This is a genomic window from Dankookia sp. GCM10030260, from assembly GCF_042666655.1.
GTDB lineage: Bacteria > Pseudomonadota > Alphaproteobacteria > Acetobacterales > Acetobacteraceae > Paracraurococcus.
In genome coordinates, this window is sequence record NZ_JBHTDE010000015.1 from 1 (window position 1) to 57,229 (window position 57,229).

The 57,229-nt window shown below is 68.6% G+C and carries 46 protein-coding genes and 3 pseudogenes (1 of these 49 cut by a window edge); 20 read left to right on the forward strand and 29 right to left on the reverse strand.

Going from position 1 to position 57,229, the window contains the following annotated elements:
- The first annotated feature begins 138 nt into the window (after nt 1-138).
- Nucleotides 139-345, forward strand: a complete 207-nt coding sequence (locus ACFQS7_RS26395) for a hypothetical protein (protein ID WP_380070138.1) — start codon at nt 139-141, stop codon at nt 343-345.
- Between the two features lie 170 nt (nt 346-515).
- On the opposite strand, the gene ACFQS7_RS26400 is transcribed toward ACFQS7_RS26395, so the two are convergent.
- The 6 genes from ACFQS7_RS26400 to ACFQS7_RS26425 form a co-directional block, all read right to left on the reverse strand.
- Nucleotides 516-752, reverse strand: coding sequence for a hypothetical protein (locus tag ACFQS7_RS26400; protein WP_380070139.1), 237 nt, complete (start codon nt 750-752; stop codon nt 516-518).
- Nucleotides 749-2,374 carry an exodeoxyribonuclease VII large subunit gene (locus ACFQS7_RS26405; RefSeq protein WP_380070140.1) on the reverse strand — a complete coding sequence of 542 codons (1,626 nt, stop codon included), beginning with the start codon at nt 2,372-2,374 and terminating at the stop codon, nt 749-751. Before ACFQS7_RS26405 ends, ACFQS7_RS26400 begins: the two co-directional genes overlap by 4 nt.
- Nucleotides 2,375-2,386: 12 nt before the next feature.
- Complete coding sequence (locus tag ACFQS7_RS26410) at nt 2,387-3,364, reverse strand: gamma-glutamylcyclotransferase (protein WP_380070141.1); 978 nt, start codon at nt 3,362-3,364, stop codon at nt 2,387-2,389.
- Nucleotides 3,361-4,692: a VWA domain-containing protein gene (locus ACFQS7_RS26415; RefSeq protein WP_380070142.1), complete on the reverse strand. Its 1,332-nt coding sequence runs from the start codon at nt 4,690-4,692 to the stop codon at nt 3,361-3,363. The genes ACFQS7_RS26410 and ACFQS7_RS26415 overlap by 4 nt, the downstream gene beginning before the upstream one ends.
- The gene (locus tag ACFQS7_RS26420; RefSeq protein ID WP_380070143.1) at nt 4,689-5,369 is read right to left on the reverse strand and encodes a helix-turn-helix domain-containing protein; all 681 of its coding nucleotides are present in this window, start codon (nt 5,367-5,369) and stop codon (nt 4,689-4,691) included. The genes ACFQS7_RS26415 and ACFQS7_RS26420 overlap by 4 nt, the downstream gene beginning before the upstream one ends.
- Before the next feature lie 234 nt (nt 5,370-5,603).
- On the reverse strand, nt 5,604-5,882 hold the full coding sequence (locus ACFQS7_RS26425; RefSeq protein WP_380070144.1) for a hypothetical protein: 279 nt from the start codon (nt 5,880-5,882) through the stop codon (nt 5,604-5,606).
- Between the two features lie 555 nt (nt 5,883-6,437).
- Between ACFQS7_RS26425 and ACFQS7_RS26430 the strand changes: the two genes are divergently transcribed.
- The 5 genes from ACFQS7_RS26430 (at nt 6,438) to ACFQS7_RS26450 (ending at nt 12,318) form a co-directional block, all read left to right on the forward strand.
- On the forward strand, nt 6,438-7,097 hold the full coding sequence (locus ACFQS7_RS26430; protein ID WP_380070145.1) for a hypothetical protein: 660 nt from the start codon (nt 6,438-6,440) through the stop codon (nt 7,095-7,097).
- A 346-nt stretch (nt 7,098-7,443) separates the two neighbouring features.
- Nucleotides 7,444-7,815 (forward strand): helix-turn-helix domain-containing protein, encoded by a 372-nt coding sequence (locus tag ACFQS7_RS26435; RefSeq protein ID WP_380070146.1) that lies wholly within the window; start codon nt 7,444-7,446, stop codon nt 7,813-7,815.
- Nucleotides 7,816-8,052: 237 nt separating this feature from the next.
- Nucleotides 8,053-9,684: a tyrosine-type recombinase/integrase gene (locus ACFQS7_RS26440; RefSeq protein WP_380070147.1), complete on the forward strand. Its 1,632-nt coding sequence runs from the start codon at nt 8,053-8,055 to the stop codon at nt 9,682-9,684.
- On the forward strand, nt 9,611-10,741 hold the full coding sequence (locus tag ACFQS7_RS26445) for a tyrosine-type recombinase/integrase (protein ID WP_380070148.1): 1,131 nt from the start codon (nt 9,611-9,613) through the stop codon (nt 10,739-10,741). The genes ACFQS7_RS26440 and ACFQS7_RS26445 overlap by 74 nt, the downstream gene beginning before the upstream one ends.
- Before the next feature lie 722 nt (nt 10,742-11,463).
- Entirely contained in the window at nt 11,464-12,318 is an 855-nt protein-coding gene (locus tag ACFQS7_RS26450; RefSeq protein WP_380070149.1) for a KilA-N domain-containing protein, read from the forward strand.
- Between the two features lie 186 nt (nt 12,319-12,504).
- On the opposite strand, the gene ACFQS7_RS26455 is transcribed toward ACFQS7_RS26450, so the two are convergent.
- Nucleotides 12,505-12,690 carry a citrate/2-methylcitrate synthase gene (locus ACFQS7_RS26455; protein WP_380070150.1) on the reverse strand — a complete coding sequence of 62 codons (186 nt, stop codon included), beginning with the start codon at nt 12,688-12,690 and terminating at the stop codon, nt 12,505-12,507.
- Between the two features lie 233 nt (nt 12,691-12,923).
- On the opposite strand from ACFQS7_RS26455, the pseudogene ACFQS7_RS26460 reads away from it, so the two are divergent.
- Nucleotides 12,924-13,303: pseudogene (locus tag ACFQS7_RS26460) on the forward strand (transposase); the annotation flags it as partial.
- 25 nt (nt 13,304-13,328) lie between these two features.
- Here the strand turns inward: ACFQS7_RS26460 and ACFQS7_RS26465 are convergent.
- Together ACFQS7_RS26465 and ACFQS7_RS26470 are read right to left on the reverse strand one after the other, a co-directional pair.
- Nucleotides 13,329-16,895 (reverse strand): PAS domain S-box protein, encoded by a 3,567-nt coding sequence (locus ACFQS7_RS26465; protein WP_380070151.1) that lies wholly within the window; start codon nt 16,893-16,895, stop codon nt 13,329-13,331.
- Nucleotides 16,896-17,054: 159 nt separating this feature from the next.
- Nucleotides 17,055-18,038, reverse strand: coding sequence for an HWE histidine kinase domain-containing protein (locus ACFQS7_RS26470; RefSeq protein WP_380070152.1), 984 nt, complete (start codon nt 18,036-18,038; stop codon nt 17,055-17,057).
- Nucleotides 18,039-18,305: 267 nt separating this feature from the next.
- Between ACFQS7_RS26470 and ACFQS7_RS26475 the strand changes: the two are divergent.
- Nucleotides 18,306-18,609 (forward strand): annotated as a pseudogene (locus ACFQS7_RS26475) (MetQ/NlpA family ABC transporter substrate-binding protein).
- Nucleotides 18,610-18,617: 8 nt separating this feature from the next.
- Here the strand turns inward: ACFQS7_RS26475 and ACFQS7_RS26480 are convergent.
- Nucleotides 18,618-19,885, reverse strand: a pseudogene (locus ACFQS7_RS26480) (IS256 family transposase).
- A 111-nt stretch (nt 19,886-19,996) separates the two neighbouring features.
- Between ACFQS7_RS26480 and ACFQS7_RS26485 the strand changes: the two are divergent.
- On the forward strand, nt 19,997-20,242 hold the full coding sequence (locus ACFQS7_RS26485; protein ID WP_380070153.1) for a hypothetical protein: 246 nt from the start codon (nt 19,997-19,999) through the stop codon (nt 20,240-20,242).
- A 21-nt stretch (nt 20,243-20,263) separates the two neighbouring features.
- On the opposite strand, the gene ACFQS7_RS26490 is transcribed toward ACFQS7_RS26485, so the two are convergent.
- From ACFQS7_RS26490 to ACFQS7_RS26500, 3 genes are all read right to left on the reverse strand, one after another.
- Entirely contained in the window at nt 20,264-22,000 is a 1,737-nt protein-coding gene (locus tag ACFQS7_RS26490; protein ID WP_380070154.1) for a transglycosylase domain-containing protein, read from the reverse strand.
- A 302-nt stretch (nt 22,001-22,302) separates the two neighbouring features.
- Entirely contained in the window at nt 22,303-23,070 is a 768-nt protein-coding gene (locus ACFQS7_RS26495; RefSeq protein WP_380070155.1) for a DUF3891 family protein, read from the reverse strand.
- Between the two features lie 259 nt (nt 23,071-23,329).
- Nucleotides 23,330-23,698: a hypothetical protein gene (locus ACFQS7_RS26500; RefSeq protein ID WP_380070156.1), complete on the reverse strand. Its 369-nt coding sequence runs from the start codon at nt 23,696-23,698 to the stop codon at nt 23,330-23,332.
- A gap of 503 nt (nt 23,699-24,201) precedes the next feature.
- On the opposite strand from ACFQS7_RS26500, the gene ACFQS7_RS26505 reads away from it, so the two are divergent.
- Nucleotides 24,202-25,074 (forward strand): hypothetical protein, encoded by an 873-nt coding sequence (locus tag ACFQS7_RS26505; protein WP_380070157.1) that lies wholly within the window; start codon nt 24,202-24,204, stop codon nt 25,072-25,074.
- 504 nt (nt 25,075-25,578) lie between these two features.
- Here the strand turns inward: ACFQS7_RS26505 and ACFQS7_RS26510 are convergent.
- The 4 genes from ACFQS7_RS26510 to ACFQS7_RS26525 form a co-directional block, all read right to left on the reverse strand.
- Nucleotides 25,579-25,869, reverse strand: coding sequence for a hypothetical protein (locus tag ACFQS7_RS26510; protein ID WP_380070158.1), 291 nt, complete (start codon nt 25,867-25,869; stop codon nt 25,579-25,581).
- 328 nt (nt 25,870-26,197) lie between these two features.
- A complete protein-coding gene (locus ACFQS7_RS26515; protein WP_380070159.1) occupies nt 26,198-27,295 on the reverse strand; it encodes a Cj0069 family protein in 1,098 nt (365 codons plus the stop codon).
- Nucleotides 27,292-27,612, reverse strand: a complete 321-nt coding sequence (locus ACFQS7_RS26520) for a hypothetical protein (RefSeq protein ID WP_380070160.1) — start codon at nt 27,610-27,612, stop codon at nt 27,292-27,294. The genes ACFQS7_RS26515 and ACFQS7_RS26520 overlap by 4 nt, the downstream gene beginning before the upstream one ends.
- Nucleotides 27,613-27,764: 152 nt before the next feature.
- Entirely contained in the window at nt 27,765-27,998 is a 234-nt protein-coding gene (locus ACFQS7_RS26525) for a hypothetical protein (RefSeq protein WP_380070161.1), read from the reverse strand.
- A 524-nt stretch (nt 27,999-28,522) separates the two neighbouring features.
- Here ACFQS7_RS26525 and ACFQS7_RS26530 point away from each other — a divergent pair.
- Both ACFQS7_RS26530 and ACFQS7_RS26535 read left to right on the forward strand, forming a co-directional pair.
- Nucleotides 28,523-31,927, forward strand: coding sequence for an AAA family ATPase (locus ACFQS7_RS26530; RefSeq protein WP_380070162.1), 3,405 nt, complete (start codon nt 28,523-28,525; stop codon nt 31,925-31,927).
- 34 nt (nt 31,928-31,961) lie between these two features.
- The gene (locus ACFQS7_RS26535; protein WP_380070163.1) at nt 31,962-32,216 is read left to right on the forward strand and encodes an ATP-binding protein; all 255 of its coding nucleotides are present in this window, start codon (nt 31,962-31,964) and stop codon (nt 32,214-32,216) included.
- 228 nt (nt 32,217-32,444) lie between these two features.
- On the opposite strand, the gene ACFQS7_RS26540 is transcribed toward ACFQS7_RS26535, so the two are convergent.
- Both ACFQS7_RS26540 and ACFQS7_RS26545 read right to left on the reverse strand, forming a co-directional pair.
- Nucleotides 32,445-34,160 (reverse strand): amidohydrolase family protein, encoded by a 1,716-nt coding sequence (locus ACFQS7_RS26540; protein WP_380070164.1) that lies wholly within the window; start codon nt 34,158-34,160, stop codon nt 32,445-32,447.
- A 341-nt stretch (nt 34,161-34,501) separates the two neighbouring features.
- Nucleotides 34,502-35,689, reverse strand: a complete 1,188-nt coding sequence (locus tag ACFQS7_RS26545; protein WP_380070165.1) for a tyrosine-type recombinase/integrase — start codon at nt 35,687-35,689, stop codon at nt 34,502-34,504.
- Between ACFQS7_RS26545 and ACFQS7_RS26550 the strand changes: the two genes are divergently transcribed.
- Genes ACFQS7_RS26550 through ACFQS7_RS26560 form a run of 3 tightly spaced genes read left to right on the forward strand, consistent with a single transcriptional unit; the run spans nt 35,688 to nt 39,228 of the window.
- Nucleotides 35,688-37,250 carry a Mu transposase C-terminal domain-containing protein gene (locus tag ACFQS7_RS26550; RefSeq protein ID WP_380070166.1) on the forward strand — a complete coding sequence of 521 codons (1,563 nt, stop codon included), beginning with the start codon at nt 35,688-35,690 and terminating at the stop codon, nt 37,248-37,250. The two genes, ACFQS7_RS26545 and ACFQS7_RS26550, sit on opposite strands and share 2 nt — an antisense overlap.
- Nucleotides 37,247-38,185, forward strand: coding sequence for a TniB family NTP-binding protein (locus ACFQS7_RS26555; RefSeq protein WP_380070167.1), 939 nt, complete (start codon nt 37,247-37,249; stop codon nt 38,183-38,185). Before ACFQS7_RS26550 ends, ACFQS7_RS26555 begins: the two co-directional genes overlap by 4 nt.
- Before the next feature lie 14 nt (nt 38,186-38,199).
- Nucleotides 38,200-39,228: a TniQ family protein gene (locus ACFQS7_RS26560; RefSeq protein ID WP_380070168.1), complete on the forward strand. Its 1,029-nt coding sequence runs from the start codon at nt 38,200-38,202 to the stop codon at nt 39,226-39,228.
- Between the two features lie 148 nt (nt 39,229-39,376).
- On the opposite strand, the gene ACFQS7_RS26565 is transcribed toward ACFQS7_RS26560, so the two are convergent.
- The gene (locus tag ACFQS7_RS26565) at nt 39,377-40,540 is read right to left on the reverse strand and encodes a hypothetical protein (RefSeq protein WP_380070169.1); all 1,164 of its coding nucleotides are present in this window, start codon (nt 40,538-40,540) and stop codon (nt 39,377-39,379) included.
- Nucleotides 40,541-41,080: 540 nt separating this feature from the next.
- Here ACFQS7_RS26565 and ACFQS7_RS26570 point away from each other — a divergent pair.
- Nucleotides 41,081-42,049: a recombinase family protein gene (locus ACFQS7_RS26570; RefSeq protein ID WP_380070170.1), complete on the forward strand. Its 969-nt coding sequence runs from the start codon at nt 41,081-41,083 to the stop codon at nt 42,047-42,049.
- 844 nt (nt 42,050-42,893) lie between these two features.
- On the opposite strand, the gene ACFQS7_RS26575 is transcribed toward ACFQS7_RS26570, so the two are convergent.
- From ACFQS7_RS26575 to ACFQS7_RS26585, 3 genes are all read right to left on the reverse strand, one after another.
- A complete protein-coding gene (locus ACFQS7_RS26575; protein ID WP_380070171.1) occupies nt 42,894-43,172 on the reverse strand; it encodes a hypothetical protein in 279 nt (92 codons plus the stop codon).
- A 95-nt stretch (nt 43,173-43,267) separates the two neighbouring features.
- Nucleotides 43,268-43,675 carry a hypothetical protein gene (locus ACFQS7_RS26580; RefSeq protein ID WP_380070172.1) on the reverse strand — a complete coding sequence of 136 codons (408 nt, stop codon included), beginning with the start codon at nt 43,673-43,675 and terminating at the stop codon, nt 43,268-43,270.
- A gap of 29 nt (nt 43,676-43,704) precedes the next feature.
- Complete coding sequence (locus ACFQS7_RS26585; RefSeq protein WP_380070173.1) at nt 43,705-44,445, reverse strand: response regulator transcription factor; 741 nt, start codon at nt 44,443-44,445, stop codon at nt 43,705-43,707.
- Nucleotides 44,446-44,544: 99 nt separating this feature from the next.
- Here ACFQS7_RS26585 and ACFQS7_RS26590 point away from each other — a divergent pair, with 99 nt between their 5' ends.
- Nucleotides 44,545-44,712, forward strand: a complete 168-nt coding sequence (locus ACFQS7_RS26590; protein WP_380070174.1) for a hypothetical protein — start codon at nt 44,545-44,547, stop codon at nt 44,710-44,712.
- A 138-nt stretch (nt 44,713-44,850) separates the two neighbouring features.
- Here the strand turns inward: ACFQS7_RS26590 and ACFQS7_RS26595 are convergent, their stop codons facing one another.
- The 6 genes from ACFQS7_RS26595 to ACFQS7_RS26620 all read right to left on the reverse strand — a co-directional run bounded on the left by ACFQS7_RS26595 (nt 44,851) and on the right by ACFQS7_RS26620 (nt 50,413).
- Nucleotides 44,851-45,231 (reverse strand): MarR family transcriptional regulator, encoded by a 381-nt coding sequence (locus tag ACFQS7_RS26595; protein WP_380070175.1) that lies wholly within the window; start codon nt 45,229-45,231, stop codon nt 44,851-44,853.
- 265 nt (nt 45,232-45,496) lie between these two features.
- Nucleotides 45,497-45,721, reverse strand: coding sequence for an RNA polymerase sigma factor region1.1 domain-containing protein (locus tag ACFQS7_RS26600; protein WP_380070176.1), 225 nt, complete (start codon nt 45,719-45,721; stop codon nt 45,497-45,499).
- Entirely contained in the window at nt 45,708-46,019 is a 312-nt protein-coding gene (locus tag ACFQS7_RS26605) for a hypothetical protein (RefSeq protein ID WP_380070177.1), read from the reverse strand. Before ACFQS7_RS26605 ends, ACFQS7_RS26600 begins: the two co-directional genes overlap by 14 nt.
- 413 nt (nt 46,020-46,432) lie before the next feature.
- On the reverse strand, nt 46,433-47,791 hold the full coding sequence (locus tag ACFQS7_RS26610) for an IS5 family transposase (RefSeq protein ID WP_380070178.1): 1,359 nt from the start codon (nt 47,789-47,791) through the stop codon (nt 46,433-46,435).
- 192 nt (nt 47,792-47,983) lie between these two features.
- Entirely contained in the window at nt 47,984-48,988 is a 1,005-nt protein-coding gene (locus ACFQS7_RS26615; protein WP_380070179.1) for a replication protein RepA, read from the reverse strand.
- 762 nt (nt 48,989-49,750) lie between these two features.
- Nucleotides 49,751-50,413 carry an AAA family ATPase gene (locus ACFQS7_RS26620; protein ID WP_380070180.1) on the reverse strand — a complete coding sequence of 221 codons (663 nt, stop codon included), beginning with the start codon at nt 50,411-50,413 and terminating at the stop codon, nt 49,751-49,753.
- A 760-nt stretch (nt 50,414-51,173) separates the two neighbouring features.
- On the opposite strand from ACFQS7_RS26620, the gene ACFQS7_RS26625 reads away from it, so the two are divergent.
- The 3 genes from ACFQS7_RS26625 to ACFQS7_RS26635 form a co-directional block, all read left to right on the forward strand.
- Nucleotides 51,174-53,735, forward strand: coding sequence for a hypothetical protein (locus ACFQS7_RS26625; RefSeq protein ID WP_380070181.1), 2,562 nt, complete (start codon nt 51,174-51,176; stop codon nt 53,733-53,735).
- Nucleotides 53,736-54,000: 265 nt separating this feature from the next.
- A complete protein-coding gene (locus tag ACFQS7_RS26630; protein WP_380070182.1) occupies nt 54,001-55,686 on the forward strand; it encodes a hypothetical protein in 1,686 nt (561 codons plus the stop codon).
- Nucleotides 55,679-57,229, forward strand: partial view of a DEAD/DEAH box helicase gene (locus ACFQS7_RS26635; RefSeq protein WP_380070183.1) — the 5' end (the start) only. 4,338 nt of this gene lie beyond the right edge of the window; the window shows 1,551 of its 5,889 coding nt (coding positions 1-1,551); the start codon lies at nt 55,679-55,681; the stop codon falls past the right edge of the window. The genes ACFQS7_RS26630 and ACFQS7_RS26635 overlap by 8 nt, the downstream gene beginning before the upstream one ends.

Genomic DNA, 57,229 nt, shown 5'->3' on the forward strand with positions numbered 1-57,229 from the left:
GCAAACGCCCGACACTTTGCCCAAACGCCGGGGGCGACCCAGGCGTAGTGCCACGCGCCCCTGATTTTCCCAAATTCACAAGCCATATCAGGCAGTTCGCAGTAGGCGGTGTTCAAGTTGGGCCTGGGCCCTTGGTCAATGCGTCCTGGCCAGAACGCGCAACCGCTCGAAGCCCTGATCAGCGCCGTGACGGCGCACGTCAGCGAGGCCGGGGTGATGCTTCTGCCGGCATTGGCCGGCGACGCTCTGGACGCGATCTTGCAGCCCTTGCGCATGCGGGATCACGGCAATGCCGAAGATGATGCGGCGGACAACGCACTCGACCTCGACGAACTCGCGGCGTAGGTGGGCAGCTTGGGCGGCGATTGGCTGCCTAGCTAGAGGGGCGCGCGATGCCCGCCATTGTGGCAAAGGTAGCCCAGTCGAACGGCTCCGGCCCGCATGATCCCTGCCAGGCTGCGCTGGCGATATGGTCTGCTGCCAGCCAAGCCGTGCAGCATCGGCGTTCAACATTTTCAAGTTGGAACCTGCCGCTCGTCGACGAGGCGGCGGACGCTTTCGATCCGCTCCTGGCAGTGCGCGGCGAGGCGCTTGGCTCGCAGAACCAGCGGCTCGATCTGGTCGATGTCGGGGATGCGTCCCTGTGCTGGTTTGAGCTTTGCCGAGATCGCCAGCAGTTCACGATAGGCCTCCTCGAAACGCTCCGGGATTTTGTCCTCGGGCTTGCCGATCATGACCTGGGTGTCACTCATGGCTTCGTCGTCTCCTGTAGGGGACCGCCCGCAGGCAAGATACCGGTGGTATTGAACGCCGGGCCATCGGGCCGCAGTAGGACGGCTCCGTCGCGCATCTCGGCGCGAACGAGAGGGGCCGCCGCGACGAGCGATGCAGCCGAGAGCGGCGTCCCGACGGCGTTCCGCAGGATTGTATAGCCAGCCGCCAGCACCGTGCCGGGGTCAACTGCTTCGGCCAGGGTAAGCACCCTGCCGATCTCGCGCTCGGCGGTCTCAAGCCCCATCCGTGCGGAGCGCCCGACCTCGGCCAGCTGGTCGGCAACGTCGCGGGCGACGCCATCCAGGAGGCGCGGGGGCTCGGCCGTGACGGCGCCGAGCGCCCGCATCACCTGACGCTCATGCGCGAGCAGATGATCGCCGGCGAGCCGAGCGATCTCCTTCCGGGCGGCGTCGAGGCCGCTGCACGCCGCGTCACGCCGGGCCCGCGCGGCAGCGAGAGCGACGCCTTCCGCCTGGAGGACCAAGTCACGGGCGGCATCGAGCGAGTTGCGGGTGTCGGGCCTCAGGCCTTCGAGCGCACCACGCACGGTCCGCTCGGCGGCGCTCAGGCTGTCCCGGACGCCGCGCCCGATCTCGGTCTCGGCCGCGGTGATGCCCCGGTCATAGTGGGCGACAGCCAGCTGCGCCTGGGATCGGATCTCGACAAAGGCCCGATCTGCAGCCTGGGCCGCGCCAACGACGGCCGTCCGGATGTGCTCGGCCACCTTCGACGGGGTGTCGAGCGGGATGCAGGCGACTTCGTCGAGCAGGTTCTTGTCGCGCTCGTGGCCGATGCCGGTCATCACCGGCATCGGCATCTTGCACACGGCTTCGGTCAGCTTCTCGTCGACGAGGTAAGCGAGGTCGCCCGCCGCGCCGCCGCCGCGGATGATGGCGAGCGCGCAAAAGGGAGAGGCCTGGTGGGCGCGGTAGAGTGTCCGCATCTCGGCCACGATGCGCGCCGCGGCGTCGGCGGTCTGGAATGGCGCCTCGATGAAGGTGAACTCGACCAAGGCGGCCCTTGCCAGGCGGTCCACGGTGGAGCGGAAATCGCCGAGGCCGGCGGCGCCGGAAGGCGAGATCACCGCCACGCGGAGGAAGTCGCCCGGCCGGCGGAGGGCACGGTTCCGCTCCCAGATGCCGGCTGCTGTCAGTCGCTTGCGGATAGCCTCGGCGCGCGCCTTCAGGTCGCCGAGCGAGTAGCTCGGGTCGATGTCCTCGATCTCGACCGAGTAGCCATAGTTGGCGTCGAGCCGCGACGTGAGCTTCACGAGCACCTTGGCCCCGGGCTCGAGGTGGAGCCCCACGGCCGCAAAAGCCTCGGTGATCCGGCGGTAGACGCCCGCCCAGCAGCCGCCGTTCACCTGGGCCAGCTTCTTGCCGGTCGCGTCGTGCTCCACGAACTCCATGCGGACAAACTTGTTCGCCGGCTTCAGGGTCAGCAACTCGCACCGAACCCATGCGGCCGGGACCAACTTCACCTGCGCGGCGACGCCATCGAGATAGGCCTTCAGGCCGACCGCCTCGTTGGTGCGGTCGACGGGAAGGTCGGCCGGGGGGACGCTGCCGGCGCGGCCGGTATCGGCTGGGTGCGTGCTCATACCGCCCTGATATTACACGGCGGCGCGAAGGGCGCTTTGCCGCGCGACGCGCCGCGCGGGGACGGCGGCATCGAGGGACCACGCCCGGGCGAGATCCGCCCGCACCGCGCCGGTCGTGCCGCGCTGCCAGGCCGCGGCCTGGATGCCGGGATCGAGGGCGGCCGCCGTGCTGAGCAGGCGCGCGATCGGACGCCGGCCGAGCCGCGCCAATTCCAGCCGGTCGGCGTCCCAACAGCAGCCGATGGTCGGGTCGGCCGATACCTCGCCCATCTCGTGGCGGGCGCAGGCCGCGGCCAGCACCGCGACCCGCTCCGGCCCGAGTTCCAGCACACCCTGCGCCGCAAGGTCCCGCACATACGCCGCGGCCCGCTCGCCGTGGCCAGGATCGCCCGCCTCGTTGCGCCGCTGGCTGTCGTGCAGCAGCGCGAAGAGATCGACCAGCGCCGGATCGGCGCCGGGCATCGCCGCGGCCAGGGTCCGGCCATTCTCCAGCACCCGCAGCCAGTGCGCCGTGCCGTGGATGCCATCGCGCGGCAGCCGGTAGCCGCCCAGGACATGCTGCACCAGTGCGGGCGTCACCGCCCCCGTCCAGGCGGCCAGCTCCGCGACATAGACGGCGTCCAGCCTGCGGGCGGTGGCAGCGGCCACGACGCGGTCCAGATAGCCCGGCCTTGGAAAGCCCGGCGCGGTCTCGGTCGCCAGGTAGAGCAAGGCGGGACTACCGCCGGCCTCAATCTCGGCCTTCGCGTAGTGGCCGCTGGCCACGCCCTCATAGCGATCGAGCGTGGCCTCGCAGTCCCGGGTCAGCTGCCAGACCAAGCCCCAGGCCTGACCGCCCTGGCAGGGCAGCAGGGTGGCGACGCCGCGGCGGTTGATGACGAAGCGCCACCCCGACAGCGCCACGACTGGCCCGGGCTCCGCCGCCGGGCAACGCTCCCGCATCTGGTCGAGGCAGAGGTTCGAGCCATAGGCCAGGTAGCGTCGCCTCATCGGCCGGGCCGCCCGAAGCGCTCGCTGATGGAGGGCGGTGCCGCGGCGCGCAGATCCACCTCGCCGTGGACGCGCTGGTAGGAGGCGGCGAAGACCTCCTTGCGGGTCCGCTCATCCCAGTCCTCGCCGACCCGGCGCAGCACCAGCACCAGCTCGGCCAGCAGTGGCTCGGCGCCGGCCAGGCCACGGGCGTAGCGCTGCATCCAGCGCAGCTCCCGCTCGAGGTAGTGCCGCGCGGCCCGGCGGTCGCCGTCGCGGTTCATCCTCACCGCCCGGCGCAGCACCTCCGCCTGCCAGGCCTGCACGGCGGCGAGGCTTCGGTCAGCGTCCCGCCGCTGGGCAGTGTTCTCCCGGCCGCCGACCAGACGCAGTTCGACCTCCACCGGGCGGGCCTCGGCCAGGCCGCCTCCTTCCGGCAGCGCCCCGCCGGCTGAGACGCCGAGCAGCAGCGCCGTCCCCATCGCACCCGTCGGGCCGTGCAGCCGGAACACCACCCGCTTCGGGCGGTCCGGCAGCAGCGTGCCGACCAGCACCTCGAGCGCGCCGGGCAGCGCCGTCTGCGACCAGGCGCCCACCACCTCGGCCCGCAGGGTCGCCGGCACCGTCAGGCGGAGCGTGGCGCGCTCGAGCAGCGCGTCGCGGCCCTCCCGCAGCTCGCCCAGCACCACCTCGCCGATCTCGTGCGCCTCGCCGGCATCGTGCAGCCGGCCGCCACCGGCCTCGGCCATGGCGCCGAGCAGCTCCTCGTCATAGCCATCGCCGATGCCGACGGCCGAGGTGATGATGCCGCGCTTCAGGAGCTCGCCGGCGTGGTGGGCGAGCTCGGCCCGGTCGGTGGTGCCCTCGTTGGCCTGGCCGTCCGAGAGCAGCATCAGCCGGTGCGAGGCGCCCGTCCCGGCCGCCATGGCGATCGCCACATGCTCGGCGGCGAGCAGCCAGCCGGCGAACAGGTTGGTGCCGCCGCGCGGGGCCAGCTTGCCGATTGCCCGGGCCGCGGCCCGGCGCCCGGCCGGGTCCATCGGACGGGCATCGAGCAGCAGCTCGGCCTTGCTGTCGAAGGCGACCAGAGTCAGCTGGTCGGTGGCACCGAGCGCCTCGGCCACGGCCAGCGCGGTCCGGCGGGCGGCGTCGAGCTTGTCGCCGGCCATGGAGCCGGAGACATCGATGGCCAGCGCCAGGTTGAGCGGTGGCGCCTGTGGCGCCGCGTCCCGGCCGCCTTCAGCGACAAGGTCGGCCACGAGGTAGCGGACGGAACCGCCGCCCTCCCAGGCCAGGGCACGGTCGAGGCCGGCGGTGAGGGTGAGGCGGGTGGTCTGGGTGTCGGTCATGGGTCCCTCCCGAGTAGGATGTCGCGGATGAGGTCGGCGCAGCGCTCGAGCCGGGCGCGTTGCTCGGCGTCGAGGCGGCTGCGGACCGCGAGCTCGACGTCGGGGGTGACGGAGATGCGGAGCCAGTCCTCGGCGCGGGCCTTGCGGGCGGGCTCGGGGCGGGCCTGTGCGAGGCGGCGCTCCAGCCCCTCGAAGCCGGTCGGCGGCAGCGCCAGGGAGCCCTGGAGCCGTGCTGGCGGTGCCTCCGCTGCGTCCTGCGGCGGGGGTGGTGCGGCGGCCGCCATCATCGGCACGGGCGCGGCTCGCTCTCGGACGGCACGGAGGTAGTCGAGTGCCGAGGACGGCGCCGGTGCTGGCTGGCGCGGCTCGGGCGCGAGGTCGGAGGCCCGGCTGGCATGGGCGCGCAGCTGCTCGGGCGTGGCCACCAGCAGCTCCTGCCGGATGGCGGCGAGCGGCATGCCGAGGCGATCGCGCATGCCGCGGATGGCCAGCAGGCGCTCGAGGGCATCGGCCGAGTAGCGGGCGCCGGGGCCACGGGAGCGCGGCCCAGGGATCAGCCCTTGGGCGACCCAGGAGCGGATGGTTCGGGCTTCCAGGCCCGAGGCCTCCGCCAGCTCGGCGAGGGTGGGTTCGGCAGTTGTGGTCATGTCGGCACGGTATTTCACGAGTTGCGACATGTCTATATGTTTTTGCGTTACCGATCGGACTATGCAGGGCATTCGTGCTGGCACTCGAACAGTCGGATGCCATTCACGCGACGGACCTGCGGCAGCGTGGCATCGCAAGCCTCTGGAAATTCGGCTCCGTTGCCTCTGGCGAGGGTTTCGGAATGATGCGCACGAGGAGGTAGATCAAACGTGTCGCCAGCCCGGCCCCTTCACCTCGGCCATCTGGCCTCAAAGAGAAGGGGCCTACAGCCCCAGTCGCGCTGCTGCGGCCTGAAGTCGCGCCACATCGCCCTCGCGCCATTGATGCCGGGTCAGCAGGCTGGTCGCTTCAGTCGCCGGCATGCCGAGGGCCGCGCCGATCGCAGCGGGCATTGTGATGCCGCGCTCCTCCAGCTCCTGGCCGATCAGCATCCGCAGGCGGATTGTGACCAGCCGGTCGGCCTGCCTGGCGCGTCGCTCCTCGGGCGTGAGCTTCGGCTTCGCAGGTGCCGGTGGCGGCGGCTCGTCAGGGGGTACGTTCATGCGGGCCAGGTAGTCGCGGCAGTGACGGTCGTCATCCCCGGCCCGCCAAGGCTGCGTCAATCGAGCAGCACGGGGTGGGACGGTCCCGTTCAGACGCTCGGCAGCGAAGGTACATGTCCGGCCTTATCGTCACCGCACCCTTACGCTGCGAAGCGCTCAGCGGCTGCAGCTTCGGGACGAATAGGAGGAATAGATGCGTGTAGCCTTACTGAAACTTGGGCTGAAATTCCCGCTTTCAAATGGCAGCGCCGGCCTCCGCCTCACACCAGGCCAGGAAATCGGCTGCTGCGCGGCATAGGCGCGGCGGGTGTGCGGGTTGCGGCTGTGAAGAATTTGAGGGAGCGCAGACTCGCGAGCCCTCCTGTGGAGGCTACCAGCACGGGCACTTTCGCTGTCGCTGAGCCTAGATTTGCGGGAAAGCCCACGTTCACGGGCCGACACCCGGTAGGGGGCAAGCCGTCTTAAGATAGACGTTCAGCCATGCCTTGTCGATGATTACATGCGCCAGCGCAGGAGTTTGGGCCACGAGCGACAGCAACTACCTGGAGGTTCCAAATGGAGTGGCAGTCTATTGAAGGCTACGTTCCGCTTGGTCGTCTAGAAGACTTTCTGGTCGGCAATAAGACCCTTGTCGATTCGTGGCGCCTTAAAAAAACTCTCAACACCTTATTAGATCTTTCATGCAAGCTTTCTGATGGTGTTATAGAAGCAGCTGGCATTGAGCAAGAAACTGGTGAATTAATTGAAATACATGCCTCAGCGTGGCGCATATATCAGCATGCAGAAAGTTTTCTTGACAATCTTTATCTAATTGAAGAAATCAGAGCAGGCAGACGAATAATGATCCTTGGCAGCAAGGAAGGTATAATCATCTGTTACCCTATCATTGCGTTGAGGAGTCTTGCTCTCGCCTTCGGTGCGGAGAACCCTCCTCCTGCACCGTCAGTGCAGCCGCGTGACTGGATCACAGCATCCGCCATCGCGCTCCGCGACGATCAAACACTCAACCTAGGCACCGCGCTCCCACCCCGCGATGCCGCAGCGACGTGGATGCGGGGGTATGCTCGTGCGATGCAGGATGCGGGCTTGAGACCGAAGCGTGATCAGACCTTGCGTCTTTGCCAAGTCGAGGCCGGTTGTACCTACCGGCAGGCCTTGGCCGCCTGGAACAGCCTGCCGGCCGATTGGAAAAATCATACACGCACCCCGACATAGTGAGCTGCGGCTGAGCCGGTGCCCGCTAGGCGCCCGCTAGACGCCCGCTACTAGCTAACCAAGAGCAGGTCGCCATCCCCTAGACACTCGGCACTTCCCAACGATGGAGGAGCCGCGATGCTTCACGCCTTATCCAACTCTCCCAGCTTGCACGCGCCAGACAATGGTCGGGCGATACTGCCGTGAGGAGGTCATACTCAGCTTCCTGCACCGTGCTCAGTTCGAACAACCATGATCTCTTTCTTGGCCTGCGCGACACGGCTGGGTTCCGGCACTTACTGTGAGCAAGCACACACGCACCGCTCGCTTGGTCCGACCTTCGGTAAATCCGCGACGGAAGCACGAGGTGGGCCCGCTCCTTCCTCGCGTCTCGAACCCTGCGCCATGTCCGGGCGACCTTCTCCGGCATACGACCGCACCGGGTAACGGAGCAAACGATAAGGAAGATCTGCCTCAGCCCCTGCCCCGGCTGCTGTCGGCAGCCGAGGTCGCTGTCGTCTTCAATCGCTCGGAGCGCGCTATCCGCGCCTGGACGCAGCGCGGGTATCTCCGGCCGGTGCGGGTCGGACGATCGCTGTTCTTCCGCGAGGACGACGTCCGCGCACTGGTCGCCGACCAGCTCTGCCGCGGCATCCTGGCCCACGCTCCGGATCAGGCTGACCGGGTTGCGCCACCGCCGGGCACGTTGGGCCCACGCCGTCGCAAGCCACTGAAATAGTTGGCGGTTTTTTGCTTTTTTCGCAAGGACATCGGCGCCAGTTCGCCTGGGACTGGCATAGGGTGACCTCCCGATTTTCCCCAGTTGACCGGAGACAGCCAAATGCATGTGTCATCGATCCCGCCTGCCGAGCGGCCACTCAGCGTGGCGCGTGCCCGCGACCGCGTCGCGGGCTGGACCGACCTGTCGTCGACCCGCCGCCGCGATCTCGCCTCCGCCCTGTCAACTGTCGTCCGCATGGCGGACCTGTCGCCCGATGACATGCTGCTGACGCCCGAGAACCTGCGTGAGCGGGTGCTCGACCGATCGCCCACGGCCTACGGCATCACGGTGGGCACCATGCGCAGCGTGCTCTCCAACCTGCGCTTCGTGCTGCGCCGGCTCGACGTCATCGACCCTGCGGACGCGCCGCTCACCCCCGCCTGGGAAGCCCAGCTGAACCTCCTCTCGCAGCTTCGGCGGGCCGGGCTGATCGGCGTCGCGCGGTTCTGCTCCGTGCGGGACGTCGCACCGATCGCAATGTCTCCCGAGACGCCCGACGCCTTCGAGGCATACCTCACGACGCGCACGTTGGCCTCACGACCCGCCAAGACGGTCAGCGAGATGCGCCGCGCCTGGAACCATGCCTGCGCCCATGTCGAGGGCTGGGCCGGACAGCCGCTCCCACCCAGGAAGCAATTGGACCACTACGTCCTGCCGCTCCTCGCCTTTCCCATAAGCTTCCAGACTGAACTCGCCGACTTCGGGCAGCAGTTGGGTGCCACGGAACTCGACGGCCCTGATGCGCTGGACACCGACGACGAGAAGCCGCTGACCCAGAAGGCCACGCTGCGCGCCAGCACCATCGCCATGCGCCTGGACCACATCCGCTGGGCGGCGAGCGCCGAGGTGGCGAGCGGCGTGCCGCTGTCCGAGATCACCTCGCTGGCAAGCCTGTTCGACCCGCCAGCGCGGGCCAAGGCCGCGCTGCGTTATCTCCGTGACCGGACCGGTGGCCGACCCTCGGCAGCCGGCACCCATGTCGCCGAGGTCTTCCGCATCATCGCCAAGCATCACCTCGGCCTGTCCCCGGCGCAGCTCGCCAGGATCCGGAGCTGGGGCAAGCCGGTCGCGCTCACCTACAAGGGGATGACCGAGCGCAACGAGCGGTGCATGAAGGACGCGATGCAGCCGGACCGACTGGAGCGGCTGCTGCAGTTGCCCGAAGCCTTCATGCAGGCCGCGCGCCGGCTCCGCGCCAGCGCTCCGGACCAAGCCCGCGCCCTCGTCCTGCGGGCCCTGGCAATCGAGATCCTGACCAAGCTGCCGATCCGGCTCGCCAATCTCACCGGGCTACGGCCCGACCGGCACTTCCATCGTCCCAACCTGCGGGGAGGCCTCGTCTCCCATCTTCTGATCCCGCCGGAGGAGATGAAGAACACGCGGGCCATCAGCCTGCCCGTGCCGCGGGCCACGGCCCAGCTGATCGAGGAATGGACCGCCCACTACCGGTTGGCGTCCGTGCCGGGGTGCGCCTACCTGTTCCCGGGGTGCGGCACGGGCGACCGGCCCATCACGCACCAGGGCATGCGCGACGCGATCAAGGATGCCACGCGGACGCATGTCGGCGTGGAGCTGTCGCCGCATCAGTTCCGCCATCTCGCCGCCCGGCTGTTCCTGGACGCCTATCCCGGCCACTACGAGGAGGTGCGGCAGCTGCTCGGCCACGCCAGCGTCACCACCACGACGCGGCACTACAGCGGCATCGAGAGCGAGTCCGCCGCGCGGCGCTTCGACGAAGACGTGCTCGGCCGTCATGTCGGAAGCCGCCCGCAGCGTGGTGACCCTGGACCGGGGCGGCGCAAATTCCCGCGCTCGGGCCGCCGCTGAAATGCCGCCCCCCGGCATCTCCCGTCTCTGCTGGCCACTCGAGTGGTGGCCGGCGGTCGACCAGGCAGCATGGACACTCGGCTTCACGCCGGGTGACCCGTTCGACGACCCGCGTTACGGCACCGAACTGCGCCTGGGCTCTCGCACAAAGATCCGCAAGGGCTACGGCCGATGGCTGAGCTTTCTCGCCAAGCGAGGATGGTTCGACCCGGCACAGCCGCCGCTCGCACGTGCCACGCGGCCGCGCCTGCGCGCCTACTTCCGGACCCTGCGTGCGGCGGGCAATGCCGACCGGACCATCATCGGCCGCTTCGGCGAGCTCACCATGGCGCTGAAGGTCCTTGCCCCCGGTGAGGACGTATCCTGGGTCATGCGGCCTGATGGCGTCTCGATCTACGCCATGCTGCCGAAGGCGCAGCGGATGCTGCTGGTGCCGGACGCCGATGTGCTGTTCGCCTGGGGCCTGGAGATGATGGACGAGGCGGCGGCACGCCCGAGGGAGCCGGGCCCGCTGACGGCCTATCGCGACGGGCTGTTGATCGCCCTGTTCGCCGCCCGCGGCCGGCGCCTGCGATCGATGGCACTGCTGCGCGTTGGCCGCGAGTTGGTGCAGCGCGGCGGGCGCTTCAGGGTCGAGCTCACGCCGGACCAGGTGAAGACGGACAAGCCGGATCGCTTCGACCTGCCGGACCGGCTGACGTCCTATCTGCGACACTACCTCGACAGCGTCCGCCCGGCGCTGCTGCGCGATCGACCGGAGGACGCCGTCTGGGTCAGCGCGCAGGGCGGGGCGTTGACCGAGGCGGGGATCCAGAGCCGCATCAGGAGGCTGACGCGACGACGCTTCGGGCAGGCCTTCGGGCCACACCGGTTCCGGCACGCGATCGCCACCACGACGGCGCTGCACGTCCCCACCCATCCGGGCCTCGCCGCGGGGCTGCTCGGCATTTCGTCCGGGGTCCTTGAGCAGCACTACAACCGGGCCAGGCAGTGCCAGGCCGCGACCCGCTTTGCGGAGGTGATCGAGCAACGACGGCGACGACGGCCCGGAACGTAGCCAGGCAACGGCGGGAGCAGGCTGCAGACGAAAAATCTTACTGGCTGTTTTGTTTTTTTATAGAATTGAAATGTTGAGGCTGCCTCCCCATCTATGTGGAACGAGAGGCCCGACCCTGTCGGCCGCCCCGCTCCCCTGAACAGCAACGCAGTCCCGATTGGACGAGGGTCGAGCATAAATCTGCCGCGTGAAGCCGCGCCGGGCCGCTTCTGGGTCGGTGGACCGGGCTGGTCGCCTCTCCTCTCCCTCGTCCCGCACCGGGCAGGGTGTGGGCGCCATCCCTGGCGCGGCATACCCGACACCGCGCATCCGGCCCTATGCCGGCCGCCCTCTGCGAACCCCAGCCCTGCCAGCGGTGGTACGGCGGTGCGACGGACCGGGGACGCCGGCACCACCTGGCCAGACCAGGATGAGTGCTCCGGCCTGCCGCGTGCGCGCGGCAGCGGCGCGGCCACAACCGCGCCCACCATCACCACCATGGCGGGCCCGCCATGCGCGGTGCCGGTCCCGTGTGGGCCGGCATCGCGGCGTTCCGGGCGGCTCCCCCGCGGGCCGCCCGGCTGCGTGCCCTCACCCCGGGCATGGGCCGCACCGACCCGGCAGCCGCATCCACGGATGCTGGGCCGAACGCCGGCCCACCCCTGCCCTCCAGCCGGTCTCGGCAGCTCCGAGCCGACCGCCGCGGACCCTTGAGCAAGGCCGAAACCACTGCTGGAGATCGCATGAACCCCATCAGCACCCTCAGCTACCAGGGCAGGCCCGTACGCCTGCGCGGCAGCATGCTGAACCTCGCCGACATGTGGCGCGCCGCGGGCCGGCCGGAGAACCGCCGGCCAGCCGACTGGCTCGCCCTCGAGGAGACCGCGCGCTTGCGCGCCTACGCAGACACTCACTGGACCGCGCTCGATGAGCCGGTCACGGCCAATGCCGGCCTGGCTGGCATCTGGCACCTCGACACCGACGGCCTCGTCGCCGCCGCCCTCGGCCACTCGGGAGGGATCTGGGCCAACTGGCAGCTCGCGCTGTCCTATGCCCGCACCCTCTCCCCGGCCTTCCACCTCTGGGCCAACACCGTCGTCCGCGCCGCCATGGAGCGGCCGGGCGACCTGGCCACGGCGGATCCCGATCCGCTGCTGGCCCACCTCGCCGTGCGGTTTCGTGAACTGCACCGCCGCCTCGACACCCTCGAGCGGCACGCCGCCGACCTCATGGTCCTGGCCCTCTCGGGCCAGGAGCTGCTGTTTGGCGGCCGGCGGGAGTTCTCGGAGCGGAGCCGGGCCCTGCTGGCCCGGGTGGTGGCGGCCGAACCCTACGGTGGCCAGTGTCCCTGCTGCGGCCGCGAGCGCGTGCTCGCCGAAGGCGGCCGGCTGCTACCCGGCGCCGAGTTCGACCACTTCTACCATCGTGGCCTGAACCGGCCCGAATACGGCTGGCCCGTCTGCGCGCCCTGCCATGGCGAGCTGACCTACGGTGGCCACCTCGCCCGCTTTGCGCGGATGCCGGAGTTCCGGGCCTTCCAGGCCCGGGTGCTCGAGCAGCGCCGCCGGGCACGACAGTGCCCCGGCGACGCGATGTAGCCACCCACCCCTGCCCGCCCCAGCGGCGGGCACCCGAGAGCCCCGTGACCTCAGCCCGAGGTCACGGGGCTTTTCGCGTTTTCAGCGCGGCGCGGCTCCGAAGTACTTCCAGTCCATGCCATCAAAGACTGACATCTACGTCGACATGGACGCCGACAATCATGAACTCACACAGCGCGGGTCGGATTAGCCGGTGCCGTTTGGGGGCCTGCGTAACTCTTCGGCATATCTCGCACGCGGTCGGATCAGCCGACCGTCACGGCGCTGCTCCAGGGCGTGGGCGATCCAGCCGGCGGCGCGCCCCGCCCCGAAAAGCCCGCCCGCTGCGCCTGCCGGCAGACACGGACAAGGCTCGCTTTGCGAGACTATCAAGGGGGACCCGTTCCGCCAAACTGATCGGGCGCTGTTCGAGACCGAGACACGCTCTTGGCCCGGGATTCGCGAGTTTCAGCGACCCGGCCCTTTGGCCCGGCGGAGGTCGCGCTGATGGCCAAGGCGATCTCCTCCACGAGCGGCCAGCCCTATGGCATCCAGCGCGTCTGTGAGGTCTGGGGCGTGCCCCGCTCCAGCTTCTACGCCGCCCAGACGCCGACATCGGGCAGCGCCAGGGCGCGGGCCTCGTCCTGCCCCACTGCAACACGGCCGCGATGGCGCTGCACCTCGCCGAGATCTCGGCCGCCATGGCACCGGGCGCGCGTGCTGTGCTGCTGCTCGACCAGGCCGGATGGCACCTGTCGGACAGGCTCGAGGTCCCGCCCAACATCACGCTCGTCCCGCTGCCGCCGAAGTGTCCTGAACCTTGGGGCAGTGCCCCAAGCCGGTCGAAAATACCTGGCAGTTCATGCGGGACAACTGGCTCTCGAACCGCATCTTCCGCTGCTACGACGATATCGTTGATCACTGCTGCCACGCCTGGAACAGGCTCGCCAAGCAGCCCTGGACCATCATGTCCATCGGTTTGCGCAACTGGGCTCATGGGTTCTGATCAGCGGGACTTGGTATTAGCTGCCTCACCCCTGATCGATCATTTTGCTGATTTTGGCCCCAAGCGCATCGAGTGCGAAGGGCTTGCTCAGCATCGCCATGCCTGGCTCGAGGATGCCGTTGCCGATCGCGGCATTCTGGGCATAGCCGGTGATGAACAGCACTTTCAGCCCAGGCCGGATCTGGCGTGCTGCGTCGGCGAGCTGCCGTCCGTTCATGCCGCCCGGCAGGCCCACATCGGTGACGAGGAGATCAACGCGGGCACTGGACCGCAGCACGCGCAACCCGGTGGCCGCGTCCACGGCTTCCAGCGGTACGTAGCCCAGCTCCTCTAGCACCTCCACGACCAGCAGGCGCACCACCGCCTCGTCCTCAACGACGAGCACAGCCTCGCCGGCCGCTGCATGCGGCTGCAAAGACCTTATCCCTGGCCCAGTCTCGGCACTGACTTCTCCCCGGTGGCGCGGCAGGTACAGCTTCACCGTCGTGCCGTGCCCTTCCTCGCTGTAGATGCGGGCATGCCCGTCCGACTGTTTAGCGAATCCGTACACCATGGACAGACCAAGGCCGGTGCCCTGGCCGAGCGGCTTGGTCGTGAAGAACGGGTCGAAGGCGCGGGCAATCACCTCCGGCGGCATGCCGGTACCGGTGTCGGTGACGCAGAGCGCCACATACTGCCCGGGCGTGACATCTCGCTGTGCTGCGACATAAGCGTCGTCCAGGTGCGCGTTCCCTGTCTCAATCGTGAGGCGGCCGCCCTCCGGCATGGCATCGCGGGCATTGATGCAGAGGTTCAGGAGAGCATTCTCGAGTTGATGCGGGTCGCACAGCGTCGGCCAGAGCCCCCCGGCCAGCACCGTCTCAACCTGGATCGCAGGTCCAGCCGTACGCCGCACCAGGTCCTCCAGCGAGGCCACCAAGCGGTTCGCATCCACCGCTTTTGGATCGAGCGGCTGACGACGGGCAAAGGCGAGCAGGCGATGGGTGAGCGCGGCAGCCCGGTCGGCCGAGGCCAGGGCGGCATCCACATAGCGACCGAGATCGGCCGTGCGACCCGCGGCGGCGCGGCTGCGGAGCATGTGCAGACTGCCGACAACGCCCTGGAGCAGGTTGTTGAAGTCGTGCGCGATGCCGCCGGTCAGCTGACCGATAGCCTCCATCTTCTGCGCTTGGCGTAGCGCCTCCTCGGCCCTGGTCCGCTCCGCGACCTCGCTTGCTACGCGCTGCTCGAGAGTCTCGTTGAGGCACTGCAGGTCCGCTTCGGTGGCGGCTCGCGCCGCAATCTCTCGCTGGGCAGATTGGTAAAGTCGAGCGTTGTCGATGGCGATTGCAGCCTGCGCCGCAATGCCGGTGACGAGGCGCTCGGCGCGCTCGGTGAAAATCCCGGGCTCCGGATGCCCGAAGAACAACCCACCCAGAACTTCGCCGGACCGGGATGCAACGGGAACCGCTAGATAACTCCGGACCGGCAGATGCCCCTCGGGCATACCGTGGTAGGGCGCGTTCTTGCCGTAGCGCCCGTCGGTCAGGATATCGTCTGAGCGGATAACACCTTCGCCGCCGAGCGTCGGTGCGAAAATGGCAGTGTTGCGGGGCATCGGAAACCGCTCGAAAGCAGAGCGCGGAGCGCCCGAGATGGTGTAGAGGGAGAGCGCCTCGTTGCGTTCGTTAATGGTGCCGTAGAAGAATGCGCCGAAGGCAGCCCCCGAGAGCTCGGTTGCGGCATCGGTGACCGCCTGAACGATGCGTTCCAAGTCAAGTTCAGCCGCCAGCAGTGCGCCGGTGCGGTTCAACACCTCCAGGCTGTGAGCCTCTTCGCGCAGTGCTTCCGCTGCGCGCCTTTGGTCGGTGACGTCGACGAGGAGGCCGTCCCAAACCAGCGATCCGTCCGGCATCTCGCGTGGCGCCGAGACGATACGGCCCCACCATTCATCACCATGAGCACGAGCAAACAGAACCTCGCGGTCAAAAGACGTGAGGTTTCGGATAGCATCCTGCTCGGCCGCGGCGAGACCTGGGAGGTGCTCGGGGGCGATGGTCTGGTACAGGGCAGCAGGGTCGGCCAGCGCCGCCTCGGCCGGGACCCCGGTGAGGCGCTCGCAGTTGCGTGAGACATAGACGAAGCGGCGGTCAGAGCCGTCGTGCCGCATGGCAAGCTGATAGACCAAGCCAGCGGGCAGGTTGTCAGCCAAGGCCCGCAGCCGCGCCTCGCTTTCACGCAGGGCCTGTTCGGCGGCGTCGCGCTCGGTTTCATCCCGGAGGGTGAGGACCGCACCTATTCGAGTGCCGTTAGTGGCAAGCACAGGCCGGGCACTGCCGGCCGCGAGCACCTCGGTCCCATCGGGCCGGCGAATGCGCCAGCGCTCCTCGGTGACGGTCTCGCCACGAAGTGCGGCCCGTGTGAGCGGAAGCTCTGCCGAGGGGTAAGGACAACCATCCTCGGTCATGAGGTGGTACGTTTCGCTATAGGTCTCCGGCAGTATGTCGAGCCGGGCCACACCGTGGATGCGGGCTGCAGCCTCATTCACGAAGGTGATGCGCCCGGTCGGGTCAGTGACGATCACCCCCTCGGCAAGCTGCCCCAGTACGGCGGCCTGCTCCGCAGCGAGCGCCTCGACCCGCGCACTGGCGGCACGTAGGGCGTCCTCTGCGCTCCGTCGGCGGGTGATGTCACGCACAACAAGGACGGCGCCGACCACCCGCCCTCCCGCGGCGATAGGCGCGTTGGAGCAGGAGACAGGAACTTGCGTCCCGTCTCGCCGGAAGAAGACATCCTCATGTGCTTCCAAGGTCTGGCCAGAGGCAAGAACCCCGATCAGCGGACACTCTGCCGCCGACAACGGACTTCCGTCAGGACGATGGTGGTGCACCACCTCGTGCAGTACCCGGCCCAGAAGTTCGTCTCGGGTCCAGCCAAGCATCCGCCCGGCTGCTGGATTGAGGAAGGTGACACGGCCCTCCTGATCCATCAGGAATAACGCCTCGGCGGCGTTGTCCGTGAGCGCTGCGAGCAGTTCAGCTTGGCGGCGTTGCTCCTCCTCGGCTCCGCGGCGCCGAGTCTCCGCTTCGAGGCGGCGAATAGCCGCCCCGAGCAGGTTCGCCAAAGACCACAGGAAGTGCTCATGCTCAGGGCTGAACTGGCGCGCGGCCGTGGCGTCCACCTCCAGCACGCCCCAGACGATTGCGCCGGCCCGGACCGGCACATTCAGCACCGAGAAGATGCCATGCTCACGCAGCAGGTCGGAGTAGTCGAAGCCTGATGCTTCGCGGATATCGTTCAGGGCGACGCTCTCGCCGTTTCGAAAGCTACGGCCAGGGGGCGACCTCAGGTCAGTGGAGAGGGTTGCGTGGCCCACCACCCCGGGCTTCCAACCGACGCCGGCGCGGACCAGGAGGTCGTCGGTTTCAGGCCGATACTGCAGGACTTTGGCACGCTTGATGCCAAGGCCCGCCGTGGCATGCGCAGCCGCCTCCGCCAGCAAGGCATCGAGATCGAGCTCCTCCTCGAGCGCACGGCTTCCAAGGGAGGCGACGAGGGCCTGTCTCCGGGCAGCGTCCGGCGTCGTGGCGTCTTGGCCGTTTTGGCAATCCATCGGGTACCGCTGAGCAATGCAGACGCAGTCTTTTAGGCCCGCCGCCTGCTGCAACCTAATCAACGGTCGAGCGGTGTTCCCTGGAGATGCAGGGTGAGGCGGATGATCCTGTCATCGTCCCGCAGACGCGAAACGAGACTGTCCCACCGGGAGCGATCGTCAGTTCGCCTCGCCTGCGACGGCGTCCAGCGGCGCGTCGATCTCGCAGCGCAGGCCGGAAGGCTCAAATAGCAGCCGCGTCTCAGCCCGTAGCTCCTGGGGCAGGCCGCGCTCGACCAAGCGGGAACCGAAGCCCCGGCTCGACGGTGGCCTCACCGCCGGGCCGCCGCCTTCGGCCCAGCAAAGGCTGAGCAGGTCGCCATCGGTGCGAGCCTTGATCTCCCATTGAAGGTGGACGTACCCGATGGGCGTCGACAGCGCACCATAGCCAGCCGCATTCGCCGCCAACTCGTTCAATGCCATGCCGAGCGTGACCGCGGCGCCGGGGCGAACCGAGACCGCCGGCCCCGAGGCGAACAGGCGCCCCGCGTTGCCACCGAGATGCGGCGCCACCTGTGCCTCAGCCAACTCGCCCAGGGGAACGCCCGCCCAGTGGTGCCTTGCGAGCAGTCGATGCACGCGGGCCAGGGCGCGAAGGCGCTCCTGGAAGGCAGCCTTGAACTCGTTCGCCGTCACTGCCTTACGGGCCGTCTGGGCTGCAACGGACTGCATGGCGGCAAGGGTGTTGTTGACCCGGTGATTTACCTCGGAGGCCAACGCCCTCCGCTGCTTCTGGGAAAGCCTGAGTTCGGTCACGTCGTGCTGCACCGCAGCCCAATGCGTCACGAGCCCGTTTTGCAGAACTGGGGTAATAAGCCACTCGACAACGTATTCGGTACCGTCTTTGCGGTAGTTGATGGCCTCTCCTCGGAAGCTACGTCCTGCTGCCAGCGTCGTTCGCAAGTCATCGAGGAGCGCGCGATCGGTGTTCGGGCCTTGGAGGAAGCGCGGCGCCCTGCCCAGGACCTCCTGCGCTGTGTAGCCGGTCATTCGCGTGAAGGCGGGATTGACGTACTGGATGCGAGGACCAGGCGGGTCCAGCTCAGGGCCGGTGATAATGACGGCCTCGCCAAGCGCCCCAATGACAGTGCGCAAGAGGGCCATCTCGTTCTGCGGCTGTTCTGCCAGCTGAGATGAAAGGTCCCCGGCGCCGTCCGACGCCTCGTCGTTTCCAATTGAGTCTCTCATCCGGTCTGGCAGTGGCCCCACGCAGGCCGCAAACTACGCCTGCAGACATACAACCACGCCCAGCCTACGCGGTTTCTGAACGAACTACATCAATCCGCAGTTCACTCGGGCACGCACCTGCTGGTGCGTGCCCGCAACTAGCCGCTGACAGCGATAGGTAAGACGCTAATCTTCCCGCTTGGCATCTATTCGCGCCGCCACCGCGCGCTGGCCGAGGTCCCGGCGGGCGGGCGCATCGCCATCCCGAACGACCCGACTAATGGCGGCCGTGCCCTGGCTGCTGGCGACGAATGGGGCCTTCGAGCTGCGCGCGGGCAGCGACTTCCGTGCAACGGTCGCTGATATCACCGCCAATTCGCGCCAGCTCCGCATCCTCGATCTGGATGCGGCGCAGCTGCCGCGAGCGCTGGACGAGGTTGAGGCAGCGGCCATCAACTCCAACTACGCCTTCCAGGCCGGGCTCAGAGCTATGCCGGAATCTGGGTGACGCGGTGATCAGGCGGCGTCCTGCGCTGGCGTGTTGATGACCTCGACGCCGTCCCTGAATGTGACGCCCTGGATGACCTTGGGCAACTGGTTCTCGCCCTTCAGCTTGCGCCAGGTCTTGGCGGCGGCCATCACGAGCTTGAACACCATCAGCCGGGCCGTGTCCTGCGACAGCGCGCCCTTGGTCCGCACCGTGCGGTGCCGGACGGTGGCGAAGACGCTCTCGATCGGGTTGGACGTGCGCAGGTGATCCCAATGCTCGGCAGGAAAGTCGTAGAAGGTCAGCAGGGCGTTGCGGTCCTTGAGCAGGCAGGTGACCGCCTTCTCGTATTTGGCCGCGTACTTTCCGGCGAAGGTCTCAATCGCCGCTGCGGCGGTGGTGCGGTCGGGCGCCATCCAGACCTCGCGCAGGTCGGCCTTGGCCGCCGGCTGAACCGACTTCGGCAGCTTGTCCAACACGTTGGCGTCTTGTGCACGGTGCAGCGCTGATGCCGGGTTGTGGGCCAGACCTCCTCCAGCGCCTTCCAGAAGCCGAGCGCCCCGTCGCCGGTGGCCAGCTCGGGCGCGATGGCCAGGCCGCGTGCCTTGAGATCAACCAGCAGCTCCCGCCAGCTCTGCGCGCTCTCGCGTACTCCGACCTGGAGGCCGAGCAGTTCCTTCCGGCCCTCCGGCGTCGCCCCGATCAGCACCAGCATGCATTCGGCCTGCGGCTCCATTCGCGCCTGCAGATAGATGCCGTCCGCCCAGATATAGACATACCGCCGTGCCGCCAGGTCGCGCCGTTGCCAGCGCGCGTAGTCGGCCTGCCAGGTATCCCGCAGCCGGGCGATCACCGACGGCGACAGGTTCGGGGCCGCCTTGCCCAGCAGCGCCCCGAGTGCCTCCTGGAAGTCGCCCATCGAGACCCCGCGCAGGTAGAGCACCGGCAGCAGCGCATCCAGACTCGGCGTCCGCCGTGCCCAGCGTGGCAGGATGCTCGAGGTGAAGCGGATCCGCTCGGCCGTCGTGCCGGGACTGCGGTCGCGCAGCTTCACCCGCCGCACCGGCACCGGGCCGATCCCAGTCTGCACCTGGCGCTCCGGGCCATGTCCGTGCCGCACCAGACGCTCGCGCCCGTCCGGCAGCGGCACGCCCTTCATCGCTGCCAGGAACGCCTCGGCTTCTGCCTCGATCGCCTGGGCCAGCAGCCGGCGGGCGCCGCTCCGCAGGATGGCCGTCAGCGGATCGTCGACCTCGTCAGGCTGACGCAGGGGGACAACGGTGGTATTGCTCGTCATGGCGTATCGCTCCTTCGGGAGGTCCTGGCAGGCTTCGTCACCCGCCTCGATACGCCGCCTTTCTCAGGCCGCCATCACCCAGTCTCGGCCGTAGCTCCCGGGCTCAACCCGGTGCGCGATTCCATCGCTCTCGAAAGCGCTGGAAGCCCCTATGTCAACTTGATCGCCGTGCGTCGGCAGGACCGCGATGCGCCATGGGTCGCTCGCTTGCTCGCCGCCTATCAAGGATTTCGTCGTCACCACATTCCAGGGCGCTGTGGTGCCCGCCTTCTGAGAACAAGCCCGATGCTGCGCCTAGCGCGACCGCGATGCGATAGCCTGCACCGTCTCCGCTTACGATCCTGTAAGCAGCCATAAAGGCAGGAGCGGGTTGTGTGGTCAGACGCCTTTGACAGCGTCGATCATGATCGTGCGCCATATCTGGGCGGGCAAGCCACCGCCCGACACTCCGAGCATCGGCTCGCTGTCGCTATTTCCCAACCACACGCCCGCCACATATTGCTCGGTGAAGCCGACGAACCAAGCATCGCGGCTGGCGGTGGTTGTTCCGGTCTTTCCTGCTGCCCAGAAACCCGGATCGGCGGCTCTTCCGGTGCCTCGCTGCACGACGCCCGAGAGCATTTGCCGCATGATGTCGGCATGCCGAGGTTCTATGGTCTGCCTGACATCAGACCTTGCCGGGAGCACCCGCACCAGTATCTCGGCGCCGGCCAGATCCTGGACCCGCTGCACCGAATAGGGCACGACCATTTTGCCACGATTGGCCACGCAGGCGAAAGCCGCCGTGAGATCAACCAGCCTAGCCTCGTAAGTCCCAAGCGCCAGGTCGCCGGCCTCGCCTTTGGGATCGGCTCCTACGTTCAGCGTCTTGATGAGCTCTTTGACGTCCTTGGTATTCTGCATGGCCAGTCGGACAGCGGCCGTGTTGGAAGACTTCTCCAACGCCGCGGCTAGCGAAATATCGTCAAGATACCTGTCATCGAAGTTTCTAACGGGACGGCCGCCGAGTGTTAAAGCGGTATCGCTGACCATCGTGTCGGGCGTGCTGCCTGCCCGAAGTGCCGCGAGGTACACGAACAGTTTGGCGACCGAACCTGGCTGCCGTCTGGCTTGGGTGGCGTGATCCCATTCCTTCTGCCTGTAGTCACGTCCGCCTACCAGCGCCACCACCGCGCCATCATATCGCATGACGACCACTGCGCCTTCTTCGATCTGGCGTGCTCGGGCGTGCTGGCGAAGTGCTTGCTCCAAATGCCGTTCGGCTATCGCTTGGATTCTCAGATCCAACGTGGTGGTCACGGTTCGCGTGCCAAGTCGTGCGGAAGGCGCGGAATTGGCATTGGCTTCAGTCTCGGCCCAACGGGCGAACCAGCCGATCTGCGTGCTTCGGGGGAAAAATCCCCCCCAGGCCGATTTGGAGGCCGCTATGGTGACATTCTGCGCCTTGGCACGGTCTGCGGCAGATCGGGTGAGAGAGTCGGCATCCACCATCTGCTCGATAACCCGGAAGCCCCGATCCCGCGACAGCTGGAAATTCCGGTGAGGATTGAACCGGTTGGGTGCGGGGAGCAACCCAACCATCATAGCTGACTCCAAGATGGTGAGGTTACGCGCATACTTGTTGAAATAAACTCGAGCGGCCGCTTCGATCCCATAGGCGCCGCCTCCAAAGAACACCCTGTTGAAATACACAAACAGGATGTCTTCCTTGCTCAAATTGAGCTCCAGGATCGGCGCGAGTACCGGCTCTTCCAGCAGCTTCCGTACGATTGCGCTGTGTTCCTTAAGGTAAATTTCCTTGATGGTCTGCTGGGTCAGTGTGCTGCCGCCCTGGGTACGCCCCGTGAGCGTGGACCACACAGCGCGTGCCATCGCCCTCGGGTCCAACCCCCAATGCTCGTAGAACCGGCGATCTTCACTGGCCACCAACGCGTCGATCAGATGCTTGGGGATCCGCGCAAAGGGTACCGGTGGGCCGTAATACGCTCCGCGCGCACCGATGAACTCACCGTCTGCGTCGAGAATCCGTACCCCGTCCTCGCGGTTGTCCGTGATCAGTCGGTTGGCATCGATGAGTTCCAGTGCCTTGGCATTGCGGGGAGCCGTGGCTGCCAAGCCCACCAGTGCGAGGACTTGTCTCCGATCCAGGGTACCGTCGGCTGACGTGGACACTGCCTGTGCATGCCTCCTGGCATAGAAGGATGGGTTCGGTGACAACCAACAACATGCGACCTGTCCGCGGCAGGCGCCAAATCTGCGGCTGAGCGCTTCGTGATGCTGGTAGCTGCGGCGCGACCTTGGCCACCGGTGCGGCCCTCGGATCCTCTACTTTTCTGCCGCTAGTCTAGCGCCACTAGCGCCGGGTAAGCAGATTGGTGGCCTCGGCTGCTGGCATACTGGTGCCCGCACCTGATTCGTCAGGCCGGGGTCAGGGTTTCGGTCAGCGTGCTCCAGGCGGCGTCGCGCAAATTGCGGCGCATCGCCTCCTCGTCGGTCCAACGGGTTTCAACCGGGAGGCGGATCGTCTCGCACTGTACTGTCAGCGTTCTGACGCGGAAGGGCCACGGGTCAAGCGACCAGCGAGACGTTCCCTGCCGCACAAGCTTCATCTTGCGTGTGCTGCCATCTTCCATCGGTGCCTCCCCAGCCTTGTCCGGATCGGCAAAACAGAGCGCGAGGGAAAGGGCGTCGGTCACTGCGACGAGGGCGGAGTTCCGTTCGACCTGCTCGCGCGACACGCCGAGCTTGGCAATCCAGTCCGCCTGGAGCGCGGCCTCCTTGGCGTTATTGCGGTCGATCGCGGCATGGTCCTCCGGCGGCAGGCTCTCCGGGTCCATGTATTCCGTGTAGACCCGCGTGCCGTGCAGGGAGATGAGCAGGGCAGGCCAGAGGCCGTAGGCGGCGCGGGCTATTTCCACGCCCCGCGCCCACATGGGGGCATGGACCGCCGGGCCGAGCCTGGTGAAGGGGTGAGGCAGGCCCGTTTCGCGGTCGAGGGTCGGGGCGGTCTCCCAGGACAGCCAGGCGATGTCGTGCTGCTCGGCGGCGAGGATGACCTCGGGCGCTGGGTCGGGCAGCGCGAACCCTGGGGCACCCCAGGCGGCCATCATCTGGCCCGAGAGCAGGGCGTGGGAGGGCTGGGGAACGAGAAGGCGGGCGCCATTCTCAGGGCTGCGCAGGATCATGCCACACCAACGCCCGAGCGGGGCCTTGGGACACAGCAGCTTCTAATCCGCCTGATTTTAGCAACCGGTGCTGCCTGTCATTCTGCGCCGGCGCGCCGTAAACCCGCGCTCAACCGCGATTGAAGCAGCCCTCGTCTCACCTCTGAGAAAGCAACCATCGCGGGTTATAGCGCGAACATAACGCTGCCTGAGGAGCGCAAAAGTAAAGCCATCCAATGCGCACCTTAGCCCTGCCCTTGCGGCGTCTCCCTCGCCTCGGTCATAGCCCCGGCACCTGCACCCCCAGCCGCGCCGCCGCAGCCTCAAGCCGCGCCACATCCCCCTCACGCCATTGATGCCGGATCAGCAACCTGATGGCTTCGACCCCTGGCATACCAAGGGCCGCACCAATGGCGACAGGAGTGGTGATGCCGCGCTCCTCCAGCTCCCTGCCAATCGCCATCCGCAAGCGGATCGTGGTCAGCCGGTCGGCTTGCCGGGCGCGGCGCTCCTCAGGCGTGAGCTTCGGCTTCGCAGGCGGCAAGGCCGGCGGCAGCAGGTCGGAGAATAGGCTTATCTCGCCATGGTAGCCGCGGCTGTGGCCGGCATCGTCTTTGGCGGACGACTGGGTGGCCCCGCCGCTCGTCATGCAGCGGGGCGATGTCTGCTGCGACTGAGGCCACCTGCTCAGGACTTACGCGACCTGTGCCTGCCCCGATCAAATGCTAACGGCCATTGCCGCCGAGGCCGGAGGAGACGATGCCGCAGGAATAGGCCCACATCGGCGCGAACCAGGTGACCGGCTTCAGCAGCTCGAGGCAGGCGGACAGGGCCGGGCGCGCGACGGTGACTACGAGAGCACGTTGTAGAAGCGGCTCAGCGTGGCGGCCTGTCCCGGAATCAGGCAGCGCAGCATTTTGGGGTGGCGATCAGCACCGCCAGCACATCGGGACAATGCTTACATGCAAGCCACAGCTTGCGTGCTCTAGCGAGGTTCCAGAAACCAAATCTACGGCCAACCGTTTAGCGGTCGTAGCGGTTGCAAACGGGAGGAAAGCATGGGACGCGGCATTCTGCTATGGCTCCTGGGCGTGCCAATTCCCATCATCATCATCCTCGCCCTTATCTGGCACTAAAGCGGGAGCACACGAGATGGCTCTCGCACCATCCGGCTTGCAAGCTGGGTCCGCGACAACTGCAGGCAATGCAGTCGAATCATCCAAGTCTGCGGTGTCCTGGGCTGCCATTATCGCCGGCGCACTGACAGCAACAGCGGTTTCGTTGATCTTGCTTGCGCTTGGCTCGGGGCTGGGGTTCGCAGCAGCCTCACCCTGGCAAGAGGCAAGGCCCTCAGCCAAAGCCATAGCGGTCACGAGCATTATCTGGCTCGTGGTGATGCAGTGGGTGTCGTCCGGGATAGGCGGCTATCTCACCGGCCGCCTCCGCGCGAAATGGGTGGGCACCCATACGCACGAAGTGTTCTTCCGAGATACCGCTCATGGTCTGCTGAGTTGGGCTGTCGCCACCGTCGTAACCGTTGGTCTGCTGACCTCAGCCACCTCGTCGCTTGTCGGAGGCGGTGTGCAAGCGACAGCGACCATCGCATCTGGAGCGGCTCAGGCAGCGGCGCCAGCACTCGCCGCCCAAGCCCGCGAGTACGACATCGATACTCTGTTCCGACGGGCACAGCCGGACGCCAACGCACCGGCGGGAGATACCCGTGCTGAGGCGTCCCGCATTCTCGCCGTGACGGTGACCGGTGGTGACGTGTCACCGACGGACCGCGCTTATCTGGCACAATTGGTTGCGGCCCGTGCAGGAATATCCGAGGCAGATGCGCAAAAGCGGGTTGATGAAACCATCACCAAGGCGAAGGCCGCCGCGGAAGACGCCAAGCAGGCTGCAGATGCCGCTCGCAAGGCCGCAGCGACCTTCGCACTCTTTACCGCATTGTCGATGCTGATCGGTGCCTTCATCGCTTCAGTTGCGGCAGCGCTTGGCGGACATCAGCGCGACGAACATTAAGGCTCACGATGCCTCTGGCTGACGGCCGATCCTGTACCAGACCGGCCGCCAGCCAATGTGGTTCGAAGGCGTTGGTGCAGCGACGGGCCGGGCACCGGGGCTGGTAGCTGGTCAGTCCTGAAATAAACTGAGAGTGGCGGTGTTCTCCGGACACTCGAGAAGTATGGTCAGACACTGCCGGTCGTATGGCCAAAAACGCAGACGGGATCGCAGTGCTAAGGGCGGAGATGACCGATGCCTGACCCAGACCACCGCGAAGCGGGTTTCTACTGGGTATGCATTGACGGTCAGGAACCTGAAGTCGCTCAGTGGCAGGCTGAATGGGAAAGATGGCTCGTGGCCGGAAGCGCCAAGCCACTGTCAGACGAGAGGGCAAGCCGCGTCATTGTGCTGAGTGACTGTTTACCCGTGCCGGTCCTACCTGCGTTCCAGTCTGGCGGCTGAATAGATTGTGGCACCTGCACCGAGCCGAGAGCCAACGGGCTCGTTCATGGGCTCCGCAGCTCAGCCCGGCATCTGCACTCCCAGCTGCAGTGCCGCTGCCTGAAGCAGCGCCACGTCACCCTCACGCCACTGGCGCCGGGTCAGCAGACCGGTCCCTTCACGCGCCGGCATGCCGAGGGCCTCGCCGATCGCGGCGGGCGTGGTGATGCCGCGATCTTCCAGCTCCCGGCCGATCAGGATGCGTAGGCGGATTGTGGTCAGCCGGTCGGCCTGACGGGCCCGGCGTTCCTCAGACGTGAGCTTGGGCTTCGCGGGTGTCGATGGCGGCGGATGATCCGGGGTCGGGTCCATGCGGGTCAAGTAGTCCTCGTGATGGCTGCCGCCACCCTGGCGCCCAGGTCCCTGCCCTCCCCTACACCTTACCCCACCGCCGATGGTTACCGCGTTCTCGCTAGATCGTTGCAGATCGGCGGACGATCAGCCGCCGATCGACGGGGCTCGGCGTCTTCGGTCGCTCCCCAAAACTGCCGGTTGGGCCGCCCTGGAATGGGAAAGCGTGCGCCGCAAACCCGCTTCCGACTGCGAATGTGGCAGCCCTTTCCTCACCTCCGATAATCCAACCTTACTCGTGCTCTTCTTCGACCTCAGAGCCGACTAAAGTATTCATATTCCTTGATATCTACGATCCTTGCTCGCGTGTGTAGCGGCTCAGTCCTGCCGCGTCTGCTTCGCGTACTGCCCGCGCTTTCGCCATGCACACGACGGCTGATCGGGCGATCGCTTCCACGGCCATGTCCGGGAAGGGCAGCACGGAACTCACGTTGATCTCGCACAGCACGTAGGTGTCGGAGCCGGCGGCGTCGCGCGGGCCGAGCAGGAAGTCGGCGTCCCAGACGGCCGGCAAGTCTTTGGGCGCCAGCCCGAGCAGCCCCAGCATCCGCGGCAGCCAATCCTCCTCCATGGCCCGGCGCAGGCGGCCGAAGCGCGGCTCCGTGGCGGGATGCATGGTCTTCGCGGACGCCATGCCGAGGGCCGGCATCGCCGCGCCCAGGGGCAGGCGGGGAAACTGCTCGCCGAAGCCGACGACCGCGTCGCCGGAAAGGTAACAGCGGATCATTCCCTCGCCGACGCGCGGCTGGAAAGCCTGGTCCACCACGCGGCCGCCGGCCTCGAACAGGGTCCGGCAGCGGGCAAGGAAGGCGCCAAGCGGCAGTTGCTCCACCGCATCGCTCGCGGCGGCCTGCACGGTGACCACAGCCGTGTTGGGTGCCATTTCCACCTTCCAGACATCCTGCCCATCATTGCCCCGGTTGCGCTTGAGCACCCGTGCCTGCCCGGCGGCGAGGCGGGCGGGGCACTCTCGAGCGAGCGCCTCGAAGCTCTCGTAGAGATGGGTGTCGGCGCCCCAGCCCAGATCACGCGTGCGGACCAGCACCTCCTTCGTCCCCATCGCCAGGATCACGTCGGGATGGGCGCTCACCCACACACCCGCCGCCGCGACCTCGCGCAGCATCGGGTCGAGGCGCGAGCGGTCCTGCCCCTCCGCGAGCGGATTCACCCAGACCATCGCGCCGTCGCAGCCGAGCAGGCGTTCCCGCGCGGCCGCGGCCGCCTCGTCAAAATAGGCGACCGGCTCGACCGCCACGCCCAGGGCGGCCAGGGCCGCCATCAGGGGCTGCAGCCGCGTCTGGTGCCGCGTAGGCTGTTCGGGTGCGTGCGGATCGCCGCGCCAGACCAGGGCGAGGCGCAGGGCGGTGGCGTATGGAGGCGCGCTCATGCCAGCGTCTCCGCCTCAAGCGTATCGAAATGGGTCAGACTGTTGGCCTTTGTCCAGAGCCCAACGCCGCCCGCTTCGGCGAGGCTGCAGTTCGTGGCGCCGAACAGCACCCGCCCGACCTCGAGCCGGTCGCCCCGGACCGAAAGGCCGAGGCGCTGCCAACGGTCCCGCGGCACCCGCGCATCTACGCCGGCGAACTGGATCCGCCGTCCGTCCACGACGCGGTAGGGCCGGACATTGTCCTCCAGCGCGTTGGTGCGGGCGACGTAGTAGTTGCGCGCGTCGCGGAAGCGCACGACCAGCCGCGCACAGGTCACCCAGAGTGTCCTGCCTGCCGCGTCGCAAGTCGGCGGCCGGTCCGGGCGGGCCAGCGACCCACCCGCCGCGGCCCACGCCTCGAAGCCGCCCTCGAGCACCTCGGCCGGTGTGCCGTGGTGCCGCAGCCAAGCGGCAACGCCCTGGCTGAGCTTCAGGCCGCGTTGGCAGACGACCGCGACGGGCGCAGGCCCGGAGCCGGCCGCCCTGTCGGCGATGCGGCGGTGATCGCGCCGGAGCGAGGCGGGCAAGGTGCGGGGATCGCGGGCAAGGTGCGGGGATCGGCGGCGAAGTTCTTATCCGTGCGGACATCGAGGATGCGCGGTGCCTCGGGCGTGCCGACGAGGCGTGCGAGGTGCGAGGCGGTGATGATGTCGGTATCAGGCACGTGCGTCCTCTCCGCTGGCGCTGGGCGCCGGGGCATGGACGCGATGCTTGGGCCGAAGCCTCACGGGGCGATCGCGGAGAGCCCCTGTCCAAATCGTTGGTATGGTCCCGCTGGCTCGTCAAGACCGAGCGCGAACCGTCACCAAGAGAGTCTGCTCAGGGCGGCAAGCGGTCGTTCGCGCGGGTGTTGCCGCGCCGTCCCGTGGAGCCATGGCGAAACCGCTTTCCTGCGCCCCGGGGAGGCGGCCGGTGCGCGCGGGGTGTGTCCCGCTCCGGCGCCGCGGGAGCAACCACGCCCGGTGCGTGCGAGCGGCCCCGCCGAACGCGCTTTGCGGAGGCGCCGCCGCGGGTCTAGCCTCGCCGGGCACGCATGACGCGGCACGCATCGCCGCGGGAGGAGGGGCGCATGGCGCGCGGGACGCGACGCCGCACGCCGGCAGCCGGAGCTGCGGCCCGCCGTCGCCTCGGACGTTCACCCACGGTGGATATGCCGGTGCGCGCCCGCACTCGGCGGGGTGGCGGCCCGTGACGGACGTCGGCACCTGGCTGCGCGGCCTGGGGCTCGGGCAATACGAGGCGGCGTTCCGCGACAACGACGTCGGCTCCGACCTGCTGCCCGGCCTCACGGCCGAGGACCTCAAGGAACTCGGCGTCGCCTCGCTCGGCCACCGCAAGCGGCTGCTCGCCGCGATCGCCGCGCTGCGCCCCGGAGCGGTTGCTCCCCAGCCAGGTCTGGGGGACACCCGCACGCCGCCCGTTGCTCCCGCGGAGGCCGTCGGCGCGGAGCGGCGGCAGCTCGCCGTGCTGTTCTGCGACCTCGCCGGCTCGACCGCGCTCTCCGCCCGGCTCGACCCGGAAGACATGCGCGCGGTCGTCAACGCCTACCACGCCGCGGTCGGCGATGCGGTGCGGCGGCGGGATGGCTATGTCGCCAAGCTGCTGGGCGATGGGGTGCTGGCCTACTTCGGCTGGCCACACGCTCACGAGGACGACGCCGAGCGCGCCGTGCGCGCGGGCTTGGCGGCGGTGGACGCGGTGGCACGGCTGTGCGCCCCGGGCGGTGGCCCGCTGGCCGCGCGCGCGGGCCTCGCCACGGGTGAGGTCGTCGTGGGCGAGGTGCTGGGTGAGGGCGAGGCGCGCGAGCGCGGCGTGGTGGGCGAAACGCCGAACCTGGCCGCCCGCCTGCAGGCGGTTGCCGAGCCCGGCGCGGTGGTGGCCGACGCGGCGACGCGCCGCCTCACGGGCGCGCTGTTCGCGTGGGAGGACATGGGCGAAGCGGAGGTGAAGGGCCTGCTGCGGCCGGTGCGAGCGTGGCGGGCGCTGGGCGAGAGCGGCGTCGAGAGCCGCTTCGAGGCGCTGCGATCCGACGCCGCGGCGCCGATGGTGGGCCGGGAGGAGGAGCTGGAGCTGCTGCTGCGGCGCTGGCGGCGGGTGCGCGCCGGTGAGGGGCAGGTGGTGCTGCTGCGCGGCGAGCCCGGCATCGGCAAGTCGCGCCTGACCGCCGCGCTCCTTGAGGCGATAGCCGAGGAGCACGAGGAGATGGTCTTCCAGTGCTCGCCCCAGCACACGGACAGCGCGCTGCGGCCCGTCGTCGCGCGGCTGGAGCACGCGGCCGACCTCGCACCGAGCGACGCGCCGGTGGCCCGCCTCGCCAAGCTGGAGGCGTGGCTGCTGCCGCTCGATCCACCGCCCGGGGACGTGGCGCTCGTCGCGGATCTGCTGTCCGTGCCGACGCTGGGCCGCTGGCCGAGCCTGGGCGACCTCTCGCCGCAGGCGCGCCGGACGCGTCTGCTGGTCGCGCTGCTGCGGCGCGTGCGGGCGCTGGCGGCGCGCGCGCCGGTGCTCCTCGTGGTCGAGGACGCGCACTGGGCGGACCCCACCACGCGCGAGCTGCTCGACCTGTTTGTCGCCGAGGCGCCCGTGCTGCCGCTGCTGCTGGTCGTCACCCACCGCCCCGAGTTCGACCCCAGCGCCTGGCTCGGCCAGCCGCACGTCACCCCAGTGCAGCTCAACCGGCTCCGCCGGGCCGAGCATTCGGCGCTGCTGCGGCGAGTGGCCGGGGGCAAGGCGCTGCCGCCGGAGGTGGAGGCGGAGGTGCTGGCCCGCAGCGACGGCGTGCCGCTGTTCGTCGAGGAGGTCGGGAGGGCGGTGCTGGAGTCCGGCCTGCTGCGCGAGGAGGCGGAGCGCTGGGCTCTCGACGGACCGCTCCCGCGGCTCGCGGTGCCCGCCAGCCTGCAGGCCTCTCTGGTCGCCCGGCTCGACCGGCTGCCGTCCGCGCGCGAGGCGGCGCAGGCCGGCGCGGTCATCGGGCGCGAGTTCGCCCACGACCTGCTCGCCGCCGTGGCGGGCGTGCCCGCGCCGGCGCTGCGCAGCGCGCTCGACGCGCTGGTTGCCGCCGACCTGTTCCAGCGCTGCGGGACGCCACCGGAGGCGCTCTACGCCTTCCGCCACGCGCTGATCCGCGACGCCGCCGAGAGCACCCTGCTGCGCGAACGCCGCCGAGAGTTGCACCGCCGCGCCGCCGAGGCGATCGAGCGGCTCCGCCCCGAGGCCGTGGAGCGCGAGCCCGAGCTGCTGGCGCGCCACCGCGCCGAGGCGGGCGAGGCGGAGGCCGCCGCGGCGCTCTACCTGCGCGCCGCCGAGCGGGCGGCGGCGCGCTCGGCGTTGCGCGAGGCCCGCGCCCACCTCGCCCGCGGGCTCGCCTTGCTGCCCGGGGTGGCGGACGCGGACGCGGCGCAGCGGCTGGAGGTCGGGCTCCTGACGGTGCGCGGCAACGTGGCCAACGCGGACGCGGGCCTCGGCTCGGCGGAGAGCGGGCGGGCCTTCGGGCGCGCCGTCGCGCTTTGCCGCGCTTCCGGCGAGGAGGGTGCGCCCCTGGCCCGCGCGCTCTGCGGGCTGTGGACCCACAGGCTGCACGCCGGCGACTTCGCCGAGGCCGCGCGGCTCGCGGAGGCGGCCGTCCGGGCGGCGCGACGGGGCGGCGGCCCGGGCCTGCGGCGGAGCGCCCTGGCCGCGCTCGGAAGCACCCGCTGCCTGATGGGCGAGCACGCGGCGGCCGCGCCGCCGCTGCGGGAGGTGTTGGCGGACCCGGACGCCTTCGAGGTCGGGCCGTGGACCGGCTCGGCGTCGGCGGGCAGCCTCGCCCAGGTCTTCCTCTGCCGCGTGCTATTGGCCACGAGCGCGCTCGATCGGTCCGCCGCGCACGCGGCGGAGGTCCTGGCGCGGACCGCCGGACGGGGGCACCTCGCCTCCCGGGCGACCGCGCTGGCCGGCTGCTGCGCGCACGCCTGGATCGCCGGCGACGCCGCGCTGCTGCGGGAGCGGACGCGGACCCTCGCCGCGCTCGCGGCCGCCGAGGGCTTCCCGCACTGGGCGGTGCGGGCGCGCGCCTACGAGGGCTGGGCGGCGGCGGCGGAGGGGCGGGCGGCGGAGGGCGTCGGCCTCATGGAGGAGAGCCTGGCGGCGCAGCGGGCGGCGGGCACGACGCTGCTGCTGCCACTGTTCGAGGCGATGCTCTCCGACGCGCACCTGCTGGCCGGGGACGCGGCGGCGGCGCTGTCGCACGCCGAGGAGGGGCTCGCCATCGCCGCCCGCACCGGCGAGGCGTGGTTCGACGCCGAGCTGCGCCGGCGCCTCAGTTGCGTGCTGCTGCGCCTCGACCCGGGCGACGCGGGGCGTGCGGAGGCCGAGTTCCGGCGCGCCATCGAGATCGCGCGGTCGCAGGGGGCGCGGCTGTTCGAGCTGCGCGCCGCGCGCGATCTCGCGCGGCTGCTTCGCGATCTGGGCGGTGCCGCCGCGGCGCGCGACCTGCTCGCGCCGGTCTACGCGTCCTTCACCGAGGGCTTCGGCTTCCCCGACCTGGTCGAGGCGCGCGCGCTGCTGCGGGAGCTGGGGGCCGCGCCGCGGCGTGGGGAGGCCCCCGCGCGGTGACGCCGCCGGGGCATCGCTGCGCCGCGAGCTCGTGGTGGCGGCGGTCCCGACTGGCCGTGAGGAGGTCGAGGTCTCCGTCGCCGACACTAGCCCTGGCCTGCCGCGGGAAGGTACCGACCACTTGTTCGAGCCATTCGTGACCACCAAGCCGGGTGGCATGGGCGTGGGCCTGTCGATTTGCTGCACAATTCTCGCGGCGCATGGTGGGCGGCTCTGGGCCGAGCCCAACCCCGGCGGCGGCACGGTGTTCCGCTTCACCCTGCCCGCGCCCTCGGACGTGGTGGCGTAGCCGCGCAGCGCGAGGACACTGCTCCCACAAACATTGACCCGAGCCAGCGAAGCGGGAGGTCCGCAGTGGGTCGATCCCGGCGGAAGCCGGAGGGCGGCCACACTACCGCGCAGATGCGCGGAGAGTACGCCTTCGCGTGCCAAGCGAGCCGCATTCGCGACCTCGGCCGGTGTGTGCCGGCCGCAGGCCAGGAGAGCACGAGGCAAGTACGCGGAAGGGCGCCGCCGGCTACCCCGCCCGGAGCAGCACGCCTGGCCGCGCCCCCGTCTCCTCGCCCTCCTCAAAGACCGGCAGGCCCGAGACCATCGTCATCCCGTAGCCCTCGACGCGCTGGATCAGCCGCCGCCCGCCGGCGGGCAGGTCGGCGATCATCTCCGGGTGGTGCGCACGGAGCCCCGCGAGGTCAATCAGGTTCAGGTCCGCCTTCAGCCCCGGCGCCAGGCGGCCGCGGTCGGAGAGGCCCATGAAGTCCGCCGTCTCGCCGGTCATGCGCTTCACGACGAACTCCAGCGGCAGGCGCGGCCCGCGGGCACGGTCGCGCACCCAGTGGGTCAGCATGAAGGTCGGGATCGCGCCGTCACAGATCGACCCGCAATGCGCGCCGCCGTCCGACAGGCCGAAGACGGTGTGCGGGTCGCAGAGCAGGTCGCGGATCACCGCGTGGTCGCCGGTCGCGTAGTTGGCCAGTGGGAAGAACAGCATCCGCCCGCCGTCGCCGGCGGTCAGGTAGTCGTAGCAGTAGTCCTGTGGCGTCTGGCCCGCGCGCGCGGCCATGGCGGCGACGCTGCGCTCGGCGGTCGGCTCGTAGTCCGGCGGCTCGCCGAGAACGAACATCCCCTCCCAGCGCGTGGCGATGAAGCGGGAGAGGGGTGGCAGCAGCCGCAGCAGGCGAGGCGAGGCCTCCTCGGCAAGGATGCGTGCGCGCGTCGCCGGATCGCGGAGGCGGGCCAGCCGCTGCGGCAGCGGCAGGGTGGCAAGCTCCGCGAAGCTCTCGCGCAGGATGAAGGGGTTGAGGTCGGTCGAGAGGCCGAGCAGCAGTCCCGCCGGTCGGCCGCCGACCTGTCCAGTCAGCGCAAGCCCCTCGGCGCGGGCGGCGCGGATTGCCGCGGTGATGCGCGGCAGGCGCGCGCGGTCATGCGCGCGGTCGAAATGCAGGAAGTAGAGCGGCCGGCCGCTGGTGCGGGCGAAGTCGCGCATCCAGGCGAACTCGGCGTCCACGTCCTCGAAATCGGCATTGAGGCCGAGCGCGCCGCGGCCTGCGGTCCTCAGCGCGCGCGCCAAGCCCATCAGTTCCGCATGGTCGGAATAGCGCCCCGGCACCTGCTCGCCGGCGCGAGTCATGTGCTGGTCGGTGCGGCTCGTCGTGATGCCGAAGGCGCCGGCGCGCAGAGCCTCGGCGGCAAGGCGCTCCATCGCGGCGATGTCCTCAGCCGTTGCCGCCTCGCGCCGGATCGCGCGCTCGCCCATGACGTAGACGCGGAGTGGATGGTGGGCGAGCTGCGTGCCGACATCGACGGTGCGAGGCATGCGGCCCAGCGTGTCGAGGTACTCGCCGAAGCTCTCCCAGTCCCAGCGCAGGCCTTCCGTGAAGACAACGCCCGGGACCTCTTCGACGCCCTCCATCAGATCGATCAGCGCTTGGTGGTGCTCGCGGCGGGCCGGGGCGAAGCCGACGCCGCAGTTGCCGAAGATCACCGTGGTCACGCCGTGGTTCGAAGAGGGCCGCAACACCGGGTCCCAGGTCGCCTGGCCGTCATAATGGGTGTGAATATCGACCCAACCCGGCGTGACCAGCCGGCCGCCGGCGCGGACCTCCCGCCGCCCGGCCGCGGCCTTGCCGCCGGCTTGAACAATCCGATCGCCCTCGACGGCAAGGTCGCCGGCGAAGGGCGCGGCGCCCGTGCCGTCCACGATCAGCGCGTCGCGGAAGACGATGTCGTGCATGGCGGTTCTCCCCTGGCTTTCAGAGGAGTGTGTCAGGCGAGGCGGCGCCTGTCACACCAACCCTGGGTAAGCGTGCCCTGCGGCGGACGAAGTCGGCTGACCGCCCGAATAGGCGCGGCGGCAAGTGCCGCCCAGCCAAGCCGCCGGAGACGGCAGCTGATTGGGGCTACGACCGCGCCAGCAGCGCTAGCGGCTAGCGGGTTGGCGCTCGGCGTGAGTTTATGTGAGACATGCTGGAGAGTTCGCGTTGGGTCGAATTCGGCGGCTCCGGAAAACTCGGTCCAGAGCCTGTCCAAGCTGCGCAACGAGAGCGACCGCTTGGTCCTCCACGCTGCCCGGCGCTAGAGCCCGACCAGTCCGGCCGGGCTCTCGCCGACGAGCTTGGCGCGGCGGACATAGCCGCGCATCGTGCGGATGTCGCGGTGCCTGCTGTGCTCCATGATGGTCTCGTCGCGCGCGCCCGCCTTGTAGGCCTCGGTGATGAAGCCAGCGCGCAGCCCATGCAGCGACAGCCGCTCGAGCCCGGCGGGCTTGATGCCGGCCAGGGCCAGCCGACGTGCCAGGATCCTGGGCAGGGCGTAGGGGTGCAGCGCGGCGGTCTCCACGGTGCCCCAGCGATCGATCTTGCGGAACACCGGGCCGTACTGGCAGCCGGAGGCCTGCAGCCAGGCCTCCATGGCCCGCACCGGGCAGGTCTCGGGCTTCTTGCCGCGCGGGAGGCCGAGCTCGGCCCCCCTGCCCTGCTGGTCGGATTTGGCGCGCGGGATCAGCAGGCGCAGGCCCTCGGGCGTGAACGTCAGGTGCTCGCGCTGCACTCCGACCAACTCGGACCGGCGCAGCGCGGCCGCGAAGCCGAGCAGCAGGAGCGCCCGGTCGCGGGTGCCGGTCAGGCCATCGCTGCAGGTGGCGACCAGCTTGCGGATCTCGGCGGTGCCGAGGGCGGCGGCGCGGCGCTGGGGCGTGCCGTGCTGGCGGGCGATGCCGGCCAGGGTGTCACGCAGTGCCGGGTGCGACCCCGACCAGGGGTGGCCGGCCATGCGGTGGGCCCGGCCGATGGCGGCGAGGCGGCGGCGCAGGGTGGCGCCGGCGTGGGTCGTGGCCAGGGCGGCCAGGTAGGCGGCGACGGTCACCGGCGTGGCCGGCAGCGCAGCGATGTCCTTCTCCCGGCACCACGCCTCGAACGCCGCCCAGTCTGCGGCGTAGGCGGCGAGCGTCGCCGGCGACAGCGCTTGGCGGGCATAGCCGGCGGCGCGGGCAACCTCGGTGTCACATTTCCTGAATGCTGTCGTACGGAAGGCAGGGATTCCAGTGGCTTCGGCATGCCCTGATCCTTGTCGAATTGCCTTTCTCCATGTCGTCCGTGCCCGATAGCGTGTCGTCTTCGCCGCACGGGTGGTCACCATGGCCAGGGGCGGGGGTGAGACGGTCCGGTGTCCGCTCGACGTTCCCCAGGCGGACTGGCAGCGCGCTGTCGGCCGTGCGCGGGTGATCCGGCCGCTCGCGGCGGCGCCCCGGGTATCGCAAGCCATGCTGCTGCGGGCAGCCGCCGAGCTCGATCTCGGGGTGCGGCAGATCCAGCGATTGCTGCGCGCCTGGCGGGCGGAGCCGGTGGCAACCACGCTTCTGTTCGTCCGCCCGGGCGTTGCCCGCGGTACGCACCGCCTGCCGGCGGCGGTGGATGGCGTGATGGAGCGGGCGATCGATGGCTTCTACAAGACGCGCGAGCGGCCGCGCCTGACGGCGCTGCTGCGGCAGGTGCGCCACGACTGCCGCGCTGGCGGGCTGCCGCCACCCTCCATGAAGGCGCTGCGGGCGCGGGTATCGGCGCGACAGTTGCGCGACCTGGTCCGCGCCCGCGAGGGCGGCGCCGTGGCGCGGGATCGCCTCGCGCCGGCGACCGGCCACCTGCAGGCCGAAGGGCCGCTCGGGCTCGTGCAGGTGGACCACACGCTGGTCGACGTACACGTCGTCGACGACACCCTGCGCCAGCCGATCGGCCGTCCCTGGCTGACGCTCGTGCTCGACGTGCATACGCGCTGCGTCCTGGGCCTGCTGCTGGCGCTCGACCCGCCGTCCTCCACCGCGGTGGCGCTCGCCCTCACCCACGCCGTCCTGCCGAAGGAGGCCTGGCTCGAGGCACGGGCTCTTACCTTGGCCTGGCCGATGCGCGGCCTGCCGGGCACGGTCCACCTCGACAACGCGCCGGAGTTCCACGCCCGCGCGCTGAGCCTCGGTTGCGAGCAGCACGGCATCGCACTCGACTACCGCCCGCCTGCAACGCCGCGCTATGGCGGCCACATTGAGCGGCTGACGGGCACGCTGATGGATCGGCTGCACGCCCTGCCGGGCACCGCCTTTTCCTCGACTGCCGAGCGCGGCGACTACCCTGCGGAGGCGAGGGCCGTGCTGACGCTGCGCGAGCTGGAGCGGTACATCGCGCTCGAGGTGGTCGGCCCCTACCACAATGACGTGCACGCCGGCCTTGGCCAGCCGCCAGCGGCCGCCTGGGCCGCGGCGCTGGCGGCAGGCTGGCAGCCGCGCGCGCCGACCGAGCCAGGGCGCTTCGCGGTCGACTTCCTGCCCTTCGCCGAGCGGGCGGTCGGGCGGGAGGGTTTGCGGCTGTTCGGGATCCACTATTTCGACGGCGCGCTGGCGGCGCTCATCGGCACGCGGACCCGGCTGCGGGTGCGCTACGACCCGCGCGACCTCAGCGCCATCTTTGCCGAGATGCCGCAGGGCGGCCCGCTCCGGGTGCCCTACGCCGATCTGGCACGGCCGCCGATCAGCCTCTGGGAGCACCGTGCCGCCACCCGGCGGCTGCGCGCCGAGGGCCGGCGCATGGTGGATGAGGACGCGATCTTTGCCGCGGTCGCAGAGCAGCGCCGCACCGTCGCCGAGGCCTGCGCGGCCAGCAAGGCGGCCCGGCGGTCGGCGGCACGCACTGCCGAGGCCCGCCGGATGCCGGTCGTACCGGCCGTCGCGGGATCGGCAGGTCCCGCCCGATCACATGAGGCACCCGCCGAGCCGGAGGAGGCCCGCGTGCCGATGCCGACGGACGAGGACATCGCCGCCTCGGAGTTCCTGACATGAATGGCGGGGCCTATGCCCACCTGCACCCGGAGGTCCGAGCCGTTGCCGACCTGCCGGACGAGCAGCGGATCGAGTGCATTCGTGCCGAACGCTGGATCACCCATTCGATGGCAGCAACGGCGCTCGCGCTGCTGCAGGAGGTGCTGGAGCAGCCGCCTCGGGAGCGGATGGAGAACGTCCTCCTCCTGGCGGAATCCGGCATGGGCAAGACCAGCCTCATCCGCAAGTTCGAGCGCGCCAAAGCCGCCCCTGGGCGCGACGGCGCAGGCGCGCGGCGGATGCCGGTCGTGACCGTGCTGATGCCGCCCGAGCCCACCGAGCACGACTTCTTCGGGCAGGTGCTGGCGGCGCTCGGGGCACCGCCGACCACGGCGCGCCCGGTCGGCCGGACCGTCTCCTCGCGCCGCGACGTCGCCTGCCGGCTGCTGCGGGAGGTGGGGGCCCGCGTGCTGGTGGTGGACGAGATCAACTCGGTGCTCGCCGGTACGCCGCGCCAGCAGCGCCTGTTCCTGCAACTGCTGCGCTTCCTGTCGAACGAGCTGCGCGTCGGGCTGGTCTGCACCGGCATCCCCGAGGCGCGGCACGCGCTGCTATCGGATCCGCAGCTGCGCAGCCGGTTCGGCGAGCACGAGATGCCGCCCTGGGCTGCCGGGCCGGAGCTGCAGCGCTTCGTCAACCGGCTGGTCCAGGGCCTGCCGCTGCGCCAGCCCTCCGCCATCGACTCGCCGCGCCTGTGTCGGCTGCTGGCCGAACGGGCCGGCGGCATCACGCTGCACATCCGTCGTGCCCTCGAGCGCGCCGCGATCGCGGCCGTCCGCTCGGGCGAGGAGCAGATCACCGCCGCCGCGCTCGAGGCGCCGGCGGTGTGGGGCAGCGCCCCCATTGCCGCAACAAGCCAGCGGCCACGGCTCCCTCACACTCCAGGCCCCATCTGACTGGGGCGCCCGGTGTGCCGCCCCTCCCGGTCGCGCCGCCGCCGATGCCCGGCGAGGCCTTCACCTCCTGGCTCGCCCGCCTCGCCGCGCGCTACGACCTCGCGCCCGAGGAACTCGCCGCGGCGGTGGGTGCGCCGGGACCGATCGGTCCCCTGCAGGACCACGCCGTGCCGGCCGCGCTGGCCCGGACCCTGGCCAGTGCGACCGGGTTAGCTGCGACGGAGATCGCCGCCCTCGGCCTCTCGACGGCCCTTCCCGCCCTGCCCACCTCCTGGCTGCGCGACCAGCCAGCCTGGTGCCAGGCCTGCCTCGCCGAGGCGACGAGTCACGCGGGCGAGGTGCACCGTCTCGCCCTGTGGTCGGTCGGCTTCTTCGTGGTCTGCCCCCACCACGGCATGCCGCTGCGCACCGGCGCAGACTTCGGGGCGTGGTGGAGCGGCGCGCCGTGCTGTGCGCGGCCCGGCATCACCTTCGCCGCGGCACATGGCCGACAGCGGGCCAGCTGCCCGTCCTGCGGTGCGCGGCACGAACACCGCGCGCCCGATGAGGACAAACCCTCCAGTGCGGGACTGGGCCCAGCCACCGAATTCCAGGCCCTGCTCCTGCGGGCAGCGGCCGGGGTGACGGCGACCGATGGCTGGAATGCCAGCCTGACGCCTGCCACGACCCTCGCGGTGGCGGCTGATGTCTGCGCCCTCGCTGCCTTCCATGCCGAGCTGGTCCCGCCCCGCTCCGGCCCGCCGCTGCCTGCGCCGTTCCGGACGGCCTTCGTCCGGTCCGCACCCGAGGATGCCTGGACATCAGGCCGGGTGCCGCCACACGACGCCCTGCGGCTGCTCGAGACCGCGGCCTGGCTGCTCGACGATGCGCCCGACCAAGGTATCGGCCAGGGGCAGGCGGCGCGGCAGTTACGGCCACGCTTCCGCGGGCTGCGCGTGCTCCGACTGAGCCTGCCGGTGGCCCACCTGCCGCAGGCCGAGCGCCTCGCGGGGCAATGGCCCGCGACGCTCCGCACCGCCTTCTGCCAGGTCGATCGGGACTGACCGGGTGCGTGCGGCGGCGGCAGCTGCATTGGGCCTTTGCAACTGCGCCGATGTGCGCCGCTCAACCGTGGTGCCGCACCGTTTGCGCGGTAGCGGAGGGGATGGCGATGGAGCGGCTCCTGGCCCGTTATCCACCCTGCGACGCCCCTCACCCCGCCCCCTCGTCCTCGGCCGGTCCGCTCCCGGCCCCCCGCGCGAGCCCGGCCCGCACCTTCCGGATCGCCGCGTCGACGGCCTGCATCGCCGCCTCCAGGTCGGCGTAGTCGAAGGCCCGCCGCTCGAGCGGCCCGGCGCCGGGCAGTGACGCCGGCGGCAGGACCTCGGGCGGCACCTCCACCACGGCCGGCACCTCGCGCGGCCGCCCCCTCCCCCGCCCGGGCAGCGGCCGGCGTGGCGGCGCCGCGGCCTGCCGCAAGGGCACAAGACCCGCGAGACCGAAGAGGCGGCGGCTGTGGCGGTGCGTCACCTCGACCGCGACCTCCAGCCGGACAAACTCGTCGAGGATGGCGCAAGCCGCCTTCACCGACATCGCCAGCGCGGCGGCCAGCGTCGTGGCCGAGACCAGCGGGACGGCGGCGAGCAGGTCCACCGCCGCGGGGGCACGCGAGGTGCTCCGCCGCCCGGCGGCGACGGCCGTCCGCGCCGCGAGCCATCGCCGCTCCATCTCGATCAGCAGGTCGAGCGCCGTCCCCGCCTCGGCGGCGATCGCCCGCAGGGTTGTGGGGATCCAGAGCGCCGGCTCCCAGGGCTGGTCGGGCCCGAGCGCGGCCGCGCCAGTGATCGGCAGCGGGGCGCGGAGCAGGCCCGCCCTGCCCCAGCGCCGCACCAGGGCGGCGCGCAGCGGCGGGCGCGTCCCGCCGCGCTCGAGCCAGTACCAGGCACCCCAGGCGGCGTCGAGCAGCGGGACGGCATAGGGGCGCTGCCCTTCGAGCCCGGCGAGCGCCACCCGGACAGCCTCCTCGGCGTCCTCGTCGGGGGCTGCGAGCCAGCCGTGGTAGTCGAGGGCGAGGCGGGCGGCGTCCTGAATCGCGCCCGCGTCCATGATCCGCTCGCTGTCCCGCATGGCCCGCAGCGGTAAGCCTTCCAGCGCCGCGGCGAGATGCCAGGGATCGATCAGGTGGCCGTCCGCTGCGGCCTGGCGCCGGGCCGCCTCGAGCCGGGTCCGGTGCAGCAGGGCCGGCAGCAATGGATGCAGGGCGGTGGCGGCATCGAGCCGGGCGACGGCCGCGCTGGCCGCGGCGAGCGCGGCCAGCAGGCCCGGGTCCCCGAGATGCGGCGGCGTGTCAGTCCGCCTGCTCGATACCAGCGACATCGGCGAGCCCCCTCCCCTCTGGACCAATTGCATTTACCTTATTCTGCCTTTCGCTTCAAAATTGCTTTTATAAAAAGCCGACAGTCGCCCGGGGGCGCCTCCGGCACGACGTCGCGGTTCAGGTCGAGAGCTGCGGCCTAGCCTCGGGGGGCTGCTACCACCGCTGGAAATGCGGCCGGACAGGCGCCCTGACGCACGCCAGGGGCGCCCGGGAACGCCGCCGCATGCGCGGCAAAATGCCGGTTCAACAAGCACTTACGTCGAGGCTTGGCGGGGTGCCCCGGTGCCCTTCCCGGGGCGGCTCGGCCGGTGGCCTGGGCCGGCTTCCATCCGGCCCTTTGGCGCCATGTGCCGAGCGCCTACTGGGCCCCTGACGGCTGCCGCGTCCGTCCCGACCAGCACCAGGCCAGCGAAGGCGTCTCGGGCAGGTAGACGGCGCGCCTTCTCCCCGGAATTCCGGTTTTCTGCGCATGACAAACGTTCGTTTGCCAGCCACTTCCCTGCGCTGCATAACAGCCGCCCGAACGGCACGGACACACGATGGCGCTGCTGGGCTACGCGCGGGTCTCAACCCAGGGCCAGGACCTCGAGCCGCAGCTGCGGGCGCTGCGCGCGGCGGGGTGCACCGCGATCTTCGAGGAGAAGGCCTCGGGCACCAGTCGGGCCCGCCCCGAACTGACGCGGCTCCTCGACCGCCTGCGCCGCGGCGATACCCTGGTGGTGGTCCGCATCGACCGGCTCGCCCGCTCGCTCGCCCATCTGCTGCAGGTGATCGAGCGCATCCGCGAGGCCGGCGCCCATTTCCGCTCCCTCGGCGACCCGATCGACACCGCCGGCCCGAGCGGGATGCTGGTGCTGCAGATCATGGGCGCCATCGCCCAGTTCGAGCGCGCCCTCGTCGTCGAGCGCACCAAGGCAGGGCTCGCCGCCGCCCGGGCCCGCGGCCGGGTAGGCGGCAATCCCGGCCTGCGGGCACGCGATCCCGCAGTGCTGGGCAAGCTCGCCACCGCGCGCGAGCGGACCCGCCTCGCCGACCTGCTGCCCGGGGCCGACGAATGGCTCGGCACGGTGCGGCGGCTGCGGCCAGCCACGGCCTGGGAGGAGGTCACCCGGGCCGTCAACGCGGCGCTGCCGCCGGAGCGGCGGCGCTTCACGCGCGATCGCCTGGTGCGCGCCGTCCGGCTCTTCGTCCAGGAGGGGCTGGCCGAGCCGGCGCTACTGGAGGGGGCCGCCCGCCGCCCGCGCCGCGATCCGCGGGCGCGGCGCGCCATGGAACTGGCCGCCTCCTTCCTGCGCGGCCGGCCGAAGGCGACCCTGGCCGAGGTCGGCGCCGAGCTGGCGCGCATGGGCGTGCAGCCGCGGGGTGGCGGCCCCTGGGCCGCCTCCTCGGTCAAGGCCCTGCTCGACCGCGCCCGCGGTGCTGGCCTGCTCGGGGCGGGCCACGGCCTGCGGCGGCAGCGCAGGACGTCCCCGGAGGCACGCCGACCGCGTGGGACATCTGGCGCATGAGGGGGGAAGCGGCCGCTGCCGTTCAGGCACGATCCCGAGGCTGGCTCCTGACGCCTGGGGTTCGGCTCCGCACCTCCTTCTCGCACAGCACCGCACGGGCAGGGCCCAGGCCTCCCCCCGCGCCATCGCCTGGCTCTGGGCCCATCGGGCCCCTGCCTGGACACTGCGCCACGTCCGGACCCGGCCCATATGCGGCCCAAGCTGGCGGGTGGAGTTCTGGTCGGCCCACTGAACCCCGAAGCCGCTGGTCCGCCATCTCCGGCAGCGCTACCCGGAGCTCGACCTCGCCCTCGAGGTCGACACCGGCGAGGACGGGATGGCAGGCGATGCCGTCAGCCCAGCCCCGACCACGCGCCGCCCCGCGGCACCGGCCCGGGGCAAGCCCAGGGGGCGCCATGGCTGCCGTGGCCGGCAGCAAGCGGCCACGCTGACCACGACACCCCGCACCGTCGCCAGGTCAGCCGACGACAGCGATCAGGGCACGGATCTTGGGCGAATGCCCTGATTCACGACGCGACGACACGAATCAGGAAACACGACACTCGGCGTCGGGCAGCAGGGCGAGTTCGGACATCCGGCGATCTCAACGGCTTGTCGGCAGTGGGGCATGAAATGTGGCAGACGGTCAACACGCTCCAGAAGGCCACTTATGGAGCCTGAGCGAAAAGTGCCGGCGATCCTTCCGGAGTTCGGGGAAGCGGGGCTTATCGCGGGTGAGGTGGGCGCCCGGGACACCGCTGGAGAACGGGAGGCGCGGATGGAGCGTGAGAGGCAGTACGGGGTGAGCCGCCATCAGGCGGAGAAGCGGGGTGCCAAAAAGCAGTCAATCGACCCTTGCAGCTTTTCAGCGGCGTTTACCGTGCCCAGGCTCGCCCTCGGTGACGCTGTCATCCGGTGGCGGACAGATGGTCACCTGGCCGCCCCGGGCATGGAACTCGCTCACCATGCGTGCGGCCTCGTCCTCGCTGGGCTTGCCGCCTGTTGCTTCGATGCGAGCCCGCTGGGCTGCGATGGTTTGCGATAGCCGAATGCGTTCACGCAGCCTGCCGGCACGGTCCGGCCCGCTCTGAGCCTTGCCGTTGTCATCAGTTTTGATGGTTTGGTCAGTGATGTCGTCGTGCATTGACCACACCTAACAGGGGCCTGGTCGCACCGCGAACCAGATGTCCGAGATCTGACCTCTATGAGACCTTGGGCATCCGACCCGGCCCTGGTGCATCAGCCTGCGCCGGTTCCCTGCATAAGATTGGCGCCGGTCGAGACCGGTGCCCACAGATCGGCACCCTGGGCCGCAAAGACGGCGTCCGCGACAAAGGCCCGCAGGTCGCGCAGCACGGACCGCAACAGGCTTGTCTCGGCGAGGCACAAGCCAGCGTCGGTCCCGTCATCCGGTGCAAGGCGGGCGACCAAGACCTCCATCTTGGTCACCAGGCCGGCGAGCGACTGCGACGGAGCGGCGGCCAAACTGGCGACCGCCTCCAGGCTGCCGGTGCCGACTGCGTCGTCATCGAACCAGGCGTCAATGCCGGGGTCAGCGACGGATGCTTCAGTCTGGAGCTGCGGCGCATCGTACTGATGCCCCGCAACTGAGGCTCGTATGGCAGAGAAGGGCAGGATGTCAGCCATGATTGGCATCCAACGCGGAAAACAGTGCTTCAGTGCGTGCGGAGAGGCTCGCGCTCGGCACTGACGGCCGAGGGTGCGGTCGCATCCAACCGGTAGGCGCCACGGTCGGTCAGCAGCAGTCGCGGGTTCGACGGATCAGCCTCCATCTTCTGCCGCAGGCGGTAGATGTGCGTCTCGAGCGTGTGGGTGGTGACCCCGCTGTTGAAGCCCCAGACATCGGTCAGCAGCGTCGCGCGATCCACGGCGGCGCCGTTCGCCCGGAGCAGGTACTTCAGGATCCGGCATTCCTTGTCGGTCAGCCGCACTTTGCGGTTCTTGCCGGGGTCCAGCAGCAGCCGAACCGCGGGGCGGAACTGGTAGGGGCCGATGGTGAAGACCGCGGCTTCCGAGTTGTCGAAGGTGCGAAGCTGGGCGCGCACCCGGGCCAGCAGTTCCGGCAGCCGGAACGGCTTGGCCACGTAGTCATTGGCGCCGGCATCGAGACCACGCACCACATCGGCTTCGGCATCGGCGCCGGTCAGCATGATGATCGGGGTGGTGTTGCCGTCGCGCCGGAGCTTGGCGCAGAAGTCGCGACCATCGGCATCCGGCAGGCCGACATCGAGCAGGATGGCATCGTAGCGGACATCCGCCTCGGCCAGCTTGGCGGTCGCTTCGGAGGCGCTCTCCGCCGCCACGGCGATGAAGCTGCCGTCCATGGCGATCTGCTCGGCGAGGGTTGCGCGGAGCGTGGCGTCGTCTTCGATGATGAGGATGGGGCGGGGGGTCACGACGGGGGGATCCTTGACCGGTGCGGCGGGGCATCGCTGTGCGGTGGTGTCTCAAAACTGATCCAACGCTCAACTTAGACGTTCAAATACGGGAGTGAGATGATCCTCGGCAACGCCGAAATCAGCGCCCGCCAGCACGATGCTGTGTTGCAACGAACGCGTGCTGATTTTGGCTGGATGCGCGTATTGGTTGAATTGTACTGCGCCGCTCTACCGTGGTCGCAAAAAACCAAACGACGCGGCGACCATGACAGCCGAGCGGCCTAGTGCTGCCCGGCAGGCAAGGTGGCAGCCCCTGATCCCTGCCCTCCCCTGCCCGCCTCGGTGCCGCTATTGCTCAAAAGAGCCGCGCCAAACCTGGACCATTCACGCCGCGAGATGGCGGAGCAACTAGCGGCATTGCGCCTACCCAGCGCTGCGCCGCGGGTGCTCATCCGCGGTGCGATGTTCCGTGTCCGTCGCCGCCATGACCTGGCGCAAGGCGGTCAGGAACGCTTTCCCTTCTTGGGTCTGCTGCACGAGCACGCTGCGGCGATCCATCGGGTCCACCTTACGCCGGGCGAGACCCAGTTCACCCAACCGGTCCAGGGCTCGGGTGATGGCGGGCTTGGAGACGTTGAGTTCCGCAGCCAAGCCGCGAACCGTATGCGGGCCAGCGCTCAGGTAGACGGTGAGGAGGACGCCAAACTGGCGGCTGGTGAGATCGGCTTCGTCGCGCCGCACCAGGGCCAGGATCGTTTTGCGCAGCACTTGCGTCAGTGCGTCTTCGCCACTTGTAGCTGCCATGGTCTGTGCTCCTCTGCATCGAGAAGGCGATGCAGAGATTTTCGTTCCGATTGTCAGTAGGATGCGGCGTGACAGGTGCGCGACCAAGGCCACGCCATCATCGCGTTACAACGATCCGGGCCAAAGGTTGGGCGGGTCTGTTGTACCAGGAAAACAGGCGGAAACCTGCGGCCGCCCGCGATTGTGGCAGGCCTCTTCTAACACGCGGGAAGCGCGAAGAACGCGTGTTATAGGGGGCCTGGATGTCCGGTTGCGGCATTGCCCGTTACGGCGCGTCGGGCGTGGCAGGTCCCTTTTCGTTATTAACAACGTCGATGCCGTTCTCGCGCAGCCAGGCAAGCAGGTCCTCGATGAACCCGGCGGACACCTGGCCCTCCGGCATGGCCGCGTTGAGCTCGTCGGTGGTGACGTAGCCTCTCTGCCGACTGCGGGCGATCAAGCCCTGCAGCGCCGTGCTCGTGGCATCGAGCAGTCTGCTACCCGCCGCCATGACCGGTGCCGGCCTTTGCTTTGGTAGGGCCTCGGCCAAGCGTGGCGACGATGCGTGCCGCAAGCCCCGCCGCGAGGTCCTCCGGCCTCTCCCAACGGAGCATGTCCTGGCTGCGGCGATCGCCGGCCCGAAGATCGACAGCCTGATCGACGCGACAGGTCGAGACCACAGGGATGCCCAGCCCGAGCGCGAACCCGGCAACGAACGGCACGGCACCGTCCGCCCGTGTGTAATCGGCAACCAGCAGCTGCGACTCGCGGATCTGGGACAGCACAGCCTCGGTGACGCCCTCAGCCAAGCCGGTCGGAAGCGGCGGCTCGGATCGCGGGAAGGTATCCGTGCACCCAGGCTTTCGCCGTCTCGAGTCCAACGGTCACGGCACCGAAGCTCCGCCCTGGCCCCCCCATCCCCACACCCATTGCCTCGGTCAGCCCGCCCTCGGTCAAGTCCTGCTGCTGCAGGAAGTAGACGGCATGGCTTTCGCGCTCGCTGAACAGCGCGAGCAGGACACGGGCAGCGATTTAGCTACATAGTAGTAGCTAGCTGCTAGAAAGACGCGGCTATATCGCACAAGCATCACAGCCTCGCAGGCCACTTCCACATGCGTTTCAAGAAAGTTGCGACGGCAAGAACCAGTGCCTCTCAAGCTTGCGAGGAAATGGTAGACCTGTGCCCGCAGCAATAGCTGGTCGCCCGTGAACTACGGGGTTTTCAGGCGGCTGCTGGGCTGAGCTGGTGTTCCGCCTGGACCTGCGGCGACGACTGCAGGAGGCTGAGCAAGCACGCCAAGAGCCAGGCCAGCCAGACGCGGAGCAGGCGGAGGTTGTGGGCGGTGGCGGCGAGGACGAGGTTGGTGGCGTCGCCTTCGGTACCGCGGAGGAAGTTGCGGCCGAGCAGGCCGTCGCTCTTCAGGTGACCGATGACGGGCTCGATGGCGCTGCGGCGGCGTCGCTCGCGGCGGATGGTGGGCGTGACGCCGCGCTTCTGGCCGGAGACGAACACGCGGGCGCGGTCGGCGTCGTGGCCGCGGTAGCCGCGGTCGACATAGGCGCGCTCGATCTCGACGCCGGTGATGCGCTCGGTCTGGGCGATCTGGTCGGCCAAGGTGTGGCCGTCATAGGGGTTGCCCGGCAGGGCGCGGGCGCTGAGGACGAACTGCCCGCCGGGCGCGACCGCGTTGGTGGTGGCGAGCGAGACCTTCACGCCGAACTCATAGCGGGCCTGCGCCTTGCCCTTGCCGATGCACTCCACCTCCGGCGCGTGCAGCGAGTAGAGCTTGTCACGGCCGCGGTCCTCGCGGCGTTGCCGCAGCAGCCGGGCAATGAGGCCGAGCGGCCCGGCCAGGGCGGCCTGCACGGCAGCCTTGCCGGCGATCTTGCGGCCGATGTCGCGGAACAGCCGTCCGAGCCAAGTGCGCAACTGCCGGACGTGGCGCTCGGCCTGGCGTCGGCGTCCGGCGTGGATCAGCCTGGCGGCCTCGCGCCGGGCCCGCCTGGCCACCCGCAGGTAGGACTGGCGCAGCCGGATGCCGTGCCGCCGGGCCAGCCGCGCCAGGATCTCGATGCCGCGGTTCAGCAGCTTGCTGTCGGTGGGGTGCGTCACCGCCTTGGGCTGCACCGTGGTGTCGATGGTGACGCGCTGCAGGTGCTTGTCCTCGACGGCACCGCCGCGCCGTGCCGCGGCCAGGCTCTCGGCCAACAGCACCTCCAGCCGTTTGGCACCGATGCGCTGGCGCCAGCGCGTCAGCGAGGAGCGGTCCAGCGGCAGGGCATGCTGGAAGAACACCTCGCCGCAGAACAGCTGCACGTAGGGGCTGTCGAGGTAGCGCGCGCAGATGGCTTCGTCGGACAGCGCGTCCATGTGCTTCAGCAGGTGCAGCCCGACCATCAGCCGCGTCGGCAGGCCGGGCCGGCCGCCGTCGGTGTAGAGCGCCCCGAACTCCGCCTCGAACCGGCTCCAGTCGATCAGCCCGGCCAGGCGCACCAGCGCATGCCGCGGGTCCACCAGGTTCTCCAGCCGGGCGCGGAAGAGGTCAGCCTGCGGCTCGGCCTCGGGCTGCTTCGGGCGCATCGGCGACCTCTCCCTGCCGGGGTGCCGAGGACCGAATCACGCCCCGTCCGGGCCCGCAACGCACAGCCCCGTTTGCAAGCTTCCGACCCCTGCTCAGGGCCAAGCCTGCAAAACCGGATACTGTCCGACCGCCGGAAAGCCGCAGAAAACCGCCATTCGCCAGCTATTTCACGGCCGACTAGCTGCTATGCCCTAGGAGCTAGCAGATACGGATTTCTTCAACGTCTTGCCTACCGGCCGGATGCGCTCCGCAACAGGTGCGGGAGAGGGCATAAGTGTGACGGCCTCTTCGTCCACACGCACCTGCGCCTCCGGATAGGCGGCCAGGGCAAGCGCCAAAGCTTCCCGTGCGTGTGCACGGAACTGCCGGGCCTGTGCAAAGCCGGCACCGAACTGCCGGTACAAGGCCGGCCACGGAACACGCGTTGGCCGCGTGAGGTGGTGCAAGCGGTAGGCGAGCCAGATGTAGAGATCGATGGCCATGCTGCGCCCCGCCATTGTGCGGATTGCAGCCTCGCGCACCGGCAATGGGTGCCGAATCAGCGACTCGTAGAAAACCTCGTCGAGCAGCACCGTTTCCCGCCAGAGCGAGAGCTGTGAGCCGATGTCGCGGCCAGGCAGGATCGCCTCGCGAACGAAGCCGCCATTCAGAACCGCCTCTCCGGCCTCGCCGAGGCGGTAGAATGTAAGTCGGCAGAGGCTCAAGCGTCGGCTCTGCTCGCGGACCGCCTCATAGCCTTTGCCGCCGCTATTGAGACCCATCGCCTTCAGCCAGCTGTGCATCGACCGGCCGAGCTCGACCTCGCGCGAGCGGGTCTTGATAGCTTCCGTCTGGAGGTACAGCAGGATCAGCCGGGCGACATAGCCGAAGGGGATGCCGACAACGATACCGTCGTGGCTCTTGCCACTCTCGATGCGCAAACGGACGTCAGCACCATCGCGGACCCACTCGGAAGCGTCGATCCGTTTATGCGGCAGCGCCGTCATAGCGAAGCCGGCGTGCACATAGCCGGGAGCGGCTTCCTCGTCTGTCAGAACTTGATGGACAGCCTCGACGCAGCGGCGGTCTAGGCTCGTCACGGCCAAGCCCAAAGCGCGCTCCATTCCCAAGGTCTCGAGCTGCCGCCGAAGGCGGCCCTCGAGAGCATCGTCGGCGCCGATCGAAGTGACCCAGGGGTTTAAGGCGGACTCGGACATTGGCGTCAGCTTGCCCGTGCTGATGCCGCAACTGCAATTCGTACTCTGCTGACGGCTGGATCGAGTTGCCGAAATCCACAAGCCAGGTTCGTACCCTGGTGACGCTCCTAGTAGGCTATTAGAGTCCTATTAGGATGCGTCACCAGAGTACGGGGGACGACTCCGGTTTGCGTCACCAGAGTACGAAGAAGCGTCAGCAGAGTACGAAGTAGCTTGTGGATAGCGCGGTAGGTCGCCCCGGCTCTTGGCGTCACCAGAGTACGAACATCGCATGGTGGGATGCAGGTCTGGGCGACGATGCGGGTTGCACCAGCCGGCTGGAAAGGTGGTCAATTCGTACTCTAGTGACACCGCGAATGTAGCTACTATCACCTAGCATAGCTTTGCTAGCTACTACCGCGCCGTCGTGGGGCTGGTGTTGCCTTGAGGTCCTCAGGGTGCACGGCGAAGCCAGACGCTGCGAGCGCACGGCAGATAAGCACCTTCTGGGTTGTGCCCTCAGCCCTGGCGCGGTCGGCAAGTTGGTCTCCGAGGCCGCAGCGGACGCGGATGTTCACCTGCACCAACTTATCATCGGGCTTAGCCTCTAGCTGAGCGGGCGCCGGCGTGAGGGCCGCCGGCGGCAACCCTGCCTGTTGTGCAACTGTGTCCGCTGCAACGAGCGCATCGCGTGCCGAAGGCCGGGCCATGGCGGGCTTCAACCCCTTGCTCGACATAGTCGGCTCCTCCATTTCGAAGCTATTTACTAGCATATATTAGCTACTAAGCCGCCGCTGAAGCAGACGGCCGGTTCGGGAGCCAGCCGAGGCTCCGAAGTTCCGCGATCAGCGCCGCGACCTCCTGGCCAGCGTCACCGCTTGGTACCCGCCCGGAGAAGGTCATTTCGGCAAACGCTACCCGATCGCCGATACTGGCTTCGGTGCGGGGGAGGGTGGCCGCGTCGAGTTCAGCGAGGGCGTGCCGTGTGACGGCTGTGGCAAGCTTGAGCCGGCACGGCACGACCCGGGCCGGAATTGCGCGACGAGCGGCACGGGCCGCGCCCTCAATGAGCTTCAGGGTCTTGGCCGCTTGCTCAATGTCGGCGCGGCTCGGGGTACAGGGGACAAGCACCGCGTCCGCCGCGGCGATGGCCAAGAGGGCCGCTCGATTGCCGAAGCCGGCGGTGTCGACGAGCACCAAGTCGGAGGAGGGGGCCAATTCATCAATTGCCTCCGCGAGCCGGGTCTCGTCGGCCTCGGCGCGAACCGCGACGGTGGGACCTTCGTAAGCGCCCTCCGCCCAAGAGGCATAAGCTCGGTTGGGGTCAGCGTCGACGACCGCCACCCGGAAGCCCTCGGCCGCGAGCGTGCCCGCCAACGCCATCACCAGCGTGGTCTTGCCGGCGCCGCCCTTGGTCGATGCCACCGTCAGGATCGTTGAGGCCATAGATCCTCCTGTTCCGATTGGTCTGGAGTGTAACAAGCTATACTACATGAACGGCTAACAGCAAGCAGCTAGCTGCTATTAAAGCTAGCTACGCACTATCATATAGCGGGCAGTGCAGGCCTGTCGGACCAAGGAATGCTCGAATATGGCATCGCCGGCCGACTTGCGAAAAGCTGGCATCATCGCAAGCCAGAACGACCAAACCGGTGGTAACCTGTCCGCTGCCAAAGAGGGCAGCAGAGCAGGGGCATGCCGGGCAGCGTGAGACGAGAGCATCAGGCGGCGCGGCTGCTGATCCGGCGGCAGTGGCGCGAGGGCGATGTGATGGCCCTATAGGCGGCCGCCGGCCGGCTGGGCCTCGAGGTGCCGCTGGAGGGCCTCGGCGTGCCGACCGGGCTGGAGCAAGCATCTTAGCGCGCTACCGGCCCGGGTGCCCGAGGCCGCCGCATGGAGCGGCCAACGCCGAGAGTGAGCGGGCATTGTGCCAGGTGCTCGGCTACATCGGGCAAGCCCAGGGTGGTTCACCATCCTCCTCGAGCAATCCGACGACTGGGCAACTTGGCGATCCCGCAACATGACCCTGGATACGATCGGCACTCTAAGCGATTGCCCACGTCAGCTTGCCAGCTGTGACCAGCTGACCGGGCGGACTAACCAGCCCAGAAACATCGCTCCTACAGCACGCCATGGAGCATGGTCTTGACCCACTTTAGCGTGGCAAGGATTCTCAACGAGAACAACCCGTGGTAATGTCCATTTCGTGCCAAACCTACCCCCGATACGCCTCCCGCAGTGGAGTGATTGGCTTCTTGAAGAGTTCTTCGAGGATACGAGTGGAGAGGCACGGTCGGTAACAATCCTTCCGATCGATGGCGGGCTATTCGGACGCGTCCTGCGTCGACGAAGGCTTGACGCCACCGACGAAGCCGCGAAGGCGGCCTTCGTGAAGTCATTCCCTGATCGATATGTACTTCTTCAATGGTTTAGCGGCCGCGAGCAACCTCGTGGGGAGCTCTTTGCGTTTCTGATCCTATGTTGTTACGCCGCGAGTGACATCGCGGATGTCGCCAACAATGATTTTCGGAAACGTCTTCAGGAAATCATGGGCTGGGACCAGTCAATCACCGACTGCGCTGGTCTGCCCGACCTGTGGAGGAAGTTCGGGCGGTATCTCGAATCCGCCCGCCGGACACGTCGACTACGACCGCTCATCTTGAAGAAGCCCGCCGAATATCATCGACAGATCGGACACGCGGTCGAGCTAAGCTTCCCATCGCGAGTGGACGCATCAAAGCTCCGGACAAGGCTCAATGGAGCCGCTCTCGACCGGTCGAGGCCACCAACGGTCATCGCGTGGCTTCAATCGGTCCGCGCCTCCGCGCGTTTCTCCCGCGCTTTCGAGTATGCCTTCGATGAGTTCAGGTCCGCTTGGATGCAGGGTCGACGTGACATGGTCGACCATCGTTTCTGGGCGGGGTGGCTCCTTGTTTGCAAGGGCGAATCCTCAGGCTTGCTGCGGCGGTGTCCCTTTGAGGTCGTCGCTGACGGGTGGGGAGGCTACGCCATAGCGAGGGCGGTCGACGGCCTTCCCGCCAAGCTCGTCGATCTTGTCGACACGACTGAGTGCCCGTCCGCCCTTAAGGAGGATTACCGCGCCAAGCGTCCACTCTTCCTGCGCGAAATCGACTGGGGGCGATGGACATGGGCTGGTGGCGGCAACGCAGCATGCCGCATGGCGCAGGCGGTGCTTGTACCATCCCAGTTGCGAGCGAACGGGAGCCGCGGGAACGCCGCAGAGAAGACCGTGGATGGAGCACTCGGGTGGTCGTTCAGCACGGCCGTCGAGCACACGCTCGCCGTCGCCGGTCATGCGACGAGCCGATCTGACGAACTCGTCGATGTCTGGTTCTCGGGTAGCCCATTGGTCGAGGGCGCACGGTTGGCGCGGCCGTCGTTTCCCATCCAGGTCCTCACGACGGGGCCGGTCTCATCGCTTCGAGTGGAGGGAGAGTCTGCCGATTGGGTGACGGTGGAACGTGCAATCCCGGGTACGTGGAGTCTGGCGTTCCGCGAGCCGACCACGGGAGGGATCAGGCTCGTTCTAGATACCAAGACAGGATCCGAGCGGGTAGAGCGGGATCTCTCGGTCACGCGAGCGGTGGTGGAGCCGAGGTTCAGCAGCGAGCCGCCAAGGGGGCTCAGACGCGCCGAGCATCCAGAAGAGGTAAGGTGGGCTCAATTCCTGTTGGGCAGCCAGCCTCCAGACTTGATGGACAACTGCGACTTGCCCGCATCAGCGCCCTCTACGAATCCCGTGTTGCTCGACGTGCTGGAGTATCTCGCGACGCGACGAGGCGCGATTGGGATGGGGGCTCTGGTCGAGCTCCTTGACGGCGTGCTTGATGGCACCACCGTGGGAACATGGGACGTGATCCGTTGTCTTGTCGAAGGCGGGGCATTGGATCCGTTCAAGACCGATGGTTGGCGGGGCAGGGCGGTCCTGACCGTGCCCCCGTCAGTCGTGCTCGCGCGGACCACGGCTGGTTGGTGCATGGTTTCGCACGGATTGCTCCATGAGACCCTGCGCGTCCGTCTAGAGAACGCCGCTCGGGCCGATGGCCTAGCCGTTGGTTACAGTTCGACCGCCTCTCCATGGTCCGTGCCGCGCCTGTGCATCCAAGGCGAGGTAGTCGAGGCCCTCCTGGCACTCGCCCAAGCATTCGAGCTTGTTACGCATGGTCTCGGTTCGGCGCTAAATACCCTTCTTCCCCTTTCTCGATGGTCACCCGACGGTGACGGTCGAAATCACACCAGGAAGCTTCCCCTCTCCTCAAACATCTCGAGCTTGTGGGCGCCCGCCGGCGTGAAGGTCACACGGTGTGAACGCGAGCAAGGCGATGCCCAGAATCTTTGGCTTGTGCAAGCGCCCGACGAGCCTTCTCGCTACTGGACCGAACGAAATCTCGCGCTGCTCGACGCCTGTCGAGTGGCGGGTATCAGGGCATTCGACATCCGCCCACCGCGTCTGAGCCTGCTCGTGCCAGGTGCCTACCTCCCACTCCCGCTAGCAAGGTGGCTAAGTTTGATGGCGGGCGAGAATCCTGGGCCGGTGGCCAACGGCTACGATTACCCGCTCGCTGCATCCGCGCTGGATCTCCTGAGACGACTAATGGGACCGCTCATGGCTCCCGTTCCTGAACGCGATCAGGACCAGCGATCTTTCTCACCGTTTTACCTCGCGGGTCGCCCCGCCATCGCAATCGCCACGTCCAATGGCCGGCGTATCGGTGGAGTTTGGCGCTGGGCGCGGCAAAGGAACTGAAAAGATGCCGCCACTTAGCGACTCGCGTCAGCACCCGGACGTCGAAAGCGGCCCGATCCTCGGTGCCGGACGAAAGCCAATTCAACGTCCATCGGCGCGGCCTGTGCGATCCAGGGACCTCGTCTACAGCGCGTCCGCGCGTGAGCGGATATCAAACAAAGACGCGCTATCTTGCTTCGTGGAGCGTATCCCATGGAGCTTGCGCACAAAGTCGTACGGTCTTCTTCCAACTCCGAAAGGCTTCCAGCCACGCTCCGACGCTGGCTTGAGGCAGAAGGAGAAGGATCTCATCAAGACATTGACTCGGACCGGCAAATCGACGGTCAAAGGCGACAAGAAACTTTGGGATACCGTTGGCCTCCTTTGGCAAACTTACGCATTGGAAGTTTGCGGTGATGGCTTTTCCTCGCTTCCGACATTGGACAGCGCCGCAGCGATAGAGCCCGATCTAAATGCCGCTCGCGCGCACGGCAAGGAACTGATCGAACTGCTCGGGCCGGACCGTGCTTGCGGAGAGATTGTCGAACGCCTGTTCTGGGCGTCGCCATTCCCGACGTATCCCGAGTGGCAATCCGAGATCGGTGCGTTGCCATCGGAAGCGGAACTCACCGCTCGACTTGAACGCGAACGACTGTTGGAGCACCTCAGCCACCACGTCGATGCACTCGCCGTTACGGCCAAGGAGCACGAGACAAGCCTCTTAGATCTTCGCCAAGCAACAGCGACGGCGGGGGAGCAGCTACAAAAGCTGAGCGCAGATACCGCCGCGCGAGCCGCGCAAGACACACAGTGGAACGGGCGCCTGGGCGAGTTGCTTGAGCACTTCAATAGCATCACTGCGGGCGTGACCTCCCTCGGCTCCATGGTCGAGGAAGTCTCCGCAGCGGCGCGTGGGACGGCCAGCGCACTAGAAGAATTAGCCGAAAAAGTGGCCACCAACGATGCATCACTCTCGAGCATCACGACAAGGGTCGACGAAGTCGAGACACTCCTCCTCTCGTCCGTCGATGAACTACGGACCGAGCTACGGTCGAAAGCCGAGCGACAATCGTCCCTAGCGGGCGAGGGAGCAATCGTCGCCGAGGGTTGGCGAAATTTTCTCACCGGACCTGACGGAGGCTCGCCTCAATCCCTCGAGTTGATTGATGATCCTGAGACGCTGTTTAGCGCGCTAATCAATGCATTCGGAGCTCGGGGTGCCGACATCGAGCATGTCTCGAGGCTGGACATCGCTATACGTGCCCGCGAGCTGCCCGTGTTGATTGGGCCGCATGCCAGGGAGGTCTCCGAGGCTTGGCTGCTCGCGGCGGCGGCTGGAGACCCAGAGATCGTCTGGACCGATCCGACCCTCCTCTCACTTTCGGAACTCGTTCCGAGCGGGCCGCGAGGAAACCGTGCTCCGTTGTCGCGCGCATTCGTGCGTGCTCTGACCCAGCCAGGCCGATGTGTGGTCGTGTTCCTAGATGACTTCGACCCGGCGTCGGCGGGCTTCTGGCTCGCGGACTTGGCACGCGCGATCAAGCAACCAGCTCGTTATGGGTTTCCAGAGAATCTCGTATGTGTCGCCATCTACGAGGGAGAACCGGCTCATATCGCGCTACCTCGCCAGCGCGCGGGAGACCTCTTCCCCCTTTGCATCGACAAGCTAGCCCCCCCACGACTCACTAAGTCATTGCACCAGCCGACACATCGGACCGCCATCTCCCGGGCTTTGGTAGCACCGCCGCGGGCCAGTGGCCGCTGGCAAGACCGCGTCGACGCATTCCGTGCGATCGCCACCTCACTCATACCAGATGAAAAACTCGATCAGTGGGTAGACGCGTTCGCGACTTATCTAAGGCATATGAAGGACGCCGTGCCGTTCCCGGCCAACGGTGGGTCCTTGGCGGACGCACTCCGCGCCGCAAGCACTCTCATCTCGGTCGAACCCAAGGATAAAACCAATGCTTGATCCCATTGGCTCGTTCGAGCGAATGCGTGAGTTCTTCATCTCCTACCTCGATACAGCTTTTAAGATCCGGAGGGGTGCCATTTCCGAGATGCGGCGCCAACTCCTGTCCACCGCCGGGCAGATGTGCACGGAACCACTGATCGAGCCGATCTTGCGCTATCCCTCGGCAGACGGACGCATGGAGGATCTCCTGGACGATGATGGGGTGCTCGGGCACTTTAGCCTGGCCGCCAGGGTCGCCGCCGTCGAGCTAATCGGTTCCGGACTCTTCGATAGTGACCGGTGCAAGGACGGCCAGCTGCGGCTACGACCAAGGTTCATGCCCTACACGCACCAGATGAAGATGCTTGCGCGAGGCACGCAGCCAGGAACACCAGGCGTCGTCACGTCTGGAACCGGCTCTGGCAAAACCGAGTCATTTCTTATGCCCATCCTCGCGCGAATCGCCGCCGAGGCGGTCACATGGCCTACCGCGAAGCACGACCGGGAGCGACACTATTGGTGGCGCGTCCAAGGCGAGGACTTCGAGAGTGTTCGTGCTCATGAGGCGGTGCGACGCCCGCAGGCCGTCCGGGCCCTCATTCTCTATCCCATGAACGCACTCGTCGAGGACCAGCTCGCAAGGTTGCGGAAAGCGCTCGACTCCGACGGGGCGCGAGAGACCTGCGCGACGCGCTTCAACGGCAACCTCATCTACTTCGCGCGGTACAACAGTGAGACCCCACCCACCGGCTTCGAGACGCATCCAGTTCGGCAGGATGACCGTCGAGAAATCGACCGGCGAAAGCGGAAGCTAGAAGAGCTCCGCGAGTACCTTCGTGATGTCGAGCATGGGCAGCGGCTAGCACGCGATCATGATGAGGGGCTCGCGCGGGAGCGTGGCGTCGACCGCGTCGAGGAGACCCGCTTCCTGTTTCCGTCTGTCGATGGCGCGGAGCTTGTGAGCCGATGGGATGTGCAGGCCGCGCCGCCAGACATCCTCGTGACGAACTCGTCCATGCTCAATGCCATGCTCGGCCGCGAGGTCGAGGAGTGCATCTTCGAACGTACTCGGTGCTGGTTGGAGGAGGACCAGAACGCATACTTTTTCCTCGTTCTAGATGAACTTCACCTTGTACGGGGATCAGCGGGCACCGAGGTCGCCGGCCTGCTGCGACTTCTCATCAATCGCCTCGGTCTTGACCGCCCCGAACACCGGCACAAGCTTCGGATCCTCGCCTCCAGTGCTTCCCTTCCAGTCGACGGCGACGGGCGAAAGGCCTCGCTCCAGTATCTCTGGGATTTCTTTGGCCCGCATGGGACTTTCGTGGCCAGTGGACAAGGGGCCAAGTCGCGCGATGCATGGGCGGACTGCGTGGTGCCCGGAATTCCGTGGATGCCCGCGCCGGTGGCGGGTCAGCTAGATCCCAAGCCCTTCCAAGCCCTTCTCGCCGCAGCCGGAGGCGGGATCGGAAAGGTCGTCATCCAACCGCCGGCACTCGAAGCTTTGGCCCCTTCCATCGGTAACGCCCTACGCACGATTGGTATCGAGGCGCTTCCAAAT

Excerpts from the sequence above, each read along its gene's own strand:
- ACFQS7_RS26410 (WP_380070141.1), bottom strand. The coding sequence starts at position 3,364 with ATGAGGCGACGCTACCTGGCCTATGGCTCGAACCTCTGCCTCGACCAG.
- ACFQS7_RS26595 (WP_380070175.1), bottom strand. The coding sequence starts at position 45,231 with ATGGCAGCTACAAGTGGCGAAGACGCACTGACGCAAGTGCTGCGCAAA.
- ACFQS7_RS26445 (WP_380070148.1), top strand. The coding sequence starts at position 9,611 with ATGTCGGAAGCCGCCCGCAGCGTGGTGACCCTGGACCGGGGCGGCGCA.
- ACFQS7_RS26405 (WP_380070140.1), bottom strand. The coding sequence starts at position 2,374 with ATGAGCACGCACCCAGCCGATACCGGCCGCGCCGGCAGCGTCCCCCCG.
- ACFQS7_RS26545 (WP_380070165.1), bottom strand. The coding sequence starts at position 35,689 with ATGGCTTGCGATACCCGGGGCGCCGCCGCGAGCGGCCGGATCACCCGC.
- ACFQS7_RS26440 (WP_380070147.1), top strand. The coding sequence starts at position 8,053 with ATGGCGGACCTGTCGCCCGATGACATGCTGCTGACGCCCGAGAACCTG.
- ACFQS7_RS26610 (WP_380070178.1), bottom strand. The coding sequence starts at position 47,791 with ATGCGCCCGAAGCAGCCCGAGGCCGAGCCGCAGGCTGACCTCTTCCGC.
- ACFQS7_RS26430 (WP_380070145.1), top strand. The coding sequence starts at position 6,438 with ATGGAGTGGCAGTCTATTGAAGGCTACGTTCCGCTTGGTCGTCTAGAA.
- ACFQS7_RS26600 (WP_380070176.1), bottom strand. The coding sequence starts at position 45,721 with ATGGCGGCGGGTAGCAGACTGCTCGATGCCACGAGCACGGCGCTGCAG.
- ACFQS7_RS26550 (WP_380070166.1), top strand. The coding sequence starts at position 35,688 with ATGCTGCTGCGGGCAGCCGCCGAGCTCGATCTCGGGGTGCGGCAGATC.
- ACFQS7_RS26590 (WP_380070174.1), top strand. The coding sequence starts at position 44,545 with ATGATCCTCGGCAACGCCGAAATCAGCGCCCGCCAGCACGATGCTGTG.
- ACFQS7_RS26575 (WP_380070171.1), bottom strand. The coding sequence starts at position 43,172 with ATGCACGACGACATCACTGACCAAACCATCAAAACTGATGACAACGGC.
- ACFQS7_RS26555 (WP_380070167.1), top strand. The coding sequence starts at position 37,247 with ATGAATGGCGGGGCCTATGCCCACCTGCACCCGGAGGTCCGAGCCGTT.
- ACFQS7_RS26620 (WP_380070180.1), bottom strand. The coding sequence starts at position 50,413 with ATGGCCTCAACGATCCTGACGGTGGCATCGACCAAGGGCGGCGCCGGC.
- ACFQS7_RS26615 (WP_380070179.1), bottom strand. The coding sequence starts at position 48,988 with ATGTCCGAGTCCGCCTTAAACCCCTGGGTCACTTCGATCGGCGCCGAC.
- ACFQS7_RS26500 (WP_380070156.1), bottom strand. The coding sequence starts at position 23,698 with ATGACGAGCGGCGGGGCCACCCAGTCGTCCGCCAAAGACGATGCCGGC.
- ACFQS7_RS26515 (WP_380070159.1), bottom strand. The coding sequence starts at position 27,295 with ATGAGCGCGCCTCCATACGCCACCGCCCTGCGCCTCGCCCTGGTCTGG.
- ACFQS7_RS26400 (WP_380070139.1), bottom strand. The coding sequence starts at position 752 with ATGAGTGACACCCAGGTCATGATCGGCAAGCCCGAGGACAAAATCCCG.
- ACFQS7_RS26570 (WP_380070170.1), top strand. The coding sequence starts at position 41,081 with ATGGCGCTGCTGGGCTACGCGCGGGTCTCAACCCAGGGCCAGGACCTC.
- ACFQS7_RS26580 (WP_380070172.1), bottom strand. The coding sequence starts at position 43,675 with ATGGCTGACATCCTGCCCTTCTCTGCCATACGAGCCTCAGTTGCGGGG.
- ACFQS7_RS26505 (WP_380070157.1), top strand. The coding sequence starts at position 24,202 with ATGGCTCTCGCACCATCCGGCTTGCAAGCTGGGTCCGCGACAACTGCA.
- ACFQS7_RS26415 (WP_380070142.1), bottom strand. The coding sequence starts at position 4,692 with ATGACCGACACCCAGACCACCCGCCTCACCCTCACCGCCGGCCTCGAC.
- ACFQS7_RS26470 (WP_380070152.1), bottom strand. The coding sequence starts at position 18,038 with ATGGCCCTCTTGCGCACTGTCATTGGGGCGCTTGGCGAGGCCGTCATT.
- ACFQS7_RS26395 (WP_380070138.1), top strand. The coding sequence starts at position 139 with ATGCGTCCTGGCCAGAACGCGCAACCGCTCGAAGCCCTGATCAGCGCC.
- ACFQS7_RS26425 (WP_380070144.1), bottom strand. The coding sequence starts at position 5,882 with ATGAACGTACCCCCTGACGAGCCGCCGCCACCGGCACCTGCGAAGCCG.
- ACFQS7_RS26565 (WP_380070169.1), bottom strand. The coding sequence starts at position 40,540 with ATGTCGCTGGTATCGAGCAGGCGGACTGACACGCCGCCGCATCTCGGG.
- ACFQS7_RS26420 (WP_380070143.1), bottom strand. The coding sequence starts at position 5,369 with ATGTCGCAACTCGTGAAATACCGTGCCGACATGACCACAACTGCCGAA.
- ACFQS7_RS26510 (WP_380070158.1), bottom strand. The coding sequence starts at position 25,869 with ATGGACCCGACCCCGGATCATCCGCCGCCATCGACACCCGCGAAGCCC.
- ACFQS7_RS26450 (WP_380070149.1), top strand. The coding sequence starts at position 11,464 with ATGAACCCCATCAGCACCCTCAGCTACCAGGGCAGGCCCGTACGCCTG.
- ACFQS7_RS26465 (WP_380070151.1), bottom strand. The coding sequence starts at position 16,895 with ATGGATTGCCAAAACGGCCAAGACGCCACGACGCCGGACGCTGCCCGG.
- ACFQS7_RS26540 (WP_380070164.1), bottom strand. The coding sequence starts at position 34,160 with ATGCACGACATCGTCTTCCGCGACGCGCTGATCGTGGACGGCACGGGC.
- ACFQS7_RS26495 (WP_380070155.1), bottom strand. The coding sequence starts at position 23,070 with ATGATCCTGCGCAGCCCTGAGAATGGCGCCCGCCTTCTCGTTCCCCAG.